The 54002-nt window shown below is 60.8% G+C and carries 62 protein-coding genes and 1 tRNA gene (1 of these 63 running past the window's edge); 23 read left to right on the top strand and 40 right to left on the bottom strand.

Annotated features, from left to right (window positions below; all coding sequences use genetic code 11):
- The 3 genes in view from ruvB to ruvC are tightly spaced (at most 3 nt apart) and all read right to left on the bottom strand, a layout consistent with a single transcriptional unit that may run on beyond the window.
- Window positions 1-564: the 5' portion of a Holliday junction branch migration DNA helicase RuvB gene (gene ruvB, locus RBB29_RS16615; RefSeq protein WP_306115436.1), read on the bottom strand. 465 nt of this gene lie to the left of the window's left edge; only the first 564 of its 1029 coding nucleotides appear in the window; it begins with the start codon at window positions 562-564; the stop codon falls past the left edge of the window.
- A gap of 3 nt (window positions 565-567) precedes the next feature.
- Window positions 568-1233: a Holliday junction branch migration protein RuvA gene (gene ruvA, locus RBB29_RS16610; RefSeq protein WP_306115435.1), complete on the bottom strand. Its 666-nt coding sequence runs from the start codon at window positions 1231-1233 to the stop codon at window positions 568-570.
- Window positions 1230-1727 (bottom strand): crossover junction endodeoxyribonuclease RuvC, encoded by a 498-nt coding sequence (ruvC, locus tag RBB29_RS16605; protein ID WP_306115434.1) that lies wholly within the window; start codon window positions 1725-1727, stop codon window positions 1230-1232. Before ruvC ends, ruvA begins: the two co-directional genes overlap by 4 nt.
- Window positions 1728-2003: 276 nt before the next feature.
- Between ruvC and RBB29_RS16600 the strand changes: the two genes are divergently transcribed.
- Window positions 2004-2201 carry a DUF1127 domain-containing protein gene (locus RBB29_RS16600; RefSeq protein ID WP_306115433.1) on the top strand — a complete coding sequence of 66 codons (198 nt, stop codon included), beginning with the start codon at window positions 2004-2006 and terminating at the stop codon, window positions 2199-2201.
- A 212-nt stretch (window positions 2202-2413) separates the two neighbouring features.
- Window positions 2414-3337, top strand: a complete 924-nt coding sequence (locus tag RBB29_RS16595; protein WP_306115432.1) for a dimethylarginine dimethylaminohydrolase family protein — start codon at window positions 2414-2416, stop codon at window positions 3335-3337.
- Window positions 3338-3960: 623 nt separating this feature from the next.
- On the opposite strand, the gene RBB29_RS16590 is transcribed toward RBB29_RS16595, so the two are convergent.
- The 4 genes from RBB29_RS16590 to RBB29_RS16575 form a co-directional block, all read right to left on the bottom strand.
- On the bottom strand, window positions 3961-4272 hold the full coding sequence (locus tag RBB29_RS16590; RefSeq protein WP_306115431.1) for a hypothetical protein: 312 nt from the start codon (window positions 4270-4272) through the stop codon (window positions 3961-3963).
- Between the two features lie 627 nt (window positions 4273-4899).
- Window positions 4900-5241: a hypothetical protein gene (locus RBB29_RS16585; RefSeq protein WP_306115430.1), complete on the bottom strand. Its 342-nt coding sequence runs from the start codon at window positions 5239-5241 to the stop codon at window positions 4900-4902.
- Window positions 5242-5354: 113 nt separating this feature from the next.
- Window positions 5355-6233, bottom strand: a complete 879-nt coding sequence (locus RBB29_RS16580; RefSeq protein ID WP_306115429.1) for a 50S ribosomal protein L11 methyltransferase — start codon at window positions 6231-6233, stop codon at window positions 5355-5357.
- A 15-nt stretch (window positions 6234-6248) separates the two neighbouring features.
- Window positions 6249-7481, bottom strand: coding sequence for an MFS transporter (locus RBB29_RS16575; RefSeq protein WP_306115428.1), 1233 nt, complete (start codon window positions 7479-7481; stop codon window positions 6249-6251).
- A gap of 168 nt (window positions 7482-7649) precedes the next feature.
- On the opposite strand from RBB29_RS16575, the gene RBB29_RS16570 reads away from it, so the two are divergent.
- The 9 genes from RBB29_RS16570 (at window position 7650) to RBB29_RS16530 (ending at window position 14333) form a co-directional block, all read left to right on the top strand.
- A complete protein-coding gene (locus RBB29_RS16570) occupies window positions 7650-8639 on the top strand; it encodes a type I glyceraldehyde-3-phosphate dehydrogenase (RefSeq protein WP_306115427.1) in 990 nt (329 codons plus the stop codon).
- A 281-nt stretch (window positions 8640-8920) separates the two neighbouring features.
- On the top strand, window positions 8921-9805 hold the full coding sequence (locus tag RBB29_RS16565) for a carbon-nitrogen hydrolase family protein (protein WP_306115523.1): 885 nt from the start codon (window positions 8921-8923) through the stop codon (window positions 9803-9805).
- An 84-nt stretch (window positions 9806-9889) separates the two neighbouring features.
- Window positions 9890-10108, top strand: a complete 219-nt coding sequence (infA, locus tag RBB29_RS16560) for a translation initiation factor IF-1 (RefSeq protein ID WP_005978431.1) — start codon at window positions 9890-9892, stop codon at window positions 10106-10108.
- A gap of 67 nt (window positions 10109-10175) precedes the next feature.
- The gene (locus RBB29_RS16555) at window positions 10176-10754 is read left to right on the top strand and encodes a nucleoside triphosphate pyrophosphatase (protein ID WP_306115522.1); all 579 of its coding nucleotides are present in this window, start codon (window positions 10176-10178) and stop codon (window positions 10752-10754) included.
- Window positions 10751-11776: a ribonuclease E/G gene (locus RBB29_RS16550; protein WP_306115426.1), complete on the top strand. Its 1026-nt coding sequence runs from the start codon at window positions 10751-10753 to the stop codon at window positions 11774-11776. Before RBB29_RS16555 ends, RBB29_RS16550 begins: the two co-directional genes overlap by 4 nt.
- Window positions 11773-11955: a DNA gyrase inhibitor YacG gene (locus RBB29_RS16545; RefSeq protein ID WP_306115425.1), complete on the top strand. Its 183-nt coding sequence runs from the start codon at window positions 11773-11775 to the stop codon at window positions 11953-11955. The genes RBB29_RS16550 and RBB29_RS16545 overlap by 4 nt, the downstream gene beginning before the upstream one ends.
- A 78-nt stretch (window positions 11956-12033) precedes the next feature.
- Window positions 12034-12108: transfer RNA gene (locus RBB29_RS16540), tRNA-Phe, on the top strand.
- A 283-nt stretch (window positions 12109-12391) separates the two neighbouring features.
- Complete coding sequence (locus RBB29_RS16535; protein WP_306115424.1) at window positions 12392-13360, top strand: class I SAM-dependent methyltransferase; 969 nt, start codon at window positions 12392-12394, stop codon at window positions 13358-13360.
- Window positions 13344-14333, top strand: coding sequence for a hypothetical protein (locus RBB29_RS16530; RefSeq protein WP_306115423.1), 990 nt, complete (start codon window positions 13344-13346; stop codon window positions 14331-14333). The genes RBB29_RS16535 and RBB29_RS16530 overlap by 17 nt, the downstream gene beginning before the upstream one ends.
- A 33-nt stretch (window positions 14334-14366) precedes the next feature.
- Here RBB29_RS16530 and RBB29_RS16525 read toward each other — a convergent pair whose 3' ends face one another.
- Together RBB29_RS16525 and RBB29_RS16520 are read right to left on the bottom strand one after the other, a co-directional pair.
- Window positions 14367-14972, bottom strand: coding sequence for a sulfotransferase (locus tag RBB29_RS16525; RefSeq protein ID WP_306115422.1), 606 nt, complete (start codon window positions 14970-14972; stop codon window positions 14367-14369).
- On the bottom strand, window positions 14969-15898 hold the full coding sequence (locus RBB29_RS16520) for a DUF563 domain-containing protein (protein ID WP_306115421.1): 930 nt from the start codon (window positions 15896-15898) through the stop codon (window positions 14969-14971). Before RBB29_RS16520 ends, RBB29_RS16525 begins: the two co-directional genes overlap by 4 nt.
- A gap of 586 nt (window positions 15899-16484) precedes the next feature.
- Between RBB29_RS16520 and RBB29_RS16515 the strand changes: the two genes are divergently transcribed.
- Together RBB29_RS16515 and RBB29_RS16510 are read left to right on the top strand one after the other, a co-directional pair.
- Entirely contained in the window at window positions 16485-18017 is a 1533-nt protein-coding gene (locus tag RBB29_RS16515; protein ID WP_306115420.1) for a diguanylate cyclase, read from the top strand.
- Between the two features lie 195 nt (window positions 18018-18212).
- Complete coding sequence (locus tag RBB29_RS16510) at window positions 18213-18551, top strand: hypothetical protein (protein WP_306115419.1); 339 nt, start codon at window positions 18213-18215, stop codon at window positions 18549-18551.
- An 8-nt stretch (window positions 18552-18559) separates the two neighbouring features.
- Here the strand turns inward: RBB29_RS16510 and RBB29_RS16505 are convergent, their stop codons facing one another.
- The 3 genes from RBB29_RS16505 to RBB29_RS16495 all read right to left on the bottom strand — a co-directional run bounded on the left by RBB29_RS16505 (window position 18560) and on the right by RBB29_RS16495 (window position 20171).
- On the bottom strand, window positions 18560-19315 hold the full coding sequence (locus RBB29_RS16505; protein ID WP_306115418.1) for a hypothetical protein: 756 nt from the start codon (window positions 19313-19315) through the stop codon (window positions 18560-18562).
- 61 nt (window positions 19316-19376) lie between these two features.
- A complete protein-coding gene (locus RBB29_RS16500) occupies window positions 19377-19784 on the bottom strand; it encodes a universal stress protein (protein WP_306115417.1) in 408 nt (135 codons plus the stop codon).
- A gap of 66 nt (window positions 19785-19850) precedes the next feature.
- Window positions 19851-20171: an antibiotic biosynthesis monooxygenase gene (locus RBB29_RS16495; protein ID WP_306115416.1), complete on the bottom strand. Its 321-nt coding sequence runs from the start codon at window positions 20169-20171 to the stop codon at window positions 19851-19853.
- Window positions 20172-20282: 111 nt separating this feature from the next.
- On the opposite strand from RBB29_RS16495, the gene RBB29_RS16490 reads away from it, so the two are divergent.
- Complete coding sequence (locus RBB29_RS16490; RefSeq protein ID WP_306115415.1) at window positions 20283-20978, top strand: hypothetical protein; 696 nt, start codon at window positions 20283-20285, stop codon at window positions 20976-20978.
- Here RBB29_RS16490 and RBB29_RS16485 read toward each other — a convergent pair whose 3' ends face one another.
- Window positions 20979-21380 carry a DUF4864 domain-containing protein gene (locus tag RBB29_RS16485; RefSeq protein WP_306115414.1) on the bottom strand — a complete coding sequence of 134 codons (402 nt, stop codon included), beginning with the start codon at window positions 21378-21380 and terminating at the stop codon, window positions 20979-20981.
- A 56-nt stretch (window positions 21381-21436) separates the two neighbouring features.
- Window positions 21437-21841, bottom strand: a complete 405-nt coding sequence (locus tag RBB29_RS16480; protein ID WP_306115413.1) for a c-type cytochrome — start codon at window positions 21839-21841, stop codon at window positions 21437-21439.
- Between the two features lie 141 nt (window positions 21842-21982).
- On the opposite strand from RBB29_RS16480, the gene RBB29_RS16475 reads away from it, so the two are divergent.
- A complete protein-coding gene (locus tag RBB29_RS16475; protein ID WP_306115412.1) occupies window positions 21983-22426 on the top strand; it encodes a DMT family transporter in 444 nt (147 codons plus the stop codon).
- A gap of 80 nt (window positions 22427-22506) precedes the next feature.
- A complete protein-coding gene (locus RBB29_RS16470; RefSeq protein ID WP_306115411.1) occupies window positions 22507-22818 on the top strand; it encodes a hypothetical protein in 312 nt (103 codons plus the stop codon).
- Between the two features lie 21 nt (window positions 22819-22839).
- Here RBB29_RS16470 and RBB29_RS16465 read toward each other — a convergent pair whose 3' ends face one another.
- From RBB29_RS16465 to proS, 5 genes are all read right to left on the bottom strand, one after another.
- On the bottom strand, window positions 22840-23820 hold the full coding sequence (locus tag RBB29_RS16465; protein WP_306115410.1) for an Ldh family oxidoreductase: 981 nt from the start codon (window positions 23818-23820) through the stop codon (window positions 22840-22842).
- A 318-nt stretch (window positions 23821-24138) separates the two neighbouring features.
- Entirely contained in the window at window positions 24139-24822 is a 684-nt protein-coding gene (locus RBB29_RS16460) for an ABC transporter ATP-binding protein (protein WP_306115409.1), read from the bottom strand.
- Entirely contained in the window at window positions 24815-26125 is a 1311-nt protein-coding gene (locus RBB29_RS16455; RefSeq protein ID WP_306115408.1) for a lipoprotein-releasing ABC transporter permease subunit, read from the bottom strand. Before RBB29_RS16455 ends, RBB29_RS16460 begins: the two co-directional genes overlap by 8 nt.
- A 102-nt stretch (window positions 26126-26227) precedes the next feature.
- A complete protein-coding gene (locus tag RBB29_RS16450; RefSeq protein WP_306115407.1) occupies window positions 26228-26728 on the bottom strand; it encodes a DUF2937 family protein in 501 nt (166 codons plus the stop codon).
- Between the two features lie 70 nt (window positions 26729-26798).
- Complete coding sequence (gene proS / locus RBB29_RS16445; protein ID WP_306115406.1) at window positions 26799-28151, bottom strand: proline--tRNA ligase; 1353 nt, start codon at window positions 28149-28151, stop codon at window positions 26799-26801.
- Window positions 28152-28299: 148 nt separating this feature from the next.
- On the opposite strand from proS, the gene RBB29_RS16440 reads away from it, so the two are divergent.
- Genes RBB29_RS16440 through RBB29_RS16425 form a run of 4 tightly spaced genes read left to right on the top strand, consistent with a single transcriptional unit; the run spans window position 28300 to window position 33863 of the window.
- Window positions 28300-29367, top strand: a complete 1068-nt coding sequence (locus RBB29_RS16440) for an AI-2E family transporter (RefSeq protein ID WP_306115405.1) — start codon at window positions 28300-28302, stop codon at window positions 29365-29367.
- Window positions 29367-30041: a DnaA ATPase domain-containing protein gene (locus tag RBB29_RS16435; protein WP_306115404.1), complete on the top strand. Its 675-nt coding sequence runs from the start codon at window positions 29367-29369 to the stop codon at window positions 30039-30041. Before RBB29_RS16440 ends, RBB29_RS16435 begins: the two co-directional genes overlap by 1 nt.
- 48 nt (window positions 30042-30089) lie before the next feature.
- Complete coding sequence (locus RBB29_RS16430; protein ID WP_306115403.1) at window positions 30090-32264, top strand: RNA degradosome polyphosphate kinase; 2175 nt, start codon at window positions 30090-30092, stop codon at window positions 32262-32264.
- Between the two features lie 51 nt (window positions 32265-32315).
- Window positions 32316-33863 carry a Ppx/GppA family phosphatase gene (locus tag RBB29_RS16425; protein WP_306115402.1) on the top strand — a complete coding sequence of 516 codons (1548 nt, stop codon included), beginning with the start codon at window positions 32316-32318 and terminating at the stop codon, window positions 33861-33863.
- Between the two features lie 33 nt (window positions 33864-33896).
- Here RBB29_RS16425 and RBB29_RS16420 read toward each other — a convergent pair whose 3' ends face one another.
- The 9 genes from RBB29_RS16420 to RBB29_RS16380 are packed head-to-tail and all read right to left on the bottom strand — an operon-like array spanning window position 33897 to window position 41051.
- A complete protein-coding gene (locus tag RBB29_RS16420) occupies window positions 33897-34259 on the bottom strand; it encodes a hypothetical protein (protein ID WP_306115401.1) in 363 nt (120 codons plus the stop codon).
- A 36-nt stretch (window positions 34260-34295) separates the two neighbouring features.
- Window positions 34296-35327 (bottom strand): endonuclease/exonuclease/phosphatase family protein, encoded by a 1032-nt coding sequence (locus tag RBB29_RS16415; protein WP_306115400.1) that lies wholly within the window; start codon window positions 35325-35327, stop codon window positions 34296-34298.
- A gap of 1 nt (window position 35328) precedes the next feature.
- Complete coding sequence (locus RBB29_RS16410) at window positions 35329-36006, bottom strand: molecular chaperone DjiA (protein WP_306115399.1); 678 nt, start codon at window positions 36004-36006, stop codon at window positions 35329-35331.
- Between the two features lie 42 nt (window positions 36007-36048).
- A complete protein-coding gene (locus tag RBB29_RS16405; protein WP_306115398.1) occupies window positions 36049-36537 on the bottom strand; it encodes a GNAT family N-acetyltransferase in 489 nt (162 codons plus the stop codon).
- The gene (locus RBB29_RS16400; RefSeq protein WP_306115521.1) at window positions 36534-37145 is read right to left on the bottom strand and encodes a VOC family protein; all 612 of its coding nucleotides are present in this window, start codon (window positions 37143-37145) and stop codon (window positions 36534-36536) included. Before RBB29_RS16400 ends, RBB29_RS16405 begins: the two co-directional genes overlap by 4 nt.
- Window positions 37146-37162: 17 nt before the next feature.
- A complete protein-coding gene (locus RBB29_RS16395; protein ID WP_306115397.1) occupies window positions 37163-37669 on the bottom strand; it encodes an MAPEG family protein in 507 nt (168 codons plus the stop codon).
- The gene (locus RBB29_RS16390; RefSeq protein ID WP_306115396.1) at window positions 37666-38025 is read right to left on the bottom strand and encodes a VOC family protein; all 360 of its coding nucleotides are present in this window, start codon (window positions 38023-38025) and stop codon (window positions 37666-37668) included. Before RBB29_RS16390 ends, RBB29_RS16395 begins: the two co-directional genes overlap by 4 nt.
- A 1-nt stretch (window position 38026) precedes the next feature.
- The gene (gene scpA / locus RBB29_RS16385) at window positions 38027-40156 is read right to left on the bottom strand and encodes a methylmalonyl-CoA mutase (protein ID WP_306115395.1); all 2130 of its coding nucleotides are present in this window, start codon (window positions 40154-40156) and stop codon (window positions 38027-38029) included.
- Window positions 40128-41051 carry a hypothetical protein gene (locus tag RBB29_RS16380; RefSeq protein WP_306115394.1) on the bottom strand — a complete coding sequence of 308 codons (924 nt, stop codon included), beginning with the start codon at window positions 41049-41051 and terminating at the stop codon, window positions 40128-40130. Before RBB29_RS16380 ends, scpA begins: the two co-directional genes overlap by 29 nt.
- A 176-nt stretch (window positions 41052-41227) precedes the next feature.
- On the opposite strand from RBB29_RS16380, the gene RBB29_RS16375 reads away from it, so the two are divergent.
- Window positions 41228-41683, top strand: a complete 456-nt coding sequence (locus RBB29_RS16375; protein ID WP_306115393.1) for a DUF4174 domain-containing protein — start codon at window positions 41228-41230, stop codon at window positions 41681-41683.
- A 1-nt stretch (window position 41684) separates the two neighbouring features.
- On the opposite strand, the gene RBB29_RS16370 is transcribed toward RBB29_RS16375, so the two are convergent.
- The 9 genes from RBB29_RS16370 to RBB29_RS16330 all read right to left on the bottom strand — a co-directional run bounded on the left by RBB29_RS16370 (window position 41685) and on the right by RBB29_RS16330 (window position 48366).
- A complete protein-coding gene (locus RBB29_RS16370; protein ID WP_306115392.1) occupies window positions 41685-42203 on the bottom strand; it encodes a hypothetical protein in 519 nt (172 codons plus the stop codon).
- 28 nt (window positions 42204-42231) lie between these two features.
- Complete coding sequence (locus tag RBB29_RS16365; RefSeq protein ID WP_306115391.1) at window positions 42232-44232, bottom strand: acetyl/propionyl/methylcrotonyl-CoA carboxylase subunit alpha; 2001 nt, start codon at window positions 44230-44232, stop codon at window positions 42232-42234.
- A gap of 135 nt (window positions 44233-44367) precedes the next feature.
- A complete protein-coding gene (locus RBB29_RS16360) occupies window positions 44368-44574 on the bottom strand; it encodes a hypothetical protein (protein ID WP_306115390.1) in 207 nt (68 codons plus the stop codon).
- A gap of 403 nt (window positions 44575-44977) precedes the next feature.
- Entirely contained in the window at window positions 44978-45340 is a 363-nt protein-coding gene (locus tag RBB29_RS16355; RefSeq protein WP_306115389.1) for a hypothetical protein, read from the bottom strand.
- Between the two features lie 72 nt (window positions 45341-45412).
- Window positions 45413-45553, bottom strand: coding sequence for a hypothetical protein (locus RBB29_RS16350; RefSeq protein ID WP_306115388.1), 141 nt, complete (start codon window positions 45551-45553; stop codon window positions 45413-45415).
- Window positions 45554-45659: 106 nt separating this feature from the next.
- Window positions 45660-46055, bottom strand: coding sequence for a DUF6497 family protein (locus tag RBB29_RS16345; RefSeq protein WP_306115387.1), 396 nt, complete (start codon window positions 46053-46055; stop codon window positions 45660-45662).
- Complete coding sequence (locus RBB29_RS16340) at window positions 46052-46387, bottom strand: hypothetical protein (protein WP_306115386.1); 336 nt, start codon at window positions 46385-46387, stop codon at window positions 46052-46054. Before RBB29_RS16340 ends, RBB29_RS16345 begins: the two co-directional genes overlap by 4 nt.
- Window positions 46384-46821 (bottom strand): hypothetical protein, encoded by a 438-nt coding sequence (locus RBB29_RS16335; RefSeq protein WP_306115385.1) that lies wholly within the window; start codon window positions 46819-46821, stop codon window positions 46384-46386. Before RBB29_RS16335 ends, RBB29_RS16340 begins: the two co-directional genes overlap by 4 nt.
- Window positions 46822-46833: 12 nt before the next feature.
- A complete protein-coding gene (locus RBB29_RS16330; protein ID WP_306115384.1) occupies window positions 46834-48366 on the bottom strand; it encodes an acyl-CoA carboxylase subunit beta in 1533 nt (510 codons plus the stop codon).
- 226 nt (window positions 48367-48592) lie between these two features.
- On the opposite strand from RBB29_RS16330, the gene RBB29_RS16325 reads away from it, so the two are divergent.
- Both RBB29_RS16325 and RBB29_RS16320 read left to right on the top strand, forming a co-directional pair.
- Entirely contained in the window at window positions 48593-49756 is a 1164-nt protein-coding gene (locus tag RBB29_RS16325) for a multidrug effflux MFS transporter (protein ID WP_371931517.1), read from the top strand.
- A gap of 69 nt (window positions 49757-49825) precedes the next feature.
- Entirely contained in the window at window positions 49826-51226 is a 1401-nt protein-coding gene (locus tag RBB29_RS16320; protein WP_306115382.1) for a short-chain fatty acyl-CoA regulator family protein, read from the top strand.
- 3 nt (window positions 51227-51229) lie between these two features.
- On the opposite strand, the gene RBB29_RS16315 is transcribed toward RBB29_RS16320, so the two are convergent.
- The 3 genes from RBB29_RS16315 to betA form a co-directional block, all read right to left on the bottom strand.
- Entirely contained in the window at window positions 51230-51466 is a 237-nt protein-coding gene (locus RBB29_RS16315) for a YdcH family protein (protein ID WP_306115381.1), read from the bottom strand.
- A gap of 126 nt (window positions 51467-51592) precedes the next feature.
- A complete protein-coding gene (locus RBB29_RS16310; RefSeq protein WP_306115380.1) occupies window positions 51593-52246 on the bottom strand; it encodes a thermonuclease family protein in 654 nt (217 codons plus the stop codon).
- A 54-nt stretch (window positions 52247-52300) separates the two neighbouring features.
- Window positions 52301-53959, bottom strand: a complete 1659-nt coding sequence (betA, locus tag RBB29_RS16305; protein WP_306115520.1) for a choline dehydrogenase — start codon at window positions 53957-53959, stop codon at window positions 52301-52303.
- Between the last annotated feature and the right edge of the window lie 43 nt (window positions 53960-54002).

The raw sequence follows: 54002 nt of genomic DNA, 5'->3' as shown, positions 1-54002 counted from the left end.
GTAAAGCTCATCCTCGGTATAGAATTGCAACCGCACCGGGATGCCGAACCGATCGCGCAACGGTGTCGTCAGAAGGCCCAACCGCGTCGTGGCCCCGACCAGCGTGAAGGGTTGCAACTCGATCCGCACGGTCCGCGCTGCAGGACCCTCACCGATCACCAGGTCCAGTTCGAAATCCTCCAGCGCCGGGTAAAGCACCTCTTCGACCGCCGGGTTGAGGCGGTGGATTTCATCAATGAACAGAACGTCATTGCGCTCCAGATTGGTCAGGATCGCCGCCAGATCGCCCGCCTTGGCGAGGACCGGCCCGGAGGTCATGCGGAACCCAACGCCCAGCTCCTTGGACAGGATCTGCGCCAGTGTTGTCTTGCCGAGGCCGGGGGGGCCGTGAAAAAGCGTATGATCCATCGCCTCGCCCCGCTGCCGGGCGGATTGGATAAAGACCCTGAGGTTGGCGCGCGCTTCGGCCTGCCCGATGAATTCACCCAATGCCTGCGGGCGCAGGCTCCGGTCCTGATCTTCGGGCAACGGCTCGGCGCGCAAAGTGGGGTCAGGTTCGGCCATCCATTACCCTTTCGGCGCCAGAAGTTTCAGCGCGGCGCGGATCAGTGTGGGGGTGTCGGCGTCCGGGTCGTCCCCCGCTGCTTGGGCAACGGCACCTGCGGCTTCTCCGGGGGCATAGCCGAGATTGCCAAGTGCCGAGAGGGCTTCGGCCTGCGCGCCCGGCCCCGCAGGCGGAGCCACGGGCGTGGGCGCTTCGATCACCTCATCCGTAGCGGGATCACCCGCCCTATCAGCCACCGGCGCCGGGGCCGTAGCCATCGCCATCACCTGCGGCGCCTTGTCCTTGAGCTCATTGACGACCCTTTGCGCCGTCTTGGGGCCGATCCCCTTGGCGGCCTTGACCGAATTCCAGTCACCCAAAGCAATCGCACGACCCACACCTTCAGGCCCCAATGTGCCCAGGATCGCCATCGACGCCTTGGCCCCGATCCCCTGCACCGAAATGAGCAGCCTGTGCCATTCCTTCTCCACGAGCGAGGTAAATCCGAAAAGCTGCAGATTGTCTTCGCGCACCAGAAGATCGGTATAAAGCGCCACATGTTCCCCTGCCGCGGGCAACGCCTGCAACGTCCGCTCATTGCAATAGACAAGGTATCCGACCCCGCGCACGTCGATCAGCACATGATCCTCGGCGCGGTAATCCACCCGGCCTGCGATCCGCCCGATCATGCGCGCAGCCTTTCCGAAATCACCGCCGTGGAGCGCGCGTGATGGGCGTGGCAGATCGCGATGGCCAATGCATCCGCCGCATCGGGGCTCGCGGGGTCACAGCCCGGAAGCTGCACCTTCACCATATGGCCAATCTGCGCCTTGTCCGCATGGCCCACGCCGACAACCGTCTTTTTGACCTTGTTCGGCGCGTATTCCCCGACCGAGAGGCCAAACTGCGCCGGGACCAGCATCGCGATGCCCCGCGCCTGACCCAGCTTCAGCGTGCCGGAGCCATCCTTGTTCACAAAGGTCTGCTCGACCGCTGCTGTGTCGGGCGCGTAGGTGTCGAAGATGGCGGTCAGCTGCTGGTGCAGGGACAAAAGCCGTGCGCCGAGGTCCTCACCCCGCGACTTGCACACCCCATTGGCGATATGGCTCAAGCGGCTTCCATCCACGTCGATCACGCCCCAGCCAAGGTTGCGCAATCCGGGATCAATCCCCAATACCCGCATGATTTCTGCCCTGCTCTTGTCTTGTTTTCCATCCACTAGCACGAAACGGGAACAAACACCAAGCAGAATGCGCGCATCTCGGGGCGGGCAATTCCTTAGCGTCAAATTAAAATGCTTTGAAAACAACCGGGTGACCGCTGGAGGAGCCATGCAATTTTTGCATAGGAACAATGCAATTTTCGAGTGTTGTCGGTTGCGGGGGCGATCCCTATCTGAGCGTCAGGACATCAAACCGTTACAAACCGGATTGGACCCCGGAGAAGAAGGAATAAGACCATGGCCGTTATCGACACGACCCGCACCCACGCCGCAACCGGCCTCGTCGGCCACACCGTTGCAAAAGTCATCGCCGCTGTCTCGACATTCTTCGAGACCCGCGCAACCCGCAAGGCGCTGTCGCAGCTTTCGGACCGCGAGCTGGACGATATCGGCCTGAACCGCGGCGATATTGAACGTATCGGTATCTATCACTGATCTTTCGCGCCCGGGCCCTCCCCCCTTGCCCGGATGCCTTGCGAAAGCAACAGAGGCCCTGCGTTGATCTGATCCGCGGGGCCTCTTGCTGTCTAAACCGCTTTTTTGCTGTCAATATGCACCGGAGGCTGCTTTAGTCATCCGCAGAACGCCGCAAATTGGGGCGCGCGTCCACGACCATGCACATCACATTTCCAGAAGGGGGCCAGCAAATGTCGCGTGACGAGGTAACCGATGGTTTCAGCCTGCAACGCCGTAATCCGAAAGGCGGAACAGCACCGCTGTCGCAATGGGGGTTTCGCAACGAAACCGATCCGCTGACCGACGTCCTTCTGGGATCTCCCGCGCATCTTTTCCATCGCGCAACGTCGAGCCTTTCGCGTAAACATCTGCGCGAGGCGCCCTGCAACATCCAACTGGCGCAGGCGCAGCATGCGGAACTGGTCGATGCCTACAGGCATTTCGACGTCAATGTGCATATGCTTGAGGCCGAGCCGGAACTGACCATGCAGGTCTATTCCCGCGACAGCTCCTGCATGACGCCTTACGGGGCCTTCATCACCGCCATGTCGCAATGGTGGCGTCGGGGGGAAAACTATGCCGCGATCCGTGCTTATGAAAAGCTCGGCATCCCGATCTATGACATGGTGACCGCCGGCACGTTCGAGGGCGGCGATTTCAACGTGATCGAAGAAGGCTGCGTCCTGATTGGCTGCGGTGAGGCGCGCACCAATGAGGCCGGCGCGAAACAGGTGGCCAGTTGGTTTGACGCCGAAGGTTGGGAGACCCGGATCGCCTATATCGACGAGTATTACGTGCATATCGACCTGATGGTCGTGCCCGTGGCGGAAAAGCTCACCGCCGTTTGCCTGGCCTGCACCGAACCCGCGATTGTCGAGTGGCTGCGCGCCAAGGGGCATGAGATCATCGACGTCCCCTTCCCCGACACCATGGCGCTTGGCTGCAACATGATGGCGCTCGGCAACGACAAGGTGATTGCACCGGCATCCTCCACGGTCCTGATCGACCAACTCCGCGCCCGCGGCTTCGAAGTGGCCGCCGTGGAAACCGCCGAGATCTCCAAGACCGGCGGCGGTATCCACTGCATGGCGCAGGCGCTCAGGCGTGAGGGATAAGGCTACCCGGTGACACCATGCACCCGATGCCTGATACCCCGTGAGAAACCCTGTGATTCCGGAATTTCCACTTCGCGGACTAACCAGAAATCCAAGCACGAGCCGCGCGATGGCCAGACCGTGGGGTGCCAATCAACCATTGTGAGACGCACTTTATCTTTGCCAAGTCCGAAAAACCTCAATTCGGCGCGCAACCTCTCCAAATCGCCAGCCCTTGCGGGCGGTGTCGCCCATTGGCTCGAACCAATGGCGCCTTCAATGGGCAACCGATCGCGCGGCGGCCTGCGGCCTTGATTCCGCGCAGGCAGACACTCAAGACGTCTACATTAGGGCTCGAACCGGTCATCTGAGGTAAACATTCGGTCAATTCTGGGCCGAACGACCGATTTGCGGACAAATCGGCCGTTCGATCACAGTTGAAACAGAGGGCATCGCCCGACCGCGGGTGGGCGCCACGTAGGTGGTTCATCGCACTTTATGGTGACGTATACTTTCAACAATCGTTGGGATTGAAACGGCGACGAAGCGCCCGCCCATGGGGCGGTCGGGCGCTGCCCGGCGGTGCTGCGCACCTTGATTCCGGGCTGAAGCAGTGTTCGCAAAGGGCTCCATTCCGGACGTTCTTAAAGTCCGGTGTTTGCAGCTTCGAATATCTTCCAAACTATGCGGTAGTAGTGGGCAAGTGATGGCGTATCGTCATTTCGGAAAATCACCTCGCGGGGATAATACTTGTTTCGAATTGGCACCTGAGAACTGTGGGCTGCCAAAGCATCCTCGACGATAGATCGATTGTTTCGACCTTGTTTTTCACTCCCAGTCACGGTGAAAATAAGTTGCTCCACAATTCCAAGGCCGAACCGAATAGACAGAAAATTATGAGTTGGGCCGGTGATAAGCGAGGCGGAGAATGCAGTGTCTTCTTGAATAACCTTCATGTGTTTATCTGAAGTTCATCGACCTGAATTGCAACCCGATTTCGAAAGAGTATTGGTTACATCAAGGTGTCTGCTTTGGGCTCAAAGGCTGCCAATGCCGGCAACCGAGCCGATCCCTCGTTCATCACGGTCGCAGGGTGCCGTCATCGTCTTGCATCCCGCATCCCGACGATGCGCGTACGTAGGTAATCACGCGCATTTACTCTGAGCGTCGTTTTGAAAATGATGAGATTACCGTGAGTGGTGCGAGTGTCGTTCTTTTTCGAACGTGAGTATGTCACGAGTGATTTGGCCTGATGGTGCATGTTTGTCTTGCCCGTGTCCTGCATCCCCAGCTTGGCCTAAAGCGATTTGCACATTTGGGTTGTTAAAAACAGCGTTGTGACGGCCGACCCAACCGGCCTGTTGCAACGCTGCTTCCTTATCCGCCCTCGGGAAACTCGGTCCGGACACATGACACGGCCTTCCAAACAGTTTGGCACAACGAAAAACCCCGCGCTGAACCTGGGCGCGGGATCTTTAGTACTTGAGAACTCGTTTTACGTCTGGAGGTCACCGAGAGAGGGAGACCGAATTGCGCCGCGCGTCTTGACCGGGACAGGCATCAGACACGCGGCGACTTCGGGATTACTGCAGGAACGGGCGTAGCTGCTGCGCGATGCCCACGGTGATCGGGTCGGTCTGCATGACGAATGCACCGGCCTGTTCGATCACTGTGCCTTGCTGGAGTGCCGCAACGCGATCCGCATAGATCGACGCACCGGTATGCGCCATCACCATGCCTTTGAACACAAAGAAGCCGACGATGAGCATCACGACCGCACGAAGCGGGATGCCGCGTTGCCGGCGGGCCGGGCGGAACACGATCAGGCCATCCTTGTCGACGGACCCTTTATACCCTTGCGCCATCCGGGTGCGGTTACGATCTATTTTTTTCAGGCGGGCTTCGAACCCGGCATAATTAGTCATTGTATTACTCATGGCAGTTACCTGCGATCTCGGCCCCCACCGCGATCAAGAAAAAACTAAGTTTGAAATGTGGCAAAAGAAAGGCAGATGCCGGGAAAGGACTGATTTATAACTTATTTTTCGACATTTTTAACGAGCGTTGTCGTTGTCCAGTCACCAATCTCCCGGCGATCTTCGAGACTGTTTCCAGCCCGTGTATAAACCGCGATCACCTCGTCGGCCTGTTCATTTAAAATGCCGGATAGAATCACCCGCCCGCCGGGACGCAATCTGCCGGTAATGTCCCCCGCCAGCGCAATCAGAGGCCCTTTGAGGATATTGGCAAAGATCAGGTCGTAAGGCGCCGATTCGGCCAGCTGCGGGTGATCGAGCCCCGCCGCCTCGATACATTGCACCCGGCCCGTCAGGCCATTGGCCTCCACATTGGCCCGTGCCACCTCGACCGCAACCTCGTCGATATCACTGGCCAGGATCGTGCCGTCCCATATCCGTGCCGCCGCCATGGCCAGCACCGCCGTGCCGCAGCCAACGTCCAAAACCGCCTGCCCCACGAAGCCGTCATCGGCCAACCGGTCCAGCGCCTTCAGGCAACCCAGTGTTGTGCCATGGTGGCCAGTACCAAACGCCATCGCCGCCTCGATCAGGAGCGGTTCGCACCCCTCGGGCACCTTGCCCGCATCATGGCTGCCATAGACAAAGAAGCGCCCGGCCTCGACCGGCACCAGTTCACGTTTGACCTTGGATACCCAATCGGTTTCGGGCAGTTCGGACACCGCGAAAGGCCGCGCACGATGGAGCGTCGCCAGCAGAGCAAGCCCGGCCTCGTCCGGCTTGTCGTCGAAATACCCCCCGACTTCCCAAAGACCCGATCCATCCTCCATCTCGAAGACGCCAACACCCGTTGGTTCAGGGCTGAGCGCCTCGAGCGCATCGGCCAAGGCTTCGGCGGGTTCTTTTCCGGACAGGGTCGTGAGGGCGGTAAAGGTGAGCATTGTTATCTCTTGGCGTTATTCCGCGGGTGCCGGGGCGAAGCGGGCAAAAATGGTCTCGTTTCCCTTTTCGGGGTGACGCGGGATCAGGAAGGCCAGCAGCAGCGACACCGACGACATCCCCGCCGCCAGCAGGAACACCGCCGCCGGTGAGACCAGCCAGAGATAGCCCAGAAGCGCGGGCAGGAAAACCGCGGCAATGTGGTTGATGGTGAAGGCCACCGCCGCCGTGGGTGCGATATCGCCCGGATCGGCAATCTTCTGGAAATAGGTCTTGAGCGCCAGCGCCATGGAAAACAGCAGGTGATCGACCACGTAGAGGATTGCCGCCAGAAGGACCCCCCAGCCGAAATAGTAGATCCCGCCATAGAGGAGAAACACGATGACCAGCCCGACATATTCGAAGATCAGGACGTTCCGTTCGCCAAAGCCAAACACCGCCCGCCCCACCATCGGGGCAAAGATCATGTTTGCCACCAGGTTGATCATGAAAAGCGCCGTGACCTCATGCACCTCAAAGCCGAACTTTTCGACCATCATGAAGCCTGCGAAGACGATGAAAATCTGCCGCCGGGCGCCCGCCATGAACTGCAGCGCATAATAGAGCCAATAGCGACGGCGCAGGATCATCTTCTTGATCTGCGGGTTGGGTGCCTCGAACTGCGGATAGGCGAAGAAGGCGAAAAGGGCGACGAGTGCGGTGAAGCCGCCCGCGACCATGTAGACGGTGTTATATGTGAGCCCCAGCGTCTCCCAGGTCAGGACGATAAGCCCATAGGCGACCAGCGTTGCGGCTGATCCTGCGGCAACCAGCCAGCCAAGCACCTTGGGTGCCCGCGCCTTGTCGAGCCATTGCAGTTGCAGCGACTGGTTGACTGTCTCGTAGTAATGAAACCCGATGGAACTGAGCATCGTGATCGTCAGGATACCGCCCAGCGACGGAAACCAGGCCGTCACCGCCGTCGCCACCCCAAGGAGCATCAGCGAGACCAGCCCAAGCACCTGCTCGCGCATGAAGATGATGATCGCGATGACGCCAATGGCAAAGAAGCCCGGGATCTCCCGCACCGTATGCAGCCACCCGATGTCGGAGCCATCGAAATCGGCCGCCTCGATGACAAAGTTGTTCAGAAGCGCCGACCATGTGGAAAAAGCCACCGGCATCGCCGCGGCCATGAGGAACAGCAGCGTGATCGGGCGACGCCAGAGCGGCAGGTTGCGCGCCTCGGCAAGAGGAACGGTCTTGGTCATGCCTTCCCTTTACGCCCATCGACGGGCAATGGCGAGGGGTGGTTCTGTGCGTCACCTCACAGCCCCGGTCCATTATTGTATCGACTTGCCGGCTACATTGTATGGCCCCACTGGCCCCGGGGGTCGCGTTGGGCTAGCGATTGATAAAAGAGCTGCCCGAGGTGCCTCATGCCCAAGATCAAGATTGCCCTGAACGGCTTTGGCCGCATTGGCCGTACCATCCTGCGCATCCTGCTGCAGAACGGCCAGGATTTCGACCTTGTGCTCATCAACGAGATCGAGAGCCTTGAGACCTGCGCCTATCTTTTTCAATACGACAGTGTCTTCGGCCCGTTTCCAGGCAGGGTCAAAGCGGGCGACCGGTCGCTGACGGTCAATGACCACACGATACCGTTTTTCGATGCCGCCGATATCAGCACGCTGGACCTTTCCGATGTCGACCTGGTTCTGGAATGCACCGGCATGGGTGGCACCCGCGCCGTGGCCGAGCGCGGCCTGGCCGCTGGCGCCAAGGCGGTCCTGGTCTCGGGCCCCTCAGCGGAGGCCGACATCACATTGGTGATGGGCGCGAACGAGGCGGAGCTGGGCGATGAGGCGATCATTTCGAACGCCTCCTGCACCACCAACGCGCTTGCGCCTCTCGCAAAGCTTCTGGATGACGCCTACGGGATCATCAGCGGGCAAATGACAACGGTGCATTGCTATACCGGCTCGCAGCCCACGATCGACAAACCCCGCGATGCCCCGGAACGCTCGCGCGCCGCCGCCCTGTCGATGGTGCCGACGACCACCTCCGCCCAGCATCAGACCGGGCTGGTCCTGCCGCATCTGAAAGGCCGGATCGAAGCCCGCGCCATCCGGGTACCCACCGCAAGCGTGTCGGCCATTGACCTAACGCTGCAAACCCGCGAGGCGGTCACCGAGACCGCAGTGAACAAGTTGCTGCAAACCGCAGCCCGGCAGAGTGACGTTTTTGGCTGGACGACCATGCCGCTTGTTTCGTCCGATCTCCGCGCCCGGCCGGAATCCATCATCCTGTCGGGGCGTGAAACATCCGTCTCGACAGGTGGCCTGCTTCGGGTGTTCGGCTGGTACGACAATGAATGGGGTTTTTCCCAGCGTATGCTTGATATGGCCCGGCTTATCGGCAATCGATAAGTGTTACCAGATTGAGTGCGCTATCGCGCACGCCGGATATCTCGTCATCCGCCTCCGGCTTCCTCCTCGGACGCAAACCCCACATGTGACACAATAGATCAACGGCGCCGCCCGGGGGTCTTGGGGGACGTCCCCCAGGGCCTGCATGGCCTGAATGCAAACTAAAAGGCGTGAGCAACGCGAACTCCTTTTGACAACATCTCGTGCTGTAGATGCGGGCTTACAAATCCCGGCGGGAGGTCGTAGATAACACCAACCCAAAACTCACCATTGGTTTTTCGATGAAAATTGCTACCGCCGCCTATCCGCTCGATCCCCTCACGACCTGGGCGGACTACGCCAACAAGATCTCCAACTGGGTCATTGAGGCCGCACAAAACGGTGCCGAGTTGCTGGTTTTCCCGGAATATGCCTCGATGGAGCTTGCCATGCTGGCCGGTCCCGAGATTGCCGCGGATCTCCCGGCCTCCCTGCGGGCCGTGTCCGAGCAGCTCCCCGACGCGGATGATCTGCACGCGGACCTGTCTGCACGACATGGTGTCCATATCCTGGCCGGATCCGCACCGGTTTTTGACACGGCCATCGGCCCCTACCCGGTGAACCGGGCGCGGCTCTTTTCACCAACCGGCGGGCGCGGCGTTCAGGACAAGCAGATCATGACCCGTTTTGAGCGTGGCCCCATGCAGATCGTCCCCGGCGGCCCGCTTCGCCTTTTTGACACGGGCGTCGGCAAAATCGGCATCCTGACCTGCTATGACAGCGAGTTTCCCCTGCTCGGCCGTGCCTTGTCCGAGGCGGATCTGATCCTGGCCCCCTCCTGCACCGAGCAGCTTTCGGGTTATTGGCGGGTGCGGATCGGCGCCATGGCCCGCGCGCTGGAAAACCAATGCGTTTCGGTCATGGCCTCGCTTGTCGGCACGGCAACCTGGAATCACGTCGCGGACATAAATACCGGCATGGGTGGCATCTTCGGCCCGCCGGATATGGGCTTTCCCGAAACCGGCATCCTTGGCCTCGGGACCCTCAACACCCCCGGCTGGACCTATGCCGAGGTCGACCTCGGTGCCATCGCCCATGTCCGGGCTGATGGCCGCGTCCTGAACCGTACCCACTGGACCGAGCAGTCCGGTCGCGACACGCAGGTCACATCTGAACGCCTCGGGTGATTATCCCCTTGAAAATCACGTCAAACAGGCCCATTTAGAGGCGCGTTCCGCCGCAATGCGGAAAAACACAACGTAGGAGAGACCATGGCCAAGGAAGATACGCTCGAATTTCCCGGTGTCGTCAAGGAACTCCTGCCTAACGCGACATTTCGGGTCGAGCTTGAAAACGGCCATGAGATCATCGCGCACACGGCAGGCAAAATGCGCAAGAACCGCATCCGGGTTCTCGCAGGTGACAAGGTGCAGGTCGAGATGACCCCCTATGATCTGACCAAGGGTCGGATCAACTATCGCTTCAAGTAAGCGCAATGTCCGCATCCGGTGACGTGGCAAGCAGACCCCAGGTAAGATGCGACATTCAGACAAAAACATGCGCCTGATCCTCGGGTCAGGCAGCCCGCGGCGCCGTGAATTGCTGGCGCAGCTTGGGATCGTGGCGGATGACATCCGCCCACCCGAGATTGATGAGACCCCCGCGAAAGCCGAACTGCCCCGCCCCTATTGCATCCGCATGGCGCGGGAAAAGGCATGGGCTGTCACCGCAGAACCTGACGACATTGTCCTGTCGGCGGACACGACCGTGGCCCTTGGACGGCGCATCCTTGGGAAGCCGGAAAACGAGGGCGAAGCGGCGGAATTCCTTCTCGCGCTCTCGGGGCGGCGTCACCGGGTGATGACCGCCGTCGCCGTCCGCCAGGGCGATCAGATCTGGGAACGCGACGTGGTGACAGCCGTCAAGATGAAGCGGCTCTCGGACGAAGAGTTGAACGCCTACCTCGCAAGCAATGATTGGCAGGGTAAAGCGGGGGGCTACGGCATCCAGGGGCCCGCAGGCGCGCTGATCCCCTGGATCGAAGGATCATTCACAGCCGTCGTCGGTCTGCCCCTGGCGGAAACCGCCAATCTGCTCCGGGCGGCGGGTTACCCTCTCTACAAGGACACCGCATGAAGGGCCGCATCATCGCTTTGGGGGAATTGAACGGCAACGAGGCCGCCGCACTTCTGGTGGATGGCCGCCTTGATGACCTGCTGCTTGAAACCGACGCCCCTGCCCCCGGCACCATCTACCGCGCCACGGCAGGCCGCCCGATCAAGGGTCAGGGCGGGATGTTCGTCAACACCCCCGATGGCACCGGGTTTCTGCGTCAGGTCAAGGGGTTGGCTCCCGGTGATACCCTGTTGGTCCAGGTGACCGGCTTTGCCGAACCCGGCAAGGCCATGCCCGTGACGCAAAAGCTCCTGTTCAAAAGCCGCTACGCGATCATCACCCCCTCCGCCCCCGGCATCAACGTCTCGCGCGCCATCAAGGACGATGATCTCCGCGACAGGTTGCTGGAAATCGCCCATGAAGAGATGGCAGGCAACGCGATGGGCCTCATCCTGCGCTCCTCCTGCGCCGACGCCGATGCGGACGACATCGCCCAGGACATCGCCCAGATGCGCGACCTTGCTGCCACCGTTACCGGCGACGCGACCGGCACAGCCCCCGAAAAACTCCTTGATGGCGATGGCCCGCATACGCTGGCCTGGCGGGAATGGGTGGAACCCGCGGACGTCAACAGCGATGCCGCCTCCTTCGCCGATCTTGGCGTGCTCGATCAGATCGACATGCTGCGCGACGTCAAGGCTCCGCTGCCCGGCGGGGCCTCCATCTATGTGGAGCCGACCCGTGCCCTGACGGCCGTGGACGTGAACACCGGTGCAGACACCTCACCCGCCGCAGGGCTCAAGGCCAACCTCGCCGCCGCACGCGAATTGCCCCGGCAGCTTCGCCTGCGTGGTATCGGGGGGCAAATCACCCTCGACCTGGCGCCGATGAACAAGAAAGACCGCCGCCAGTTTGAAACAACCCTGCGGGCGGCCTTCCGGGCCGATCAGGTCGAAACCGCCCTTGTCGGCTGGACCCCCCTGGGCCATTTTGAACTGCAACGCAAACGCGACCGCGTGGCCCTGAGCGAGATCATCACATGAGCTGTCCCATTTGCGAAAAAGAGACGATTGCCGCCTATCGCCCGTTTTGCTCGAAACGCTGCGCGGACATTGATCTCGGCAAGTGGCTCAAAGGCGATTATGCCGTGCCGTGCCAGGATCCGGAGGACGCACAAGAGGCATTTGAGCAGCTAACGCAACACCCGCCCAAACCCCATTGAAAAAGTTATCAATCCCTCTGGACACCCTGCCCCACCTCGCCTAGAACGCCTGCACCCGAACGCCGAAGCGTTCCCCGTGCCCGGGTAGCTCAGGGGTAGAGCAGTGGATTGAAAATCCTCGTGTCGGTGGTTCGATTCCGCCCCCGGGCACCACTTAAACATCCGAAGCATAGTTTTGGTTACGGTCAGGTCATCTCGATTGATGGCATTACTGCCATCGGTTGTCCGGCATGGCTTTTGTTGGGCAGGACACATCATCGCCCGCGACCAGTTTGATTTCGATCTCTGTAACGGAGTAGTTTCTTTGGCGAAGGGCACGAATGCATTTGCTCTACGCTAGTTCAAAGTGGCACCACATGTTGGCTTCACTCTCGACATAATTTGCTTTCAAAGAAATTCTCGGCGATATGAAGCGTAGAAAAGCAAGTGAGGCCCCATGAGCAAGACCGGAACCACTGAGTTCGAGTATCAAAACGGCGTACGTATTTTGGCTGACCAGAGCAGTCATGAGGAACCGGAGGCCAATGAAAAGCTCGAAAGCATCATCAAAGATGCCAAGGCAATCGGATGTGTTGCGGCGCTTGAAAAGCACAACCATCACCTGACTTACCTGACGGATGCAAAACGGATGTCCTACCTCGATGCCGTTGGCATCCGCGACACCGATGATGTCCTCGAAATCGGTAGCAGCCTGGGTCAGCATATCCGCATCATCGCGCAGCGTTCCAAGAGCGTTTCGGCAATCGAAGTGGTGCCGCTTCAGGCCGCTTTTTCGCGGATCTGGTGCGATGAGGAGGGCCTTGAGAATGTCGATATCTCGACCGGTGGTGCGAGCGGTCAACTGCCCTATGACGACGAGAGCTTTGACGTCGTCTTTTGCAACTATGTCCTCGAATGGTGCGCCGGACGAACCGAAATGGACCCCGCCGATTTCCATCGCAAGTATATCGGTGAGATCTACCGCGTGCTGAAACCCGGCGGGCGTCTTTATTTGAGCACCAAGAACCGCTTGTCGCTGAAATACATCCTGGGAAGCCGGGATGAACATCTGGGCGTTCGGTTCGGCAGCCTGCTGCCCAGGGGATATCAGAAACGCATCCGGCACAAGGCCAGGCTGGGGCGCACGACCGGGTACCTGCATTCCTGGAACGGGTTGGAGGCAATCCTCAAGGATGCCGGGTTCGATGACAACCAACGCATTCTGGCCTTTCCGGATGCGCGGTTTCCAGAATACCTGGGCGATTTTGCCGGTTTCTCTGCGAACAACCTTCCGCAGGGCGTCACGGAGAGCCTGGCCAGAAAAGACAGGCTGTCATTGCGCCTTCCTGCGCGAGCATTCGACTTGACGACCAATTCCCTCGTTTCTCGGTCGAAGAAGGCGAAAAAGTATGCTGAAGCCTGTTGAAGAATATGTCTTCGATATTGTCGAGATGATCTCTTCCGCGACAGACAACGCCCTCGATGCCGCCTCCACCCGCGGAGTGCCGCGCCCGACCGGCAAGGCAGATATCGCGGATGCATCGCTGGCCTTTTTCGTGGATGGCCGCAAGCGGGAGGACGATATCGTCCTCCTGGTATCCAATCCGCAGTTTCCGAACGTGGTTGGGGAAGACGTCAGCAAAGCAAAGACCATCGTGCAGCGCGTTGACCGGGACGTGGGCCATCATATCGCCCAGCCGGTCCATGAGGGGACACATGATCAGCAGACATATGCAGCCTTCCGGAGGCTTGCACCGCTCTCTTCCTCGCGCCTGATCCGCTTCAAGCAGAAGCGGTTTTACGGGCCACATGTCTCATCTTGGCTTTCGTCGCTGGCGCTGCAGACAAAGACGGAGCGACACGACCTCAGCGACCTTTCAACCTATCTCACCACGCCCCTGAAGGCCCTTTGCGAAAACAGTGAAATCTCCCCTGCCCTACGGCGCCACGCCGAGGCTTATCTAGACCGGTTTTCGAAGGCGCCGCAGATGATCTTCACCACCGTGGAGCATGGCGACTTCTGGACCGGGAACGTGCTTTTCGAGCGGGGCAGCATCTTGAGGCCAGGCTCCTTTTTTGGCGACTTCTTCGTGATTGACTGGCGCGGCTCCGCGCTTGACGGCTATCCGTGCATCGACCTCGTGCGGTTCTGCACGACCGTGTATGGCAAGCAGTCAAAACTGACCGCCGACCTTCTCGCCCGGTATCGCGCAGCACTTGGCCTGAGCCCATTTGAGATGGGGCTTTACTGCACCCTGGGCCTCGGGCGCCTTGGCCTCAACATGGACAAGTTCCCGGTCGACCGTTTCAATCAACTGGGTCAGACGATCCTCGATGTCATCGACGTGCATGGCCTGGGTATGGAGCGCGACACGCCTGTTTCGCCCCAAGATGGCTAAAAGGCCGGTCGTCCCGCCCCTGCGGCAGCGTCGTCAAAACCCGAGTTTCTGCGCCAACTTGTAGTAAAACTTCTTACTGCTCTTCGCAAAACGCTGGTTGGCGTGAGGCCATGACACGTTCGGGACCGGTTCGCCCAAAAAGCCACACACATTCTCCCAATTGACTTCGCCTGCATCGAGGTCCAGCGAGATGAAATCGGCATCGCGGCCTGCAAAGTACTCTTTGACCTCACGATTATGCCGGTCGTAGCGTTCCAACCAGGCCGCCTCGTTGCCGCCGGGATGCGACGAGCCATAAATCAGTTGCCGGATCGCATTGGGATGGGTGCCGAAATCCGATACAGCACTGGCAATCCACTTGTCGCGGTTTCGCTGGATATGGATAAACTTGCTGCCGGGGAAGGACGCATCAAGCATCTCATAGAGGATGGGCCATGGGCTGTCTTTTGCAGCATCGTGCTGCGCCGCCACTTCGAGGGCCAGTGCTTCGACCTCGTGCAATTCGACATGGTCGCTATTGGCCATCTGCTGAAACGGGCGGAAACTGGCGACCGAATAGCCCAACGCCTCCAAGGCGACGCCCAGAGATGACGTACCGGTTTTGTGAAACCCAACGCAGAAAACCTTTTTCTTCTTCAATATGCTACCTCCTCTTGGCACAGCATCTCCTGTGCGAGATCAATCGACTCGAGGTCGACTTCAAATGACTGCAACGAATACTTGAAGAACGGAGCTTCCAAGTCGTAGGCGGGCCCGATATGCTCAGGCTTAATTTTGCCGCGCACACCGATCCATTTGCAACCAACTTGCTGCGCCATCACCCGATACACATCCGTCATATGACCGCAGGGGAAAATTTCAACCAATTTCCTGAGGCGCGTATTTTCGGAGATATAGAGAAGCGGCGCCAGGCCTGCACCGTGAATGGCGATGATCCGCTCAGCGTGTTCGAACAGCATCAACTGACCCAAAGTCGACAGGTCTTCCGGGTAGATTTTAACATAGCCGTCCTTAGCAAGATGCGCCTCCACCTCCGCCTCATTCTCAAGCGCACGGGTCTTTCGCCGGGATAGGAACACTTTCTCGGGCAAAGAATCGGTATCGTGCCAGTTTGCTCTCTGTTCATTCAGGATAGCAGTCACCATTGGAAGCTTTACCAAATCCGCCCGCACAGATCTCACCCCGATCCAGGGCTCCATGTCGAATTCGATCCCAAGACCTTCAACACTATTGCTTGTACAAAGCGAGCGGAACCCGAAAAAATCTGCCGCCTGAACGATGTATCCCGGCGTCTTGCCCGGCAGGATCAACAAGATCTGCTGAGGGGTTAGGTCCAAGTGGTTCATCATCGCGAAACACATGGGCAGATGGTTGTTCAAAAAGTGCGCCCAGTTCTGGGGAAATCTGCGCCTCAGATCTATAAAGATCTCGCCATCGCTCAGTTTGGTATGCGAGGGTCTGTCAAAGGGGTTAAAACGTCGGCGTCCGAGCTTTTCGAAAGCTGAAGTCTGGCGCTTGAGCTCAAACGTAAGCGTCCCACCCTCCGCCGTCTTCTGCGGCAACATGATAACTTCACATTTCGGTACGATCCGATCAATCAAATAGGATCTGGCAGTAACCAACCTGCCCTCGGGACAGCTGAAGGGTGAAAATTTCCATCTGCCCGCAGCTTTTCCATTCATAAAGATGCACCTGAATTTTACGACTGCGGGTTGCCGTTTTGGGTGCCGCTGCCAGACCGGACACCGAGATTTCTAAGATTTTGGTGAGCAGTTTTTCGAGGCACCGTTACAGCATTTTCTGGCAACCTCAGATAGAGAATTAAGCCCAGCGCGTCAATTCTCAACTGCTTTTGGCGCCGCACCGTTGCCAATTGCACACCAGTCATCCGCTTCAAACTTTAGCTAATTCTTGTTGCAATCTGTTGCGCCGCCAAAGTCGGGAGGAAGGCTAAATACATGAAATAAAACAAAATCCTGCTGATGTCCCATTTGCATCTAAATGATACTCCGCGGCAATTGTTCCGGCGCGCCATGGTTTAGGCGGCAATCGCAAACACTCCCGAAAGGTTTTTGTGGCATCGGAAGGCGTTCGACATCCGGAAGGGTTGACCTGTCAATGACGACACCCGCCAAATCGGGTTCTGTAAACATGGAACCAAAAGGACCGCCAAATGGCGGTGGCGGCGACGTGCGCCCCATACGGACCGACACCCAGGACGCCATTGCCGAAGTGATCGATTCCATGGAACAGGGTGTTCTGGTCTGGTCCGAAGATGCCATATGCGAAATGCACAATCAGCGGGTCTTCGATGTACTGGAGCTGGGGCCGGATGATCTTCACCCCGGCATGCGGCGCCGTGATTTCCTGAGCATGGCAGTCGCACGGGGTGAATTCGATGCCGACACCGCCGCCAAGGCCGAAAAGCGGTTTGACCAACTGGCGCCCTTTTCCTTCGACCGGGTGATGCCCTCGGGCGCGGTCGTCGCAACCACTGCCCGCCCCAAGAAATCCGGCGGTTTCGTAGTCACCTTCACCGATGTTACCGAGGCGCGCCGCAAAGAGGTGGAGCTTGAGGCGCAGCGCAAGAAGTCGCAGGCGGCGGAGGTCAGGGCGAACGAGGCGCTCGCCCATGAACGGACCCGCAAGCAGGAAGCGCGCGGCCTGTCGCAACTGGACGAATGGTTGCAGAGCTGCAAGTCGCTGGATGAGCTATTGCTGATCGTGGGCAAGTTTCTCAGCCGGCTTTTCGAGAGCTCGGCGGGCGAACTCTATATCTACAGCAACTCGCGCGACGTACTGGATGGCGCCTGCTCCTGGGGGATCGAAACTCCGAAAGCCCATATCCAGCCGGATGAATGCTGGGGGCTGCGCCGGGGACGCCTCTATCAGTACGAAAAAGGCGAGGTGAACTTCAGTTGCAACCACGTCTCCGACAGCATCACCGATGATTTTGACGGGCGTTACCTCTGCATTCCGATCATCGCCCATGGGGATACGGTGGGCCTCCTGCACATCCGCTTTGCCGCGGAGGACCACGGCGGCGATGCGCCACCAATCCCCGCGGAACGGGTGGAATTTGCGATCCGTTGCTCCGAACGGATCAGCCTGGCCATCGCCAATGTCAAGCTGCGCGACGAGTTACGCGACCAATCAACCAAGGATCCTTTGACGGGCCTCTATAACCGGCGCTACTTCCTGGAACTGTGCCGTCGCGAACTCAGCCAATCCGAAAGACATGGGCAATCTATCGGCTTGATCTCGCTTGATGCCGATTACTTTAAGAAATTCAATGATACCCACGGCCACGATGCGGGCGACCTGGTCCTGCGGAGTATCTCGGATGTCATGATGGAAATGTTCAGCGGCCCGGAAACCGTGGCCCGGTTCGGAGGGGAAGAATTTTCGATCCTCCTGCCGGACACGACACCGGAAAACGCCCTGGAACGGGCCGAAGCCCTCCGCCAGAAGATCGAAAGCAATGTCCTTCGCTACGATGACCGTGCGCTGCCCAAGGTGACGATATCCGCCGGCGTCGCGTCATTCCCGGCCAATGGCACCTCGCCGCAGGAGCTTTTGCGCGAGGCGGACCGGGCGCTTTACCAGGCCAAGGATGGCGGTCGCAACCGCGTCGTCCTGGCCGAACCACCCGCAGGCCAGGCCACCGCAGGCAAAGGCGGATAAACCCGTTTCTCCGGCATTCTCGGCCAGAACGCCCCGGGTAAGGTTCTCCTGACTTGTGGCAAACCGGCCTTTGCCTCATCTTCGAAGCATTAACTATTTGTTTGTTTATTTGTACCCGCGCCTCGGGGCACGGCAGCCCCGGGGCGCATTTTTAGCGAGTATTTTATCTCCTCCCTCTGCATAAAGGGGAATTTCATGACTGCCCTCATTTTTGGATTTGCATTTTCATTGACCACCGCGCTCATCGTTATTCTGGGCGACTACCTCATCAAAGTGGCAGCGGATGGCGGGCAACCGGTGCACTCGACCCTGGTCATCACCGGCTGCCTTCTCTACGCGGCGTCGGCCGTGATGTGGTATTTTGCCTTGCTGCATGTCACTCTGGCACAGGCCGGGGTGGCCTATTCCATGCTCACCCTTCTGGCGCTTTGCATCATCGGTGTGCTCTATTTCGACGAACAGCTTTACTTCCGCGAATACGCGGGCATCGGCTGCGCCCTGGTGGCCATGATGCTGATGGTTCGGCTCGCCTGATCGCCCCCTCAGGTCGAGAGCGCGTGCGCCCGCAGCTTTTGATAAAACGGGCGGTGGTGCGACAGGAAGTCCGCAAGATGCGGCGCTGTCTTCACGCACTCGTCGAATTCCCTTTGCTTGCGGGCGGCCTCCCCGGCGTCGATTGGGCGGATGCCTGCGGAGGCGCTCACCGCACCATGCCAGTTGCCAACCTGTTTCCAGTCCTCGGGCACGTCCGCTTGCCATTCAAACGCCTCGCGCCGGAAGGGCAATCCGATCCGCTCCCACAGGGCCGACATGACACCGGTGGTATCCTCCTGAACCTCTTCCGCCTCGATCACGATCGGCGCGGCGCCGAGCTCCCGAAGTCCCTGAAAAAGCCTCCATTGCGCTTCGATCCCCACCTCTTCCTGCGTCACCCCTGCGTCGAGACGGTAGTAAGACAAGATCGAGGCGACCGGATTGCGAATGAGAAAAACATGCGTCAGCCGATCAACAAAGCCCGGATCATCCAGGATACGCGGCACGACGTAATAGGCCATGTCCTTGAAAAACACCGGCCCCTGGCGGGCCTTGGCCAGCAACATGTCGCGGATCGCCTCATAGGTGATCGGGTGGTCGTCCTGAACGTCGAAATGCGGCATCCGGGCGACCTTGCGGTGCACGTAGTAGTCATACATGAACGGCTCATGCGCGCACCAAAGGTCGCCACGCTCGCGCATGACCCGCTCCGTGGCGGTGGACATGGATCGCGGATGCGACCAGAGGGCAATCATCTTTTCCATGCCCAAGGGCTAGCACGGCGATCGTTTCCGGGACCAGCACATTTGCGCCGGTGTCGGACTCCTAACGCAGAACGTGCACCGCACATCCCGCATGGCGCACCACCTTGGCCGCGGTCGAGCCCAGCAACAGGTCCTGCATGCCGGGGCGGTGGCTGGCGATGACAATGCAATCGACATCATGTTCCTCGGCCCAGTCGAGCAAGGTCCGACCGGCATGACCGGACACGACCGCGGCCGTGGCGTTCGGGATATTGCTTGCCATCGCCTCAAGGTCGGCATGAAGGACTGCGTGTTTTTCCTGGACAAAGTTCGGCGGCAGATGTGAGGCGGCATAGCCGGGGATCTGCTCGATCACATGGATCAAGGTGATTGTCGCGCCTTCGGCGGCCAGGGTCCGCGCGATATCAATCGCGCCCTGCGCATCACGGTCCTGGTCAAAGGAAATCGGGACGAGAATGTTGTTGTACATCGGGAAAGCTCCAATTCTGGTTTTCCCGACCTTGGCACATCCTAACGGCCCGCACCTTGATGCAAATCAGTCAAAGGTCGCCGCCACATCGTACATCACCGGCTCGAAACTCTTGCACAATTCGTTGATCTCACGATTGCGCCGGCGCATCTCGTCGCTGCGCAGCATGGCCTGGAAATCCTCGCGCTGTTTCCATTGGGAATAGTTGGCGATCCGTGTCTGCGCATCGTTGACATGCAAGCCCGCAGCGACAAATCCGGGCTGCTTGGAGATAAAATCGGTATAGGCCGCGGTCAGCAGATCAAGCAGATCCTGACAGGTTCCGGGCGTCATTTCGAACGTGGTGATAACGGTCTGATGGCTGGTGGATTTGGCTATAACAGGCATGTTGCACCTCCTGGCTGGGTTCAGCCTAACAGGTTCGCCGCCACGGGCAAATTCTTAGCCGCCTTAACACTCGCTTTACTCTTTTTAAGGATGGTTAACGCGGAGGTAACCATGTTTCGCCTGGTCGTTCTATTGCTGGTCTTCGCCACGCACGCTCAGGCGGGTCCATGGCCGCGCGGCAAGGGCAACGTGTTCTTTTCGGCCCATGCCAATGCCGAATACATCGAAGAATTCGGCACGATCCGGCAATATGGATCGGTTTATGCCGAATACGGCCTGACCGATCGTATCACCCTCGGGATCGACTACAACGGCAGCGAGATTGCCACCGACAAGGTCATCGCATTTGCCCGTATCCCCGTCTTCAAACCTTACCGGAATTTCCTGTTTGCCGCCGAAATCGGTGCGGGCCAGGTGAATGGCGAGACGGTATTCAGGCCGGGGTTCTCCGTGGGCCGCGGCTTTACCTGGCGCGAGCGCAACGGTTGGATCACGCTCGACACCCGTGCCATCCTCGGCGCGAGCACCCTGGGTGATCGGATCGAGGCAGACTTCACTTTCGGGATCAGCGCCACGAAACGCACCAAGGTGATCCTGCAATTGCAAGGCGGGATGCAGTCCAAGGGCGACGACTATCTTAAATTCGCGCCATCGGTCGTGTTCGAGTTGAAGCAACGCAAACAACGGGGCAAACGCAAGAAACGAAATGCCCGCAAAGGCAAGCAGTTCATCGAGTTCGGGGTGACCACCGGGATCGCCAACTATGACAATCACGAAGCCAAGCTGGGTATTTGGCGGGAGTTCTGATCACGCCGTGCCATCAGGCGCCTTGCGCAGGCGGACCGCGTTGATCTTCCACACACCTCCAAGCTCGATCATCTGATACTCAAGGATATGCAACCCGCCCGCCTGATCTCGGATCATCACGTTCTGCCACAAAAGCCCATCTATCACCTCGACCGACAGGAAATTTGTCTCGGCCGGGCGCCAGACCATCGGATAGCCCTGCCGCACCATCGTCCCGAAATTCTCGGGCGTCTTGAATATCTGCCGGATCGTCGGGCTCGCATAGGTAAAGGCCGTGGTGAAATCATCTGCCTGGAAGGCCTCGATCTGGGACGAAATGACCGACCGTATGGCCGTCTCATCGGCCCGCGCAGGCGCACCGAGAAACAGCACCGCCATCAAAATCATAACCAAATGTCGCATCACGCACCTCCTGTGCAGGACGTAGCCCGGCAGAAGGTTGTTTCAAATTCAGCGCATCAATCGACCTGTCGCGAACGGATAAAGGCCACGAGGTCGGCCACCGGCGCGCTGGTCAGGATGGGTTGTCCCTCGTCGGTCTTGAGCGCCACATCCTCGCCCTCGAAATAGTCGCCATAGACCGGCATCGGGCTACCATGGGACACGAGCGGGTCGCGCCCATCAATCCGTTTCACAACGCGAAACAGGGGAAACACACCGTCATTGCCCGCGCTCAACCTTGTCAGGTCGACAGGCTGCACCGTGAGCACCGATCGCATTGGCCCATGGCCTGTTGCGTCAAGCCCGTGGCAGGTCGCGCAATACCTCAGATAGGTTTCCTCGCCCTGCGCCGCATCCTGCGCTGCTCCGGACGACGCCGCTAGGAAGGTCATCAATACCGCCGCCACACCACGCTTTTTCATCGCATCTCTCCTCAGTCCTGTTTGATCAGGCCTTTGTGGCCGGAAACCATTGAACACACGGACACGCCGGGCGACTTTGATCTGGATCACGGGCGTCCCGCATGGTTACCTGCGGACATCAAATCCGCCGGAGAAAACCCCATGCCCCCCTCGACAACCTACGCCCTCGTCATGCTCACCGCCGGTATCGGCATACCGGTTCTTGCGGCCCTGAACGCGGCCCTGGGCACACGGCTCGGATCGCCGGTCGCGGCGGCGGCGATCCTCTTTTGCGTCGCGTTGCTCAGCACCGGGTTTGTGCTTCTGCTGAACCAGCCGCGCGCGGTCCTTGGCGTGATTGCCGCGCCCAAACATCTACTTCTGGCCGGATGCCTGGTGGCGTTCTACGTGCTCACCATCACCTGGGCTGCACCGAAATTCGGTGTGGGCAACGCGGTTTTCTTCGTCCTTCTGGGACAGCTCATCAGCGCCGCGGCGATTGACCATTTCGGCCTGTTCGGCGCACAAATCTCTCCGTTGTCACTGACCCGCGCGGGAGGGATCGCCCTGATGGCCGCAGGTGTCTTTGTCACACAGCAGGTGTAAGCTCACGCCGCACTCGCCTTTAGTTGTTTTGAACGTGTGCGAACCCCGCCCCACCTCTCCTTCATCGAAAGGAGACAACCATGACACAAGCACATACTCATTCCCCCGCCCGCCGCGCCTTTGTTGGCCTCGTGGTCGCCGCCAGTATCGCTGGTCTTGCCTCGCAAGCCACCGCCCGCGGCGATGCCAGCCCGTCCGACACGGTGCCGCGCCATTACAGCCTCGAGAAATTCACGTCGCTTGACCGCAACGAGGTCTACCGTATCGACCACGCGGCGCGCCACGGCAGCCGTCAGATCACGATCGGCGACTTCTCCGCATCCGAAAGCCGCAAGATCCTGCGTGACGCGGTGGCTGACTGGCCGGCAACCCGGGCCACCCTGCTGCGCTGATGGTTGCAGGCGCTGGCCGGCTCATGCGTCGGCAAGCGCCTGCAATTGCGCCCAGACGTGATCCTCCAGCGGGACCGGATCCATATGGCGTTTGGTCTGTCCGGGCATCCGCGCGCCTTCGTCCAACGCCACTCCCGCCGCAACCTGTGCCAGCCGGTCGTTGAAATCCCCCGACGCGGACGGATCCATAATCAGGTAATATTGCCCCAGGTCATGCGGCGGCCCCTCGGGGGCCTTCAGCGGTTTCACATCGCGGCTCACCACGCCGCCGGTCATGCCCGCGGCAAGCAACTCGGCCATCAGGCCAAAACCCCAACCTTTGTAGCCCCCCATGCTGACCAGCGAGCCGCCCAGTGCCGCCTCCGGATCGGTCGTGGGGTTTCCGTCGGCATCCACGGCCCAGCCTTCGGGGATCTTCTCGCCCGCGGCCTTCGCCATGGTGATCTTGCCCAGGGCCACGGTGGTGGTCGACTGGTCAAACTGCATCGCGATCCCGCCCTTGCCGTCGGGCACGGAAAACGCGATTGGGTTGGTGCCAATCACGCGGGTCTTACCGCCCGGCGGCGCCACGATGGGCGAGGCATTGGTCATGCCAAGTGCGATGAAGCCTTCGGTGGCGATCTGCTCGGTGAAATACCCCAGCGAGGTGCAGGTGTGCGCGTGCCCTACCGCCAGGCTCGCCACCCCACATTCCCGCGCAGCGCTCAACGCTTCGGGGAGCGCGCGGGCAAAGGCGGGTTGGGCAAAACCGAATTTCGCATCGACCATCACAGTACCGGGGCGCGGGCGGGTCACCTGCGGTTCGGCATTGCCCTTCACGCGGCCTGACGTCAATTGCGTGCAATAGCTTTCGAGGTAGTAAAGGCCGCAGATCTTGTTACCCACGGCCTCCGCCTTGCGCACCGCATCGGCAACCGACGCGGCAACCCAAGGCATTGCGCCATGGCGCTCCAGCGCGGTCTTGGTCAGGCTCTCGATTTCATCCAGGGAAATATGCGGCATGCGTCCTCCATTTGTCCGGCATGACTTAGGGGTATGCGACGACCCGGGTCAATCCTTTCCCGAGCCATTGTCGGAAACAACCCGCCAGTTGGTGGTTCTGTGGACGAAGCGGCTCTTCGATCTTCATTGAAACAGAGGACATCACCCGACCGCGGGTGGGCGCCGCTGAGGTTGTTCATCGTGCTTTATGGTGACGCATACCTCCCACAATCGTTCGGAGTAAAACGGTGATGAAGCGCCCGCCCATGGGGCGGTCGGGCGCTGCCCGGCGTTGCTACGCACCTCGATTCCGGGCGGGGGCGACGTCCGCAGAGGGCCTTAGCCCGCCACCAGCGCCCCGTTTTCCATCCGCAGCACCCGGTCCATCCGCGCCGCAAGATCGAGGTTATGCGTCGCAATGAGCGCCGCCAGCCCGGTATCGCGCACCAGGTCCATCAGCGCCTCGAACACCTGATCCGACGTGCCGGGATCGAGGTTGCCCGTGGGCTCATCCGCCAGAAGCAGACGTGGCCCATTGGCCAACGCGCGGCAGAAGGCAACGCGCTGCTGCTCTCCCCCGGACATGGCCGACGGTCGATGCCCCGCGCGCTCTGCCACGCCCACCCGCGAGAGCAGGTCATAGGCGCGGGTTTCGGCCTCGGCCCGCGCCACGCCATTGGCAAGCTGCGGCAATACGATGTTTTCCAGCGCCGTAAACTCCGGCAGCAGGTGGTGGAACTGATAGACGAACCCGATATCTCGGCGGCGTGCGATGGTGCGGCGGCGATCACTCAGCCGGGTCATGTCAGTGCCCCCGATCTGCACCGTGCCACCATCGGCCGTGTCGAGCAGCCCCGCGATGTGCAAAAGCGTCGATTTCCCGGCCCCCGACGGGGCCACCAGCGCCACCATCTCACCGCTGGCGACCTGTAAATCGGCGCCGTTCAGCACTTGCACCGCGTTGGTCTTGCCCCGGTTATAGGTCTTTTCGACGCCCTGAAGGCGCAACATCACCTCACTCATAACGCAGCGCCTCAACCGGGTTCATCCGCGCCGCCCGCCGTGCCGGAAAGATCGTCACGATGAAAGACAGGCTGAGCGACAGCGCCACCGCAGAAAGCACATCACCGAGGTTCAACTGCGCTGGCAAGTGGTAGATCCCTCGGATCGACGGATCCCAGGCCTGCCCACCCGACATCAGGTTCACGAGCGAAAAGATCGGGTCGATATAGATCGCGAAAAGACAGCCCAGGATGACACCGAAAACCGTGCCGATGATGCCGGTGAACGCGCCGCAGATGAAAAACACCCTGAGAACCGACCCCTCGGTCAGGCCCATCGTGCGCAGTATGCCAATATCGCGCCCTTTGTTCTTGACCAGCATGATAAGCCCGCTGGTGATGTTCATCGCTGCGATCAGCACAAGGATCGACAGGATGATGAACATCACGTTGTCCTCGATATCCAACGCCCTGAGGAACCCGCCACTGGCATCGCGCCAGGTCCATATCTGGGTGAGAGACCCCGCCGCACCGATCAAGTCGGTCGTCATGTCGTCGATGGCCTCCGGGCGCTCGACCATCACCTCCAGCTCATCGGCGCGCTCTTCGCGATTGAAGAAACTCTGCGCCTCGGCGAAGGGCATATAGATGCGCGTGCGGTCGATGTCATACCGACCAGCCGAGAAAATGTAGGCCACGTCGTAGACCTTGACGCGGGGCGATGTCCCAAACGCGGTGCGAACGCCGTTGGGGGAGATGATCTTGACCTTATCGCCAACTGTCACGCCCAACTCCTGCGCCACGCCCGAACCGACGGCGATCGTTGCGAGGTCCGTGCCATCAATCAGGCCAAAATCCTCGATACTGCCGATGCCCGTCGCTGGGTTGTTGATCCGCGGGATGGTCTTGAGGTTCTCAAGCGTGATGCCATAAATCTGCACGCCCGCATTGCGGTCCCGCGAATTGGCCATCACCTGACCTTTGACAAGCGGCGCCACACGGGTCACCCCGGGTACGGCGCGAACGCGTTCGGCCATGGCGTCATAATCGTGCAGCGTCCGGTCGATATGGCCCGTCTCTTCGTTGACTGTTCCGGCGTTGTAAATCGTCACATGGGCGTTGGCGCCAAGGATCGTGTCGACGAACTCGGCGCGGAAACCCGAGCGCACCGCCAAGGTCGCGATCAGGGCGAAAACCGCCAGCGTGATCCCGATCAGGCTGATCCATGTCATCACCGACACACCGCCCTCGGCACGCTTGGCACGCAGATAGCGCCAGGCGATCATCCACTCGAAGGGGGCAAAGGGGGGGGGGCTGGCTGCCACGAAGAATACCTCAACTCGTCATTTTGCGCGGACACTGCGCGGGCCGCGCGGCAAGGTCAAGGTCAACCCGGGGGAAATCACTCACCCAAGGCGCCGAACATGTCACGCGACCGCGCGCTTGCGCCAGAACAGCCCGCGCAGCACCGCGCGCAGCGTCCCGAAAACCAACAAGCCCGCCAGGAACCCGACCAACCCCATCGAGATGCCCGTGATGGTTACCGGGACAGCAGGCTTGAAGTCATCCCACGCCTTCCGGGCCAGTTCCGGGTCGGTCATTCGCCAGATCTGAACCGCCTGACCAACCGGAGCTTTGGGACGCAATACCTTAAGATCGTTTGATAATCTGTCGTACCTCACAAACACGCGCTGCATCGACTGCGCTCTTGCCTCGGCCATACCGCCCGCTCTTTCCATATCGTTCAACGCTTCCTGTCGGCTGAGGCCCAAGGCCGAAGCGTCGGTATCAAACCGCTGCACGACGCGCGAAAGCTCATCCACCGCACCTGCAAGACGCTGCGTATATTGTTGGGAATACTCTGGAAATTGCGAAAACGCCACGGCACCCGCAATCCCGCCGACCAAAGTCACGGCTCTTAAGAACATCTGCTACCTGCCTCTTTTTTTTGAGGCAGTATAGCGGATTTTGCGGTTTTCGGAAATCCCCCGGGCGGTGTCACACGCCGGTAACGCGATGACCCGCATAGATCTTGGCGATCTTTTCGACAGCCTGCTCGGGTGGCAGTTCTTCGCTTTCACCCGTCCGGCGGCTCGTCAGTTCGACCACACCGTTCTTGAGACCCCGCGGCCCGACCGTGATCCGCCAGGGCAAACCGATGAGGTCCATCGTGGCAAACTTGCCACCTGCCCGTTCATCCCGGTCATCGTAAAGCGGTTCCAAACCAAGAGCTTGCAAGGCATTATAAAGGCTCTCGCAGGCCGCATCCGCTTCGGCATCGCCCTGCTTCAGGTTGACGATCCCCGCATGGTACGGCGTGACGCCTTCGGGCCAGATGATGCCCTTGTCGTCATGGCTCGCCTCGATGATTGCACCAACCAGGCGGCTCACGCCAATCCCGTGGCTGCCCATATGGACCGGCACCGGTTTGCCATCGGGGCCCTGCACGGTGGCGCCCATCGGTTCGGAATACTTGGTGCCGAAATAGAAGATCTGTCCAACCTCGATCCCGCGGGCCGAGCGGCGGCGTTCCTCCGGAATCTCATTGTAAAGCGCCTCGTCATGGGTTTCATCTGTCCGCGCATAACGAGACGTGAATTCCTCAAGTATTTCAGCGCATTGAGATACGCTGTTGTAGTCAATATCACGATCCCCGAAGGTCAGATCGGTCACGGCGCTGTCATAGAAGACCTCCGATTCACCCGTCTCGGCCAGCACCAGGAATTCATGGGTGTAGTCACCGCCAATCGGCCCGCCATCGGCACGCATCGGGATCGCCTGCAGCCCCATGCGCTCATAGGTCCGCAGGTAGCTCACCAGATGGCGGTTATAGGCATGCAAGGCATCTTCCTTGGTCAGGTCGAAGTTATAGCCATCCTTCATGAAGAACTCGCGCCCCCGCATCACCCCGAACCGCGGACGGACCTCATCGCGAAACTTCCATTGGATGTGATAAAGCGTCAGCGGCAGATCCTTGTAGCTGCCCACATGGCTGCGGAAAATGTCAGTGATGAGCTCCTCGTTGGTGGGACCATAGAGCATGTCGCGCCCGTGCCGGTCCTTGATCCGCAGCATCTCTTCGCCGTAATCATCATACCGCCCGCTTTCGCGCCAAAGATCCGCCGATTGCAGCGTCGGCATCAACATCGGCACATGACCTGCGCGTATCTGCTCTTCATGCACGATATTTTCCAGCTTTCTCAGCACCTTGAACCCCATCGGCAACCACGAGTAAATCCCGGCAGTCGCCTGCTTGATCATGCCCGCGCGTAGCATCAGGCGGTGACTGACGATCTGGGCCTCGGCGGGGTTTTCCTTGAGAACGGGCAGGAAATAACGGGAAAGGCGCATGGGGTGACCTCGGTTCATATGCTGTTTCGTCCCGTTTATGGCTTTGAGGGTAGGCATACAAGCCATCACCGGGGGCTTTTCGCCGGACCGCTCTTGAAAGCGCCGCGCCATTGGGCGATGTGTAGAAAATCAACAACCCGAGGCGCGCATGGCTCTGCCGGTCAACACACAACTGAAATACTGGGGGATCGCCTCGGCCTTTTTCCTGATCGCGCTCTGGTTTCTCGGTGACGTGATCCTGCCATTCGTGCTGGGCGGCGCGGTTGCGTACTTCCTCGACCCGGTGGCGGATCGGCTGGAAAGGATGGGATGTTCGCGGGCGCTGGCCGTGGTGATCATAACGCTCGTAGCCCTTTTGATATTCGTGGTGATGGCCCTCTTGGTCGTTCCCACGCTGGTCGAACAGGCCGTTGCACTCTTTAACGTGGCCCCGCAACTGGCACAGGATCTGCAGGCATTCCTGACCACCAGGTTCCCCGAATTGCTTGACGCGGATTCGACCGTTCACAAGACCTTGCTGTCGGTGGGTGAAACCATCCGCGAACGGGGTGGGCAACTTCTGGAGTCGGTGCTGACGTCGGCGGCGTCCATCATCAACGTGGTCATGCTTTTCGTCATCGTGCCGGTGGTTGCCTTCTACCTGCTCTACGACTGGGACAATATGGTCGCCAAGGTCGACGAGTTGCTGCCGCGCGACCATGCTCCGACAATCCGGCAACTGGCGCGGGATGTCGACAAAACACTGGCCAGTTTCATCCGCGGCATGGGTACCGTCTGCCTGATCCTCGGCACCTATTACGCCATTGCGCTGATGCTGGTGGGTCTGCAATTCGGGCTCGTGGTAGGCGCTTTGGCCGGGCTCGTGACCTTCATTCCCTATGTCGGGGCGCTTCTGGGCGGGGCGCTGGCCATCGGTCTTGCGCTCTTTCAATTCTGGGGTGACTGGATCTCGATCGGGCTTGTTGCTGGTGTCTTCGTGCTGGGCCAGGTGATCGAAGGCAATGTCCTGACCCCGAAACTCGTCGGCAGTTCCGTGGGTCTGCATCCGGTCTGGCTGATCTTCGCGCTGTCGGTTTTCGGCACGCTCTTCGGCTTCGTGGGGATGCTTGTTGCCGTGCCGCTCGCCGCCGCCATCGGCGTTTTGGCGCGATTTGCCATCGGGCAGTACAAGGACAGCCGCCTTTACCGTGGACTGGACGATCAGGACACCGCCTGATGGCCCGGCAACTTCGCCTCGATCTGCCCGCGCGACAGGCGCTTGGGCGCGAAGACTTCTTTGTCTCGCCCGCCAATGCCGCCGCGGTCGCCATGATCGAAAGCTGGCAGAGCTGGCCCGCGCGCAAGCTCCTGCTCTCCGGCGCGTCGGGGGCGGGCAAAACCCATCTGGTGCATGTCTGGGCCGGTCTCGCAGGGGCAGAGATCATCGCCGCGGCGGATCTGCCGAATGCCGACATCCCGGCCCTTGCCGGACATAACATCGCTGTCGAAGACGCACATCGGATCGCGGGCGACCGGACAGCGGAAGAGGCGCTTTTCCATCTGCACAATCTGACCCTTGCCGAGGGGCATTCGCTGCTTGTCACCGCGGACCGTCCGCCCAATCTCTGGGAGCTGGTGCTGCCGGATCTGGCCAGCCGGATGCAGGGGACCGCACTGGTCGCGCTGGAGGCGCCGGATGACGACCTGCTGGCGGCCGTGCTGATGAAACTCTTTGACGATCGGCAGCTTTCCCCGGCGCCCGACACGATCCCTTATCTTGTGCCGCGCATGGCCCGATCCTTCGAGGCGGCCCACCAGGTTGTGACCGCGCTCGACGATGCGGCCCTTGAAACCGGCCGCGCGATCAACCGCACATTGGCGCGCCAGGTGCTGGACAAGTTGGCCAAGTAGCGGCAAGATCGTCACCTTCCTGTTACATCCCCCGGTCAGAAGGCCCTCATGTCAAACGCTGATTTCCTGAAATCCCCCCTGCCCGAGCCGGTCGAGCTGCCTGATATGGATGTCAAAGGCCCCGCGCGGTTCTATAACCGAGAGCTGAGTTGGCTGGGGTTCAACTGGCGTGTGCTGGAAGAGGCGCAGAACCCGCGCGTTCCCCTGCTAGAACGGCTGCGGTTCCTGTCGATTTCCGCCAATAACCTCGATGAGTTCTACAACGTCCGCGTGGCTGGCCTGCGCGAATTGGCGCGCGCCGGCAACACGACACCTGCCGCCGACGGGCTGACCCCCGCCGAACAATTGGTGCTTATCAACGAGGACGCGCGCAAACTGCTGCAGGCGCAGCAATCGACCTATGTCGCCCTGCGCGGTGAGATGGAAGCCGAAAACATCGCCATCCTCGACAGCGCCGCCGTGGCCGACGAAGAACGCGACATGCTGGCGGATGTCTTCCTCAACAATGTCTTTCCGGTTCTCTCGCCCCTGGCCATCGACCCGGCGCACCCGTTTCCGTTCATCCCGAACCTGGGCTATTCGCTGGCGCTGCAACTGGAGCGCAAGAAGGACAAGCGCCCGCTACAGGCGCTGCTGCCAATCCCGGCGCAGATCGACCGATTTGTCACCCTGCCCTCGCCCGATGGCAGCCATCGCGCACTGCCGCTCGAAGAACTGCTGCTGCTGCATCTCGACAGCCTCTTTCCGGGGTACAAATACAAGGGCCATTGTTCGTTCCGCGTGCTGCGCGACAGCGATCTGGAGGTCGAGGACGAGGCCGAAGATCTGGTGCGCGAATTCGAGGTGGCCCTGAAACGCCGCCGCCGGGGCGAGGTCGTGCGGATGAAGATATCTGCCGGTGCCCCCGAGGGGCTGCGCAAGGTCATCATGGAAGAGCTGCACGTCAATCCCGACGAGGTCGTTGAAGTCGAAGGCATGATCGGACTGGCCGCCTTGAGCGAGCTGGTCCTCGACAGCCGTCCTGACCTGCTCTGGCCTTCCTTCACGCCGCGGGTGCCCGAACGGGTGCAGGATCATGACGGCGATATGTTCGCCGCGATCCGGCAGAAGGACATGCTGCTGCATCATCCATACGAGACTTTCGACATGGTGGTGCGTTTTCTCAACCAGGCGGCGCGCGATCCGGACGTGGTGGCGATCAAGCAAACACTTTACCGGACCTCGAAACTCTCTCCCATCGTCGAGGCGCTTTGCGAGGCCGCCGAGGATGGTAAATCCGTCACCGCGCTCGTGGAACTCAAGGCGCGCTTCGACGAGGCCGCCAACATTCGCCAATCCCGGCGGCTGGAACGTGCGGGCGCGCATGTGGTCTATGGTTTCCTCGACCTCAAGACCCACGCCAAGATCAGCACCGTCGTGCGCCGCGAAGGTGACAACCTCGTGACCTATACCCATTACGGCACCGGCAATTACCACCCGATTACGGCCAAGATTTACACCGATCTGAGCTTCTTCACCTGTGACGCGAAGCTGGGGCGCGACGCGACCAAGGTGTTCAACTACCTGTCGGGCTATGCGCAGCCCGACACGCTGGAAAACCTGGCGATTTCGCCGCTGACGCTGAAACAAAGCCTTTTGGACATGATTGCCGCCGAATCCGCCCATGCAAAAGCCGGAAAACCGGCCGAGATCTGGGCCAAGATGAATTCGCTGATTGATCCCTATGTGATCGACGCGCTTTACGCGGCGAGCCAGGCGGGCGTGAAGATCAATCTGGTCATCCGCGGCATCTGCGGGTTGCGCCCCGGGATCAAGGGCCTGTCGGAAAACATCCGGGTCAAATCCATTGTCGGGCGGTTCCTGGAACACTCGCGCATCGTCTGTTTCGGCAACGGTCACGGGTTGCCGCACAAGAAAGCGCGGGTCTTCATCAGCTCCGCCGACTGGATGGGCCGGAACCTCAACCGGCGGGTCGAAACCCTGATTGAGATCGAGAACCCCACCGTCAAGGCCCAGATCACCAGCCAGGTGATGGCCGCCAACATGGCCGATGTGGCGCAAAGCTGGGTCATGGCGCCCGATGGCAGTTTCTCGCGCACGCCAACACCGGAAGGCGAGTTCGCGTTCAATTGTCACAGGTTCTTCATGGAGAACCCTTCTTTGTCGGGGCGCGGCTCTGCTGGCGCATCGGACGTCCCGAAACTGACCCATACCGAAGATTGACCGATCTGCGTGGCTGTCGCATAGAGGAAACGACCATTTGCGGGGAACATGATGGACGGCAGCAACGACAGCAGCCAGGGCGACGGCGGCCCGTTCGGCAGGCCGCTTTTTGACAAACCCTCTGCGCGGGCGCTGAGCCGGGTCGGCGTTGTCGACATCGGATCGAACTCGGTCCGCCTGGTCGTGTTTGACGGTGCCGCACGCAGCCCTGCCTATTTCTTCAACGAAAAGATCATGTGCGCCCTGGGCGCGGGCATGTCGGAAACCGGGCGTCTCAATCCCGAGGGCCGTGAACGGGCGTTGGCCGCATTGGCGCGGTTCCAGCGTCTTGGCGACAGCATGGGGACCGGGCCGCTCACCATGGTGGCAACCGCCGCCGTGCGCGAAGCCGAAGACGGGCCGGATTTCTGTGACGAGGTCAAAAAGGCCACCGGCGGCAATGTCTGGGTCATCAACGGCAAGCAGGAAGCCCGCTTCTCGGCGCAAGGTGTCCTGCTCGGCTGGCCCGGCTCCTACGGGCTGGTCTGTGATATCGGCGGCTCGTCCATGGAACTGGCCGAGATCAATGGCGGGCATGTGGGCAAATGCGTCACCTCATCGCTCGGGCCGCTGAAACTGCGCGACATCAAGGGCGGCAAACGCGCCCGAAAGCAGCATATCGAGGAAACGCTTGCCGCGATGCATGCCGAGATGGGGCCACAGAACAACCGGCTTTTCCTCGTTGGCGGCTCGTGGCGGGCGATTGCCAAGATCGACATGGAACGGCGTGGCTATCCGCTCCACGTGCTGCACGAATACCGCATGTCCGCGAAATCCGTCCGCGAAACCGCGCGCTACCTCGAGATCACGAACCTTGAAGAGTTGCGTCAACGCGCCGGCGTCTCGCCCGCGCGGATGGCCCTTGTGCCTCATGCCGCAGAAGTGCTGCGTGAAATCGTCAAGACGTTCAAGCCGCGCGACATCGCAATTTCAAGCTACGGCATCCGCGAAGGGCTGCTTTATGAACAAATGCCCCAGCAATTGCGCGACCGTGATCCGCTGATCGAGGCTTGCCGTTTTGCCGAGGCCAAAGATGCCCGTGTGCGGGGCTTTGGCAAGGTGGTCTATAACTTCATCCTGCCGCTCTTCAAAACCGCCCGGCCCGAACAGTTGCGGCTTATCAAGGCGGCGAGCCTTCTGCATGACGTAAGCTGGCGCGCGCATCCCGATTACCGGCCCGAAGTGTGCTTTGATAACGCCACGCGCGCCAATCTTGGCGGGTTGAAGCATTCCGAGCGGGTTTTCCTGGGCCTCGCGTTGCTGCACCGCTATTCCAACAAGCGCGAAGGTACGCGGTTTGAAAACCTCTATGCGCTGATCTCCCCGGAAGAGCAGCACCAGGCCGAGATTCTGGGCAAGGCCATGCGGTTCGCGGCGATGCTCTGGCTCAGTGAAGAAGCCGAACTGGGCAAGTTGAAGTGGCATCCGCGCAAGAGATTGCTGGAGCTTAAACTGTCTCCGGAAAGTGCGCCCCTCTTCGGGGAAGTGGCACAAGCGCGATTTGCCTCGCTTGCGGCGTCACTGAACGCAGAGACGCTGATCACGACCTCCCAAAGCTGACCAGCGGCGGCAGGTCAGACCACCCGAAACTGCTCAGAGCTCAATCTCACCCTGTGGCGCTTCGGTCTGTTCCTGTGGGGTTTTGCGGCGCAGGATGATATCGCCATTGGGCAGTATCTCGGGCGGATGATAGACGGTCCAGTCATCCACCTTGTCGAGCAGATCGGCCAATGCCGGCCCCATCTCGTCCACGAAACTCCGCAGGGCGGGCTGCATCTCTTCGGCCATGCCGCGCAGATCGTCCAGTGCCGGTTCCATCTCTTCGATGATGCCGCGGAAAAAGAGCTTGGCGCCCTCTTCCATCAGCGAAAAGCCATCCTCGCCTTCCGCTTCCTGCGCCGCAAGCGGCAGGGACATCGCAGAGGCCAGGACAAAAGGCAGGGCGATCTGTTTCATGCCACCGATATAGGGTGCCGATTTGCGATTTGAAGATCAGATATCGAGATCAATCGTGACCGGAAAATGATCCGACGCCGTGACGAGCGCATTGCGCAACTCCGGCATGTTCCAGCAATTCGGGTCATCGAAGGGGTGCCAGATACGCCACTGCGGCGCCTTCACCCGCAGCCCCGGCGAAACCATGATATAGTCCAATAACGCCTGAATGTAGCGTTTTTCAGACGAGAGATAAAACCGCGACGTGGTGTTCATCGCCCCGATCCGGCGTTGCAGGGCGCGGCGCGCATGGGGGTCGAAAAGGCTCATCTCCGGGGCTGCCCCCTCGCCCATCAGGATCTCGACCGAAGAATGGCCAAAAAGGTTTTCGTACTCATCGAGGCCGGGCCCGTCATTCATGTCCCCCAACACGATCAGGTGCTCACCGTCGCGCAGGTGCATCTCGATCCGCTGCCTGAGCCACACCGCCTGCGCCTGCTGCTTGCGGCGATTGGCGATCGCCTTGCGCATGATCTCGTCCCGGCTGCGCGCGCCATGAGGGGCCTTGGATTTCAGATGCGCCCCGATCAGGCGCAGATCCGTCCCTGCCGCCGTCGTCACCGCCAGCTCGAAGGGCGGCTTGGAAAAACTCACGAGGTCTTCGGTGTTGTCGATATCAAGGTCGATGCGGAACACGCCGTCAAACCGTGGCGCATCGCGCGACCCTTTCTTGCCGGTCTCTTCGCCCTGGGGATCATGCCGGGCGGAGAGCGCATCCGGGTCATACATCAGGGCGATTTCCTGCTGTGTGTCGTTTTCGAACCCCACAAGCGCCTTGCGCGTCCGGAGCCCCATGGTGCGGGCAAAGTTCTCAAGCGCCGGGACGGTCGCGCGCCTGCCGTTATGGTCCGGCGCTTCGATCACCATCACCGCATCGGCATCCAGTGCCGTAAAGACGATGCCGAGCGCGGCCAGTTGATCCGACCGCGTCACGTCATGGCGGCGCGACCATTCCCCGTCATCCAACAGGTTGCCTTCTTCGTCGAAGAGGGCGTTGAACCATTCCACGTTATAGGTGGCGATCCGCATGTCAGGCCCTTTCGCTGATCTCCTCCCAGGCGCGATTGATATCAACCAGCCGCTTTTCCGCCAGTTTGATCGCCTCCTCGGGTACGCCCCGCGCCATCATCTTGTCGGGGTGGGTTTCGCGCACCATGCGCCGCCAGACCTTGCGAATCTCCTCCAGCGGCGTGTCAGGGGTCACACCCAGCACCATGTAGGGGTCAGGCGTAGCATCCGGTACGAAACGGCTTCGGATGCTTTTGAATTCCGGTGCCGGGATCTCGAAAATCTCCGCAACACGTTCCAAAAACAGATCCTCGTTCGGATGATAAACGCCATCGGCCATCGCGATATGGAATAGCCCCTCCATCAGGTCGAAAAGCGCGTCCGCCTCAGCCCCGAACATGCCCCGGATGCGGGTGGCATATTCCTCGAACCCTGCCACGTCCTGCCGCGCCAGGTTGAAGACCCGCGCCGCATCGGCCTCGTCCGCCTGGGCGATCTGGAAAACCTCGCGGAAAGCCGTCACCTCGTCGCGGGTCACGAGACCGTCGGCCTTGGCCATCTTCGCGCTCAGAGCGATCACTGCGATGGTAAAGGCCACGCTGCGCTCCGGCGGGGTGCGCAGGCGGTCGAATACCGCGCTCAGCCCCTCGCCGCTTGCCAGCGCCGCAAGCGCCTCGGATATGCGTGACCAGATCGACATGGGTCGCACCCTATAGGCATCCGCGCGGGATGTCAGGCAGGGTTAGAGAAGTTTCTGCATCAGCACCAGGTCCATCCAGCGGTCAAACTTGTACCCTGCCTCGGGCACCGTCCCAACAATGTCATATCCCAGTTTTTGATGGAAGGTGACCGCCCGGGGGTTTTCATGGCTGATACCCGCAATCATCGAATGAATTCCGCCACTTCGCGCCCGTTCTTCCAGCAACGTCATCAAGGCCTGCGCCGCTCCTTTGCCCCACACATCCGGCGCCACGATGACCGTATGTTCCACCGTGAACGCATATCCCGGACCCGCCCGGAACGGACGATAGGACGCATGACCCAGCACCGCATCACCCTCGCAAGCCACCAGAAAGGGATACCCCGCGTCGCGCGCCCCTGCGATCTCGGCAACAAGACCCGGCGCGTCCTTTTCGACCGTTGTGAAGGTGATGGCGGTGTCGCGAATCTGCGGGTTCCAATAGGCGGCAATCGCCGCGGCATCGGCGGCCACGGCGTCGCGGACGATCATTCCAGCACCCGCGGACCAGCGGGCGTGGCAAATTCCGCGTTAAAACCGCATGGGCCTTGTTCGAATGCGATCCGGTCATCGGCAAGCTCTGCCGAGATTTCGGATTGCAGATCCGCGGCGCGAGGGTGGCGGATCATCAACCGCGTCAGCCGGCATCCCGATGCGGTCAGTCGCTGCGCCGGATGCGCCGTCCCGGACCACTCGATGAGCGGCGGGAACATGCCGTCATAGGGCAGGATACCGGTATCGGGCACAGCCATCTGCCACCGCAGATCGCCCCGTTCCAGCGCAACAGGACGGCCCGCGCCGGGATAACTTGCCACCGCCGCAGTCAGGTTATTTGCCCTGCAAATCCAGTTCGTTATCCGTGGTGTCCCCGCAAACCGATCAAGGTCGAACCAACGCGGATATGGGGGTTTGGGCGCTGTCGGGTCGATCGCGATGACCTCGAGGTAGAGCCCGTCCTCCAACCCCAGAAGAACATTATGCGTGCCGAAATGCGGATGCTGCCCACCTGGTTGCAGCCGCACGCCCAATGCCGCTTCCGCATAGGCGCGACCCTCCTCCAGCGTTTCGGCAGAAATGGCCAGGTGATCCAGCTCCAGCATATCGCCCCCTCCTTCGGTCATTGACCGTATTCAACAAGGCTCCAGACTGTCCAGAGGCTCACCAATATCGTCGGATAGAAACTTGCCGCGAAACCGAACGCCCGGAGCGGCGGCGCAACATGATAGCCAATCCAGAAGAAAATTCGGGCCAGGGCGAAATTGACGCCGAGCGCCACGATCACCCCAGGCCCCTTGTCGGCCAGGATCACCGCCGCGGCGGGCCAGATACAGAGGCCCAGGACAAGTTGTTCCACCGTGTTCTTCAGAACCCGCTGGTCGATATCGGCCCCACTGCCCGGGATGAAGGGTTGCCCATCAATCAGATCGTTGTCGAAGAACCGCCGTTGCGCCAGCCGCGCGACCATCAGCAACGTGACGATCCCCGGCGCCAGGAAAGCGGTCATGATGGTCGGGATGAGCGTGAAGATCGGCAGCGTGACATATGTCCCGGCGATCCAAAGCACCGCGACCGACCACACCAGCCCCCCGATCATGCCTGCAAGTATCAATGGCCGTCTGGTCATGGCGCCGGTGGCTCCCAAAGCTCAATCGGATTGCCTTCGGGGTCGGTGATGCGGGCAAATCGCCCGGTTTCCGGCGTGTCCCACTCCTCCGGCCGGGTTTCGACCGCGATGCCCGCCTGCGACAGCCGGGAGATCAGATCGTCCAATCCCTCGACCCGCAGGTTCAGCATCCATTGCCTGTCTTCCGGCCAGTAATCGGTCCTGGCCTCGAAAGGTGCAAAGACAGCCACCCCCACCTCCTGCGGCCACGGGCCAAAGCTCGTCACGCCTAGATGTGTGGCGTACCATTCGGCCAGGGCCGCCGGGTCGCGGGACCGGAAGAAAACACCGCCGATGCCCGTGACCCGACCCGGCATATCAGGCCCGCGCCTCCCCGATCAGTTGCAGGATATTCTGCGCCGCGTCGGGAATGTTCGTCCCCGGACCAAAGATCGCCTTGACCCCGGCCTTCTTGAGGAATTCGTAATCCTGCTGCGGAATGACACCACCGCAGATCACGATGATATCGCCCGCGTCCTTGGCCTCCAGTGCCTTGATAAGCTGCGGCGCGAGGGTCTTGTGGCCCGCGGCCTGACTGGAAATGCCGATGACATGCACATCATTGTCGATGGCATCCTGCGCAGCCTCATCCGGGGTCTGGAACAGCGGCCCCACATCAACGTCAAACCCGATATCGGCAAATGCGGTCGCGATGACCTTGGCACCGCGATCATGGCCGTCCTGGCCCATCTTGACCACCAACATGCGCGGGCGGCGGCCTTCGGCTTCGGCAAAATCCTCGACCGATTTCTGGATCGCGGCAAAGCCTTCATCCCCCTCATAGGCCGCGCCATAGACCCCGGCCAATGTCTTGACCTCGGCCCTGTGACGCCCAAATTCCTTCTCCATCGCCATGCTGATCTCTCCTACCGAAGCCCGTGCGCGCGCGGCTTCGACCGCTGCCGCCAACAGGTTGCCACCTTCCTTCGCTTTCCGCGTCAGGTCGTCCAACGCCGCCTGACAAGCCGCCTCATCACGGCTCGCGCGGATCTTTTCTAACCGCGCGATCTGCGCCTCGCGCACCTTGGCATTATCAATGTCGAGAATGTCGATCGGATCTTCATTGTCCTTCCGGTACTTGTTGACGCCCACGACAACCTCGTCTCCCTTGTCGATCATCGCCTGCCGTGTCGCGGCGCTCTCTTCGATCCTGAGCTTGGGCATGCCGCTCGCCACGGCCTTGGTCATGCCGCCCATCTCTTCGACCTCTTCGATCAGCTTCCACGCCTCATCGGCCAGATCGGCGGTGAGTTTCTCGACGTAATAGCTGCCCGCCAACGGGTCGATCACATTGGTCACGCCGGTTTCTTCCTGCAAAATCAACTGCGTATTCCGCGCGATCCGGGCGGAGAAATCCGTCGGCAGCGCAATCGCCTCATCAAGCGCGTTGGTGTGCAGCGATTGCGTGCCGCCCAGAACCGCGCTCATCGCCTCATAGGCGGTGCGGATCACGTTGTTATAGGGGTCCTGTTCCTGCAGGCTCACGCCCGACGTCTGGCAATGCGTGCGCAGCATCTTGGAGCGTTCGTTCTTGGCCCCGAATTCGGTCATGATCCGGTGCCAGAGCGTCCGCGCTGCGCGCAGTTTCGCGGCCTCCATGAAGAAATTCATGCCGATGGCGAAGAAGAAGCTCAGCCGCCCGGCGAACTTGTCCACATCCATGCCCGCATCAATCGCCGCACGCACGTATTCGCGTCCATCTGCCAGCGTGTACGCCAGCTCCTGCACCAGGTTCGCTCCGGCCTCCTGCATGTGGTAGCCGGAGATCGAGATCGAGTTGAACTTGGGCATCTCGTTGGAGGTGAATTCGATGATATCGCTAACAATCCGCATGCTTGGTTCAGGCGGATAAATGTAGGTGTTGCGCACCATGAATTCTTTCAGAATGTCATTCTGGATGGTGCCGGAGAGGACGGATTTGTCATGCCCCTGCTCTTCACCGGCGACGATGAAACTGGCCAGAACCGGGATTACCGCGCCGTTCATCGTCATGCTGACGCTCACCTGATCCAGCGGGATGCCATCGAAGAGGATTTTCATATCCTCGACCGAGTCGATCGCCACGCCCGCCTTGCCTACGTCACCGACGACGCGCGCATGGTCACTGTCATACCCCCGGTGAGTTGCTAGATCGAATGCCACTGACACGCCCTGCTGCCCGGCAGCCAGGTTGCGGCGATAGAAAGCATTCGATTCCTCGGCGGTCGAAAACCCTGCATATTGCCGGATGGTCCAGGGACGGCCCGCATACATCGTGGCCTTCACCCCCCGGGTGAACGGCGCAAACCCGGGCAGCGATCCAAGGTGATCCAGATCCTCGGTGTCCGCCTGCGTATAGAGCGGCTTGACGTCAATCCCTTCGAGCGTCTGCCATGTCAGATCGTCAAGCGGGCGTCCCCGAAGTTCTTTTTCGGCCAGATCACGCCAATCGTCGGTCGTCTTTCCCATCATCTTGTCCTCTTATCGTGTCACCGGCAGACGGTTGTTTCCCCGTTTTTGCCGGTCCGGTTACTTCTATCAGTTTGGCCAGGCCCGATGCCCCCGCGCGCAGCCAGAACAGGTCATCTGCATAGGCTTCGCGGAGCATTCTAGACTGATCCCTGTCAAACGGCAGCCAGCGGCCATCGCCGGTGGGTACCTGCTCGGGGTCTTCGCTCCTTTTGGTCAGGATCGCGCGCAATTCAGACCGACCGGGCGACCGGTTCAGCCATTCACGCGCATATTTTGTCGGCGTGGTCTCCAGCCCCGTCATCGCGGTCAGCCCGTGTTCGGGCAGGCTGCCGAAAACCTCGAAAGGATGTATCTGTATATCGGTCCCCGACACGGCGCAGGCCAGGTCGGTAATGACATCGCGCCATCCCCGTTTCTGCGCGGCGAGACGCCCCAGCTCTTCGGCACTTGGTACGGGCTGCCCCTGCGCCACGGCCTGCGCGGCAATCGAGCTCCAGAAGTTGTCCTGCGAGCGGATCGTCAGGACGATACGGGTCAACCGTCCGCCAAAGACTTCCGAATATCGCGCCATGCGTTCGCCAATACCATTGTAAAGGCGCGCTTCGCGAAGCAGTTGCTGCGGTGTGCCGATCACATTCTCATCGCTGATGACGAGCGTGTGGATCCCGCGCGCCTGCGCCCGGTCGAGGTTTGCAACAATGTGATCGCGCGCTTGCAGAAGTTGTTCATCCGGTGTCTCACCCGACGTCACCGGCCCCGTATCGGCCATGTCGCCCGACGGCGTCCAGAACCCCACACCCAGTGGTTCAAGCCGCCCGAGGCTTGCGCGCATGTAATGCTGAAAGCTGGTCGAGGCCGTCCTGTGGGCCCCCAAATGCAGGATTACGTCCATCGGTTCGATGCCTTTCGCCGAACCGCCAACAGATGTGGCGGTGTGAGTGTCATGCCCTGCATTTTGACACTCCAAAGCTATCAACGAGATTAATGTTCGAAATTTCACCCACGCATACACGATTCTTGTTCGCAATCGTGTCTGGCATCCCTATATCTTGGCTGACAGGAGAGGTGATGGAAAAGTTCTTACCCTTTGTTTTGCTGACGTTTTTCGCCGGTTCCGTCTTCGCGCAAGAGGCGACGGAGGCCTCCGACACGCTCGACCATCCCCTTATCGTTTCCGGGGAAACAGCGGATTTGAACGAATTTTTATGGATAAACCGGCCGCTGATTGTCTTTGCCGATGCCCCGGCAGACCCGCGTTTCATCCAGCAGATGGAATATATCGACGCGCGGCTTGAGGCGCTGGCCGAGCGTGACGTGATCGTGCTGACCGACACCAACCCCAAAGCCAATGGCACATTGCGGAAGAAACTGCGCCCGCGCGGCTTCATGATCGTGCTGATCGGCAAGGATGGGCGCAAATACCTGCGCAAACCCTTCCCCTGGGACGTCCGCGAGATTACCCGCAGCATCGACAAACTGCCCCTGCGCCAGCAAGAGATTCGCGAACGTCGCGGCGATAGCTGAATCATAGCCATTCCGCCGCCCCCATCGCCACAACCAGCAGTCCCGTATGCGGATCCATCAACATGATGGTCGCCGGATCGTCATCATAGACCAGCACCGTCCGGGGATTGTCCAACGCATAGCGAAAGGCGCTTTCGGCATGCTCGTTCATGCACAGCCGCCCCTCAAGCGCGGCGCGACGCATGCGCATGCCCGTGGCGCGGTCAGTATTGGCAATCTCGACCAGCGCGGCATCGGGGGCCAGCGTCGGATCCATCAGCGCCACGACCCCTCGGCGCGATAGTGCACCCGGCACTTCCGGCGTGGCCGACACCACCGGCAGCGGTGCTTTCACCTCCATCTGGACCAGTCGGAACACGGCCGCGACGCAACTACGCGACGCATTAAACGCCACGGTTTCACCAATCGAGAACCACCGATCCAGCCGGTCCCGCAGCGCGCTTTCATCCTCGCGCCAGCACCCCGCCAGGGCGGACAACACCAGACCGGCCAGCACGATCCGTGCCCGCCGCCCCGTCATGTATGGTCCGCCCCGAAGGTGCATCCGATCACTCGAACTCCATAATCACATCATCGACGGCCAGACTGTCACCCGGGCCGGCCTTGATCGCCGAAACAACCGCCTTCTTCTCGGCCCGCAGGATGTTTTCCATCTTCATCGCCTCAACCGTGCAAAGCGCCTGCCCCTCCTGAACTTCATCGCCTTCGGCAACGTTTACCTTCACGATCAGGCCCGGCATCGGGCAGAGCAGCATCTTGGATGTATCAGGCGGCAGTTTCTCGGGCATTAACGCCGCCAATTCCGCCTGCCTGGGCGAGCGGACGTGGACCTTGAGGTCGGCCCCGCGGTTTCGGACGCGGAAACCGCCGCTGACCTTACCAACCTTGAGGATCAGAGGCGTGCCATCGACACTCAGCACGGCCAGTTGGTCACCCGGGGTCCAATTGCTCTCGACGCGCATGGCGGTGCCATCCTCGAAGCGCACGACAGAACCGTCGCGGTCGGCATCGACGGTCACCGGATGGTTCTCGCCCTGCAGCGAAACCACCCAATCCTCGCCCACGTGACGCTCGTGATTGTCCATCCGCCCCGACACGCGCGTGCGCCTGATTTCGGCCACGCGGTGCATTGCCGCCGCACTCGCCGCGATCCGGCGCAATACACCCCCTTCAAGCGTAACCCCCTGGAACCCTTCGGGATATTCCTCTTCGATAAAAGCCGTCGTCATGTCACCCGAGATGAATTTCGGATGATCCATCACCGCCGCGAGGAAGGGCAGGTTATGCCCGATCCCTTCGATCTCGAAACTGTCGAGCGCCACGCGCATCTCTTCAATGGCGGCCTCGCGGGTCGGCGCCCAGGTGCAGAGCTTGGCGATCATCGGGTCGTAATACATGCTGATCTCGCCGCCCTCGAAGACGCCGGTATCGTTGCGCACGGCACGGCCATCCTCGGCCACTTCCGCCGGTGGCCTGTAGCGGCTGAGACGCCCGATGGACGGCAGGAACCCGCGATACGGGTCCTCGGCATAGAGCCGGTTTTCGATGGCCCAGCCGTTGATGCCGACATCCGATTGGCTGATCGAGAGCTTCTCACCATTGGCCACGCGGATCATCTGCTCCACGAGGTCCACACCGGTGATGAGTTCGGTCACCGGGTGTTCCACCTGCAGGCGTGTGTTCATTTCGAGGAAATAGAAGTTCTTGTCGCCATCGACGATGAATTCCACCGTGCCCGCGCTGGTATATCCAACCGCCTGCGCCAGCGCGACCGACTGATCGCCCATCGCCTTTCGGGTCTCGGGGTCCAGAAACGGACTCGGCGCCTCTTCGACGACCTTCTGGTTCCGGCGCTGGATCGAGCATTCGCGTTCATTGAGGTAGATGCCGTTGCCGTGGCTGTCACATAGCACCTGGATCTCGATATGGCGGGGCTGGGTCACGAATTTCTCGATGAAAATCCGGTCATCGCCGAAACTGCTGGCGGCCTCGTTCTTGGAGCTCTGAAAGCCTTCGCGCGCCTCGTCATCGTTCCAGGCAATGCGCATCCCCTTGCCGCCCCCCCCGGCACTGGCTTTGATCATCACCGGGTAGCCGATTTCGTTCGAGATCTTCACCGCCTCCTCGGCGTCTTCGATGAGGCCCATATAGCCCGGCACGGTGCTGACCTCGGCCTCCTGCGCGATCTTCTTCGAGGTGATCTTGTCACCCATCGCCTCGATCGCCCCTTTAGGCGGCCCGATGAAGGCCACGCCTTCTTTCTCAAGAGCTTCGGCAAACTTGCTGTTTTCGCTGAGGAAACCGTAACCGGGGTGCACCGCTTCGGCACCGGTTTGGCGGATCGCATCCATGACCTTTTCGATGACGATATAGGACTCGTTTGCCGGGGGCGGACCGATATGCACCGCCTCATCCGCCATCTTCACATGCAACGCGTTACGGTCGGCATCCGAATAGATCGCGACCGTCTTGATCCCCATCTTGCGGGCCGTTTTGATCACACGGCAGGCAATCTCACCGCGGTTCGCAATCAGGATTTTCTTGAACATATCTCATCCCCTCTCTCATTCCTGGGCCGCGCAGCCGGGCGCGCGGAAGTGACAACGAAAAAACCACCGGCCCGCGCAAGCGCACCGGTGGTTTCATTTCGATTGGCGGCACCCGTCAGGGTGCGCGAAACTGTGTTAGCAGCGGTTCGGGAAGCTCTGGCAATAGGCGACGTTACCCGCCGCGCCGACAAGCGCGCCCGTGGCGACATTGCCGCCGACGACCGCCGCTGTACCGGCCCCCGCGCCCGCACCGATAAGGGCCTGTTGCCCGAAAGTGTCGCCGCAGGACGCAAGTCCCAGCATGGCCGTGAAGCATAAAATGAGTTTGGATCTGATGTGCATCGGTTGAAGCCTCGTGTCTGCTTTTCTTTGATTATAGCACGACTCAACGCCATTCCCGAGGCAAGGTCAAAGCCAATCCCGTAACGGGCGATCCGGTGCGCAAGGCCCCGCCGATGGCACGAAACCCGATCCGTGGACGGAAAAAAGGGCGGCCTGCACCGTAATGTACAAGACCGCCCGTAAGGGGAAGGGTAACGGATTAGACTATGCGTCTCGGTCCATTGGGGGGGGACCGCCACTACGCCTTTGATGCTGCATGCAAATTCTGGCCGTTCCAAGCGCATAACGCGCGCTGCGACCGCATCGGCTGTATTCCGCGTATTCGCACAACCCTTGGGCAGGATTATGCCGTTTTTGCAACCTATAGCGGAGTTATTTGATGATTGTTCACGCAAAACGGAGGTCATGACCGGCCCTCCCCATCGCTGAACACCTCGGGAAACGCGGCTTTCGCGGCGTTCACGTCCAGTACAAGCAACGCCTCGTAACTTTGCGAATCAAAAGGATCTTCCGCGGGCACGACCTCCCGGCCGAAAAGCCAGCTCAGACGCCCCGCATCCAGGTTACCGCGCTCAAAGGGCTGATCGCCGAAATGCTCCCAAAGGGCCTGGATAAACCCCGCATCGGCCCGGCGATCCGCGGGTTTGCGGTCCCTGAAGCGTTCCCGGCGGGTCAGGGGCGTCACCCCCTTGGGATTGGCGCGCCTAATCGTGAATTGGAAATCGGTGCCGGGCAAACGACCCGGGAAACCACGATGCTTCAGCATGGTGCACCTCCCGATCCCTTGGGACGCAAGCACGGCGTGACAGGTGCGATGCCCTGCCGCTTCGTGATCGCCTCAATACTTGTCGCTGGGCGCCGCTTCGGTCGAGAGGGCCTCGGGCTCGACCACGACGAATTCCTCTTCAGCCGGCTGTGCGCAGGCCGCAACAAGACCGATGAGGCCAATGGCAAGGATGTTCTTGAAAGCGGGGGACATGCCCATCTCCTCTGGTAAAGGTTGCGGTCGACCGGCCACCCTTGTGACGCACGGACCGTGGCACATTGTTCAGGTAAGGTCCTCTCCGCAACATGTTGTTTCTGCATCAGAAGAACTCCCATTTGCAGGCACCATCTTCGACACTATAGGCCTCGAATACCTGCGAGACATCCGGGTCGATCACCCCGAACTCGCTTTCCCGGTCCGCAAGCGAGATAATGACCTGTGTCGGCGTTGGCCCGATATTCGACAGTTTCGACAAGGCGAAATCGTTGCACAGGTGGTCGAGATCGCCACGCACCACGTCGAAATCCTGGTCCATGGCCGAAAACGCCGGGGAGACGAACCGGAACCGGTACACAAGCCCCCCACCCGGCCGGTCCCAGAGCATTTCCTGCAAATAGGCCTCGATCCCCGACGGCAGGATGACCTTGTCCGCGGCATCGGCTACGGCCACGCCCGCAAGGGCCGCCGCCGCGAGATATGCGGCATAGCCCCTCACCCGGCCCACCGCATCCAGCGGGCGCGGTTTTCAGGGTCCTGGAGCACGGCGGCAATCTGCGCCTCCGCGTGCGCGCGCGGGAACCGGCCCGCCGCCTGCCCGCCCGCGGTTACCTCAAGACCCTCACTTGTGCGCGTCACCCGCACAACGGGGGCGAACCCCCTAAGGCCCCGCAACGCCCGCCATATATCCTGCCGCACCTGCCGCGCCACCCGCCCGCGCGATCCATCCGGCAAGCGCGTCGACGCACTCACGTCAAACCGCACCGGCAACCGCCGCGCCAAGGTCAGCACGTCGCCATCGCGAAGGATATGCCAGCGGTCGCGGCTCACTGAACGCCACCTTGCAGCGGCGCGTCGTTACACCGCCCTTCTTCATAGAAGAAAAACACGCTTCTCTGAGAAAGCGGCGCCTGCGTTGGATCACCGCTCGCATCGACAAATTCAATGCCGTAGACGTCAAAAGCACCGCCCGGCGACCCGATAGCCATGTCACGCATTACATGACACACTCTTTGCACCGCAGATAACTCTCCTGATGTCATGTCGCGGTCCCGGAGCGCAGTGCCAAGAGGAGATCGGTAGTACCACAAAAACCCCTCCTTGACGTCGCTTGCATCCGCTTCGTTGGTGAACTCGATGGTGCTCGCGCCAAGATAGACGCTGCCGGGTATCGTCCTGTCCGGCTCGTCAGCATGAGCCACCAGCGGCGCATTCGCCGCCAATGCGCCCGCTACCAACGCGTATCTGTTTAGAAATCTGAACAAATCCAAATTCCCTCAGAGCGGAATATTATCGTGTTTCTTCCACGGGTTGCTCAACTTCTTGTTCCGAAGCGACGCAAAAGCCCGGCTCACGCGCATGCGGGTGTTGTGGGGCATGATGACCTCGTCGATGAAGCCGCGTTCAGCGGCAACAAAGGGGTTGGCAAAGCGGTCTTCGTAATCCGCCGTATGGGCCGCGATCTTGTCAGCATCGCCCAGATCGGCGCGGTGGATGATCTCGGTCGCGCCCTTGGCACCCATCACCGCGATCTCGGCGGTGGGCCAGGCATAGTTGAAATCACCGCGCAGGTGCTTGGACGCCATCACGTCATAGGCGCCACCATAGGCCTTGCGGGTGATGACCGTGACCTTGGGCACCGTCGCCTCCCCATAGGCAAAGAGGAGCTTCGCGCCATGCTTGATCACCCCGCCATACTCCTGGCTTGTCCCCGGCAGGAAGCCGGGCACATCGACGAAAGTCAGGATCGGGATTTCGAACGCATCGCAGAAACGCACGAAACGCGCGGCCTTGCGCGAGCTGTCGATGTCCAGACACCCGGCAAGTACCATCGGCTGGTTCGCCACGACGCCTACGGTCTGCCCTTCAAGGCGGATGAAACCGGTGATGATGTTCTTGGCGAAATCCTCCTGAATCTCGTAGAAATCGCCCTCATCCGCGACCTTTTCGATCAGCTCTTTCATGTCGTAGGGCGTGTTCGCATTGTCCGGGATCAGCGTGTCGAGGCTGTTTTCCACCCGGCCCGGTTCGTCGAAGAAGGGGCGTTTCGGCGCCTTGTCGCGGTTGTTCAGCGGCAGGAAATCCACCAGGCGGCGCACCTCGGCCAGCGCCTCCACATCATTCTCAAACGCGCCATCGGCGACCGAGCTCTTGCGCGTGTGGGTGGAAGCCCCGCCAAGCTCTTCTGCGGTGACCTGTTCGTTGGTGACGGTCTTGACCACGTCGGGACCGGTCACGAACATGTAGGAGGTGTCTTTGACCATGAAGATGAAATCGGTCATCGCCGGGGAATAGACCGCGCCGCCCGCGCAGGGGCCCATGATGACGGAGATCTGCGGGATGACACCCGAGGCCATGATGTTGCGCTGGAACACCTCGGCATAGCCCGCAAGCGAGGCCACGCCTTCCTGGATCCGCGCGCCGCCGGAGTCGTTGATGCCGATCACCGGCGCGCCGTTCTGCATCGCCATGTCCATGATCTTGCAGATCTTCTGCGCGTGGGTCTCGGAAAGCGACCCGCCGAAGACGGTGAAATCCTGGCTGAACACATAGACCATGCGGCCATTGATCGTGCCCCATCCGGTGATCACCCCGTCGCCAGGCATCTTGGTCTTTTCCATCCCGAAATCGGTGCAGCGATGCGCCACGAACATGTCGAACTCTTCGAAACTGCCTTCATCCAGCAATAGCTCGACCCGCTCCCGTGCGGTTAGCTTGCCCTTGCTGTGTTGCGATGCGATGCGTTTTTCGCCCCCGCCCAGACGGGCCTCGGCGCGGCGCTCTTCCAGTTCCTGAAGGATATCTTTCATGGCACTCCCCTTTTCGGTCATTGCGCGATCATAAGGAATGCCACCGGGGAGAGGGAAGCAGAAACAAGCAAATTTGCAAAGTTTTGGAAAGGATAACCTGCTAATCCGTAAATCTGCTAATTTTCTCGCAAGAGGCGTGGACTTCCCCGGATTGCAACCTTACCCAAGTCGCATGGGTCAGAATATCAACGCCCGGTTCTTGGATCGCCGGTCCGCACCTCACATCATGACGCTCATCCTGCTGGCCGGTCTGGCCGCGCTGGCGATGAACATCTTCCTGCCCAGCTTGCCGGGCATGACCGAGTATTTCCATACTGATTATCGCCTGCTGCAACTCTCGGTGGCGCTTTACCTCGGCGTAAACGCCGTGCTGCAACTCTTTGTCGGGCCGATCTCGGACCGCTTGGGGCGGCGCCCGGTCATCCTTGCGGGGATCGTGATCTTTCTACTGGCGACGCTCGGCTGCGCCCTGTCCACGAATGCCTATGTCTTCCTGACCTTCCGCATGATGCAGGCCGCCATCGTCGCGGCCATGGTCCTGAGCCGCGCGATCGTGCGTGACATGGTCCCCGACGAAGAGGCCGCCAGCATGATCGGCTATGTCACCATGGGCATGGCTGTCGTGCCGATGATCGGCCCGGCTATCGGCGGTATGCTCGACGCGGCCTTTGGCTGGCACGCGAATTTCTGGTTGCTGCTCCTTCTCGGTGCGCTGGTCCTGTGGCTGACCTGGGCGGATCTGGGTGAAACTGCCCCGCGCTCGGGGCAGACCTTCCGCGAACAGGTCCGCGAATACCCCGCCCTCTTCGCCTCACCGCGCTTCTGGGGCTATGCGCTGGCCTCGGGCCTCTCGTCGGGGTCGTTCTTTGCCTATCTCGGCGGCGGACCCTTCGTCGGCGATCAGGTCTTTGGCCTGCCGCCGGAAAAGCTCGGCATCTATTTCGGCGCACCGGCCATCGGTTACATGCTCGGCAATTTCGTGTCGGGGCGCTTTTCGGTCCGCGTCGGCATCAACCGGATGGTGTTCTGGGGGACCGTGGTCAACGCGCTCGGGATCGGATTGAACCTCTGGCTCTTCTATGCGGGCCTCGGCACGGCGATCAGCTTCTTTGGCCTGATGACCCTGATGGGCCTTGGCAACGGCATGACGATCCCCAACGCCACTGCGGGCGCCCTCTCGGTCCGACCCCACCTCGCCGGAACCGCGAGCGGGCTGGCAGGCGCATTGATGATCGCCATCGGAGCGGCACTCTCGGCCCTCGCGGGCGCGCTTTTAACGCCCGAAACAGGTGCTTTCCCACTGCTCTGGATCATGCTCAGCACCGGGCTCCTTGCGATCATCGCCATCCTCCTCGTCATCCGTCGGGAACGCCGCCTGCCCGCCCCCTGACCTCTTGCGCGCGGGTCTTTGCAAACCTATCCTGACCCAAAGCAAACTTGCAAAGACAGGGCATCGGGGATGGCCACACAAAAACTCTATGCGGGCGCCAAGCTGCGCGAAACGCGGCAACGCCTTGGCCTGACACAAAAGGACTTCGCGGCCAAGCTGGGCGTGTCCCTGCCCTATCTCAACCAGATGGAAAACAACAACCGCCCTGTCAGCACCACCGTCGTGCTGGCCCTGGCGCAGGAGTTCGGCTTCGACGTGACCGAACTCAGCACCGGGGACGCCGAACGCATGGTCAGCGACATGCGCGAGGCACTGGCCGATCCGATCTTTGGCGACACCTCGCCGCCGCTTGCTGACCTGCGCCTGACCGCCTCGAACGCCCCCGCGCTGGCCCGCGCTTTCCTCGAATTGCACAGCGCCTACCGGCAGACCCACGAACGCCTCGCCTCGCTTGACGAGGCCCTCGGCCGCGAGGACAGCCGGACGCAGACAAGCCCCTGGGACGAAGTGCGCGACTTCTTTCACTACTGCGACAACTACATCGATGCGGTGGACCGCGCCGCCGAACGTTTCGCCACGCCCACCGGCACGCAGCGCACGATCCGCGATGTGGCCATCGACAAGCTCTCGGGGCTGGGCATCACCGTGGCCGATGCCGACACCGATCAACTGCGCAGCTTCGACCGCTCCAACGGGACGCTCTACATCTCGTCCCGCGTCGCGCCCGAAACGCGGATTTTCCAGATCCTGCTGCAACTCGCACTGCTCACGCAGGACAAACTGCTCGAAGCTACGCTCAACTTCGCCAATTTCCAATCTGACGCCGCGCGCTCCATCGCCAAGATCGGCCTTGCGAACTATTTCGCCGGGGCCGCCCTGATGCCCTACACGCGGTTTCTGGATGCCGCGCGGACCACCCGCCACGACCTTGAGGTTCTGTCGAACCGTTTCGGGGCCTCCATCGAACAGGTCGCCCACCGGCTTTCGACCCTGCAACGGCCGGGCGCCAAGGGGGTGCCGTTCTTCTTCGTGCGCGTGGATCAGGCCGGGACGATCACCAAGCGCCATTCGGCCACACGCCTGCAATTCGCCCGGTTCGGCGGCGCCTGTCCGCTCTGGAACGTGCACCGCGCCTTTGAAATTCCGGGGCGGTTCCTGCGGCAACTGGCCGAAACCCCCGATGGCGTGCGCTACATCAGCCTCGCGCGGGACGTGTCGAAATCGGGCGGCTCCTTCGGCGCGCCGGTGCGCCGTTTTGCCATTGCGCTTGGCTGCGACGTCAAACATGCCGAGGCACTGGTCTATGCCGATGACATGGACCTGACCAACGCCCGCGCGTTCGAGCCGATTGGCATTTCCTGCCGGATTTGCGAGCGCACCAATTGCCACCAACGCTCGGTCCCACCGCTGGAACGCCGCCTGTCGATTACGCCGGATGAACGCGGCGTTCTGCCTTACACGGTGGGCTAGGCGTCAAGCCGACAACATCCGGTAGAGCTCGTCCTTGAGCGCCCCGCGTTTCTTGCGCATCTCGACCTCGGCCATCTCGCCCACGGGGTCCACATTGGTTTCTGCCCGGTGCACTGCGCGGTTGATCTCGTGATACTCCTCCGCCAGCCGGGCAAAATGCGCGTCACTTGCCTTCATCTCGGCAATCTTGGCGTCAAATTCAGGGAATTCCTCATGCAATTCATGCGGGGTATGGGACATTTTTCGCACCTCTCCTTATGGTCTTGACCCTAGGAGTACTGCGCCCCGCGCGGCATCTCTTTGACACCGATCAAATCTGGAGGTGCGATACTCTCTTTTACACCCCGCGCCCCATATCCGGGCTGATTACTTCCAGGCCTTCCGCCACCCGGCCGCGCGCGCCTCTGCTTCGCTGCAAAACCACCGCTCGCCCTTGTCGGCCCGAATACGCGTTGCGTCATAATATTGCTGACCGGGGACGTGAAAAATGCGCGTGCCCTTGCCCGAGATATTGCCTTTGATGATGCAAGCCTGATCTGGCACAGGCGCCTGTTTTATATTGCTTTTCCGATGCTGAGACGGACGCTGGAACGCACCGGCATGAAGCCCGGCATTTGCCCGTTTCGCGGCCCGCTCGTCGGCCACATAGGCGCGCGAATACTTGCGGTAGGCCACCGCCATGCCGCGCTGCACCAACCCGCGCCCCATGTCCCGGCCATCGACCCGGCAGGTCGCCACGATCCGGCCATAACGGTCCTTCTCCACCGGATCGCAGGAGGCCACCACACCCTGAAACTGCGCGCGGACCTCGCGGCTGACCCATGTGCCGCAATCCCAATCCTTGCCCTCTGCGGTTTGACAGGTCTGCCCCACCTCCGGCGCGTCAATCCCGTGCAGGCGCACGCGAACCCCGCCCACATCCAGCGTATCGCCGTCGATCACGCGCACGGTGCCCTGAAAACCGGCCAAAACAGGCGGCGCGAGGGCCAGCAGAACAAGAACGGAACAAATCCTTAACATTTGGTTTATATCGGGGAGATTTCCCCCGGGTTCAACCAGTTAGAAAGGCAAAGGTTAACGCTGCGCCTCGCGCCACCGGGGACTGATCCAGGGCTCGGAATTATCTGCCGGAAGCGCATCGACGCCCAGCACATGATCGGCCATCTTCTCGCCCACCATGATCGACGGCGCGTTGAGGTTACCATTGGTGATCTGCGGGAAAATGCTGCTGTCGGCCACGCGCAGGGCATCCACGCCGATCACCCTCCCCTCGGGGTCGACAACCGTATCCGGATCGTCCGCGCGCCCCATCCGGCAGGTGCCGCAAGGGTGATAGGCGCTCTCGGCATGTTCGCGGATGAAATCGTCCAGCTCGTCATCGCTCTGCACCGCCGCACCGGGCTGAATCTCGTGCTTGGCATAGGGCTTGAACGCCTCTTGCGCAAAGATCTCGCGCGTCAGCCGGATACACTTACGGAAATCGACCCAATCGCTTTCCTCGCTCATATAGTTGAACCGGATCACCGGATCGTCGGCGGGATCGGCGCTGCGCAGGGTCACGGCCCCGCGGGATTTACTACGCATTGGGCCGGTATGGGCCTGGTACCCATGCCCTTCTGCCGCGGCCTTGCCATCGTAACGCACAGCAATCGGCAGGAAATGGAACTGCACATCGGGGTAATCCACGCCCTTGTCCGAACGGATAAACCCGCAGCTTTCGAACTGGTTGGAGGAGCCGGGGCCGCCGAACCCCATCAACCAGCGCGCACCGACATAGGCCTTGCCCGCCAGGTTCCAGTATCGGTAGAGACTGACCGGCTGACTTGCCGCCATCTGGATATAAAGCTCCAGGTGATCCTGCAAATTGGCCCCCACACCGGGGCGGTCGGCCACGACATCAATGCCGTGCTCCGCCAGGTGGAATGCCGCGCCGATGCCCGACAGCATCAGGATCTTGGGCGAGTTGATGGCCGACGCCGAAAGGATCACCTCCGCCCGCGCCCGGATCACCTCGCGCCGGCCCTTGACCGTCGCCTCGACGCCAACGGCGCGGCCCTCTTCGACCACCACCCGATGCACGAGGCCCCGCACGATGTCGCAATTCTCCCGCTTCAACGCAGGTTTGAGATAGGCATTGGCCGCCGACCAGCGTTGCCCGTTGCGCACGGTCATCTCGAAGGGGCCGAACCCCTCCTGCTTCTCACCGTTGTAATCGGCGGTCAGCTCATAGCCCGCCTGCCCGCCCGCCTCGACAAAGGCGCGGGTCAGCGGATTGGACATCGTCCCCCGGGTGATGCTGAGCGGCCCATTGGCCCCGCGCCAGGCCGGATCGCCGCCATGGCCCGCGTCATCCCAGCCCTCCATGCGCTTGAAATAGGGCAGCACATCGGCATAGCCCCAACCATCGGCCCCATGGTCGCGCCAATAGTCGTAATCGCGCGCATGGCCGCGCACATAGACCATGCCGTTGATGCTGGAAGACCCGCCGATGACCTTGCCCCGCGGACAGGCCAGGCGGCGATTGTTCAGATGCGGCTCCGGCTCGCTCTGGTAACCCCAGTCATACATCTTCATGTTCATCGGATAGCTCAGAGCACCTGGCATCTGGATGAACGGCCCCACATCACTGCCACCATGCTCGATAACCAGCACGGATTTCCCAGCCTCTGCCAGGCGATAAACCATCGCACATCCGGCGCTCCCCGCGCCCACGACAACGTAATCAGCTTCCATGGAGCCCCCGGAAAATCGCAGTCGTCGCATTGGCGCGACGGGG

It is taken from the genome of Roseovarius sp. MMSF_3359 (assembly GCF_030733385.1).
Classification (GTDB): Bacteria; Pseudomonadota; Alphaproteobacteria; order Rhodobacterales; family Rhodobacteraceae; genus Roseovarius.
The sequence above is the reverse complement of the archived record's forward strand: the minus strand, read 5'-3'. Positions and strand labels throughout refer to the sequence as shown.

Bases quoted from the DNA above. Each gene is read 5' to 3' on its own strand.
- ruvA (WP_306115435.1), bottom strand. From the start codon at position 1,233: ATGATCGGGCGGATCGCAGGCCGGGTGGATTACCGCGCCGAGGATCAT.
- ruvC (WP_306115434.1), bottom strand. From the start codon at position 1,727: ATGCGGGTATTGGGGATTGATCCCGGATTGCGCAACCTTGGCTGGGGC.
- RBB29_RS16600 (WP_306115433.1), top strand. From the start codon at position 2,004: ATGGCCGTTATCGACACGACCCGCACCCACGCCGCAACCGGCCTCGTC.
- RBB29_RS16595 (WP_306115432.1), top strand. From the start codon at position 2,414: ATGTCGCGTGACGAGGTAACCGATGGTTTCAGCCTGCAACGCCGTAAT.
- RBB29_RS16590 (WP_306115431.1), bottom strand. From the start codon at position 4,272: ATGAAGGTTATTCAAGAAGACACTGCATTCTCCGCCTCGCTTATCACC.
- RBB29_RS16585 (WP_306115430.1), bottom strand. From the start codon at position 5,241: ATGACTAATTATGCCGGGTTCGAAGCCCGCCTGAAAAAAATAGATCGT.
- RBB29_RS16580 (WP_306115429.1), bottom strand. From the start codon at position 6,233: ATGCTCACCTTTACCGCCCTCACGACCCTGTCCGGAAAAGAACCCGCC.
- RBB29_RS16575 (WP_306115428.1), bottom strand. From the start codon at position 7,481: ATGACCAAGACCGTTCCTCTTGCCGAGGCGCGCAACCTGCCGCTCTGG.
- RBB29_RS16570 (WP_306115427.1), top strand. From the start codon at position 7,650: ATGCCCAAGATCAAGATTGCCCTGAACGGCTTTGGCCGCATTGGCCGT.
- RBB29_RS16565 (WP_306115523.1), top strand. From the start codon at position 8,921: ATGAAAATTGCTACCGCCGCCTATCCGCTCGATCCCCTCACGACCTGG.
- infA (WP_005978431.1), top strand. From the start codon at position 9,890: ATGGCCAAGGAAGATACGCTCGAATTTCCCGGTGTCGTCAAGGAACTC.
- RBB29_RS16555 (WP_306115522.1), top strand. From the start codon at position 10,176: ATGCGCCTGATCCTCGGGTCAGGCAGCCCGCGGCGCCGTGAATTGCTG.
- RBB29_RS16550 (WP_306115426.1), top strand. From the start codon at position 10,751: ATGAAGGGCCGCATCATCGCTTTGGGGGAATTGAACGGCAACGAGGCC.
- RBB29_RS16545 (WP_306115425.1), top strand. From the start codon at position 11,773: ATGAGCTGTCCCATTTGCGAAAAAGAGACGATTGCCGCCTATCGCCCG.
- RBB29_RS16535 (WP_306115424.1), top strand. From the start codon at position 12,392: ATGAGCAAGACCGGAACCACTGAGTTCGAGTATCAAAACGGCGTACGT.
- RBB29_RS16530 (WP_306115423.1), top strand. From the start codon at position 13,344: ATGCTGAAGCCTGTTGAAGAATATGTCTTCGATATTGTCGAGATGATC.
- RBB29_RS16520 (WP_306115421.1), bottom strand. From the start codon at position 15,898: ATGTTGCCGCAGAAGACGGCGGAGGGTGGGACGCTTACGTTTGAGCTC.
- RBB29_RS16515 (WP_306115420.1), top strand. From the start codon at position 16,485: ATGGAACCAAAAGGACCGCCAAATGGCGGTGGCGGCGACGTGCGCCCC.
- RBB29_RS16510 (WP_306115419.1), top strand. From the start codon at position 18,213: ATGACTGCCCTCATTTTTGGATTTGCATTTTCATTGACCACCGCGCTC.
- RBB29_RS16505 (WP_306115418.1), bottom strand. From the start codon at position 19,315: ATGGAAAAGATGATTGCCCTCTGGTCGCATCCGCGATCCATGTCCACC.
- RBB29_RS16500 (WP_306115417.1), bottom strand. From the start codon at position 19,784: ATGTACAACAACATTCTCGTCCCGATTTCCTTTGACCAGGACCGTGAT.
- RBB29_RS16495 (WP_306115416.1), bottom strand. From the start codon at position 20,171: ATGCCTGTTATAGCCAAATCCACCAGCCATCAGACCGTTATCACCACG.
- RBB29_RS16490 (WP_306115415.1), top strand. From the start codon at position 20,283: ATGTTTCGCCTGGTCGTTCTATTGCTGGTCTTCGCCACGCACGCTCAG.
- RBB29_RS16485 (WP_306115414.1), bottom strand. From the start codon at position 21,380: ATGCGACATTTGGTTATGATTTTGATGGCGGTGCTGTTTCTCGGTGCG.
- RBB29_RS16480 (WP_306115413.1), bottom strand. From the start codon at position 21,841: ATGAAAAAGCGTGGTGTGGCGGCGGTATTGATGACCTTCCTAGCGGCG.
- RBB29_RS16475 (WP_306115412.1), top strand. From the start codon at position 21,983: ATGCCCCCCTCGACAACCTACGCCCTCGTCATGCTCACCGCCGGTATC.
- RBB29_RS16470 (WP_306115411.1), top strand. From the start codon at position 22,507: ATGACACAAGCACATACTCATTCCCCCGCCCGCCGCGCCTTTGTTGGC.
- RBB29_RS16465 (WP_306115410.1), bottom strand. From the start codon at position 23,820: ATGCCGCATATTTCCCTGGATGAAATCGAGAGCCTGACCAAGACCGCG.
- RBB29_RS16460 (WP_306115409.1), bottom strand. From the start codon at position 24,822: ATGAGTGAGGTGATGTTGCGCCTTCAGGGCGTCGAAAAGACCTATAAC.
- RBB29_RS16450 (WP_306115407.1), bottom strand. From the start codon at position 26,728: ATGTTCTTAAGAGCCGTGACTTTGGTCGGCGGGATTGCGGGTGCCGTG.
- proS (WP_306115406.1), bottom strand. From the start codon at position 28,151: ATGCGCCTTTCCCGTTATTTCCTGCCCGTTCTCAAGGAAAACCCCGCC.
- RBB29_RS16440 (WP_306115405.1), top strand. From the start codon at position 28,300: ATGGCTCTGCCGGTCAACACACAACTGAAATACTGGGGGATCGCCTCG.
- RBB29_RS16435 (WP_306115404.1), top strand. From the start codon at position 29,367: ATGGCCCGGCAACTTCGCCTCGATCTGCCCGCGCGACAGGCGCTTGGG.
- RBB29_RS16430 (WP_306115403.1), top strand. From the start codon at position 30,090: ATGTCAAACGCTGATTTCCTGAAATCCCCCCTGCCCGAGCCGGTCGAG.
- RBB29_RS16425 (WP_306115402.1), top strand. From the start codon at position 32,316: ATGGACGGCAGCAACGACAGCAGCCAGGGCGACGGCGGCCCGTTCGGC.
- RBB29_RS16420 (WP_306115401.1), bottom strand. From the start codon at position 34,259: ATGAAACAGATCGCCCTGCCTTTTGTCCTGGCCTCTGCGATGTCCCTG.
- RBB29_RS16415 (WP_306115400.1), bottom strand. From the start codon at position 35,327: ATGCGGATCGCCACCTATAACGTGGAATGGTTCAACGCCCTCTTCGAC.
- RBB29_RS16410 (WP_306115399.1), bottom strand. From the start codon at position 36,006: ATGTCGATCTGGTCACGCATATCCGAGGCGCTTGCGGCGCTGGCAAGC.
- RBB29_RS16405 (WP_306115398.1), bottom strand. From the start codon at position 36,537: ATGATCGTCCGCGACGCCGTGGCCGCCGATGCCGCGGCGATTGCCGCC.
- RBB29_RS16400 (WP_306115521.1), bottom strand. From the start codon at position 37,145: ATGCTGGAGCTGGATCACCTGGCCATTTCTGCCGAAACGCTGGAGGAG.
- RBB29_RS16395 (WP_306115397.1), bottom strand. From the start codon at position 37,669: ATGACCAGACGGCCATTGATACTTGCAGGCATGATCGGGGGGCTGGTG.
- RBB29_RS16390 (WP_306115396.1), bottom strand. From the start codon at position 38,025: ATGCCGGGTCGGGTCACGGGCATCGGCGGTGTTTTCTTCCGGTCCCGC.
- scpA (WP_306115395.1), bottom strand. From the start codon at position 40,156: ATGGGAAAGACGACCGACGATTGGCGTGATCTGGCCGAAAAAGAACTT.
- RBB29_RS16380 (WP_306115394.1), bottom strand. From the start codon at position 41,051: ATGGACGTAATCCTGCATTTGGGGGCCCACAGGACGGCCTCGACCAGC.
- RBB29_RS16375 (WP_306115393.1), top strand. From the start codon at position 41,228: ATGGAAAAGTTCTTACCCTTTGTTTTGCTGACGTTTTTCGCCGGTTCC.
- RBB29_RS16370 (WP_306115392.1), bottom strand. From the start codon at position 42,203: ATGACGGGGCGGCGGGCACGGATCGTGCTGGCCGGTCTGGTGTTGTCC.
- RBB29_RS16365 (WP_306115391.1), bottom strand. From the start codon at position 44,232: ATGTTCAAGAAAATCCTGATTGCGAACCGCGGTGAGATTGCCTGCCGT.
- RBB29_RS16360 (WP_306115390.1), bottom strand. From the start codon at position 44,574: ATGCACATCAGATCCAAACTCATTTTATGCTTCACGGCCATGCTGGGA.
- RBB29_RS16355 (WP_306115389.1), bottom strand. From the start codon at position 45,340: ATGCTGAAGCATCGTGGTTTCCCGGGTCGTTTGCCCGGCACCGATTTC.
- RBB29_RS16350 (WP_306115388.1), bottom strand. From the start codon at position 45,553: ATGTCCCCCGCTTTCAAGAACATCCTTGCCATTGGCCTCATCGGTCTT.
- RBB29_RS16330 (WP_306115384.1), bottom strand. From the start codon at position 48,366: ATGAAAGATATCCTTCAGGAACTGGAAGAGCGCCGCGCCGAGGCCCGT.
- RBB29_RS16325 (WP_371931517.1), top strand. From the start codon at position 48,593: ATGACGCTCATCCTGCTGGCCGGTCTGGCCGCGCTGGCGATGAACATC.
- RBB29_RS16320 (WP_306115382.1), top strand. From the start codon at position 49,826: ATGGCCACACAAAAACTCTATGCGGGCGCCAAGCTGCGCGAAACGCGG.
- RBB29_RS16315 (WP_306115381.1), bottom strand. From the start codon at position 51,466: ATGTCCCATACCCCGCATGAATTGCATGAGGAATTCCCTGAATTTGAC.
- RBB29_RS16310 (WP_306115380.1), bottom strand. From the start codon at position 52,246: ATGTTAAGGATTTGTTCCGTTCTTGTTCTGCTGGCCCTCGCGCCGCCT.
- betA (WP_306115520.1), bottom strand. From the start codon at position 53,959: ATGGAAGCTGATTACGTTGTCGTGGGCGCGGGGAGCGCCGGATGTGCG.